General features: G+C 61.3%; 52 protein-coding genes, 3 tRNA genes and 1 other RNA gene (1 of these 56 running past the window's edge). 31 read left to right on the top strand and 25 right to left on the bottom strand.

All coding sequences use genetic code 11. The annotated features are described in order from the left end of the window. Nucleotides 1-88, top strand: partial view of a bifunctional pyr operon transcriptional regulator/uracil phosphoribosyltransferase PyrR gene (gene pyrR, locus HDR50_RS09405; RefSeq protein ID WP_291357867.1) — the final stretch only. It extends 455 nt beyond the left edge of the window; 88 of the gene's 543 nt are visible here — the last part of the coding sequence; its start codon lies beyond the left edge, outside the window; its stop codon occupies nt 86-88. A gap of 26 nt (nt 89-114) precedes the next feature. Here pyrR and HDR50_RS09400 read toward each other — a convergent pair whose 3' ends face one another. After that, nucleotides 115-1,671 carry a lysylphosphatidylglycerol synthetase family protein gene (locus HDR50_RS09400; protein ID WP_291357866.1) on the bottom strand — a complete coding sequence of 519 codons (1,557 nt, stop codon included), beginning with the start codon at nt 1,669-1,671 and terminating at the stop codon, nt 115-117. 243 nt (nt 1,672-1,914) lie between these two features. Here HDR50_RS09400 and greA point away from each other — a divergent pair, with 243 nt between their 5' ends. Then, nucleotides 1,915-2,403, top strand: coding sequence for a transcription elongation factor GreA (greA, locus tag HDR50_RS09395; RefSeq protein ID WP_165077813.1), 489 nt, complete (start codon nt 1,915-1,917; stop codon nt 2,401-2,403). 26 nt (nt 2,404-2,429) lie between these two features. Here the strand turns inward: greA and HDR50_RS09390 are convergent, their stop codons facing one another. The 5 genes from HDR50_RS09390 to ybgF form a co-directional block, all read right to left on the bottom strand. Beyond that, entirely contained in the window at nt 2,430-5,327 is a 2,898-nt protein-coding gene (locus tag HDR50_RS09390) for a glycosyltransferase (RefSeq protein WP_291357865.1), read from the bottom strand. 103 nt (nt 5,328-5,430) lie between these two features. Next, nucleotides 5,431-6,348: a manganese-dependent inorganic pyrophosphatase gene (locus tag HDR50_RS09385; RefSeq protein ID WP_291357864.1), complete on the bottom strand. Its 918-nt coding sequence runs from the start codon at nt 6,346-6,348 to the stop codon at nt 5,431-5,433. 130 nt (nt 6,349-6,478) lie between these two features. Beyond that, entirely contained in the window at nt 6,479-7,462 is a 984-nt protein-coding gene (locus HDR50_RS09380; RefSeq protein ID WP_291357863.1) for a tyrosine recombinase XerC, read from the bottom strand. Beyond that, nucleotides 7,459-8,697, bottom strand: coding sequence for a DNA-processing protein DprA (dprA, locus tag HDR50_RS09375; RefSeq protein ID WP_291357862.1), 1,239 nt, complete (start codon nt 8,695-8,697; stop codon nt 7,459-7,461). The genes HDR50_RS09380 and dprA overlap by 4 nt, the downstream gene beginning before the upstream one ends. Nucleotides 8,698-8,741: 44 nt before the next feature. After that, entirely contained in the window at nt 8,742-10,043 is a 1,302-nt protein-coding gene (ybgF, locus tag HDR50_RS09370) for a tol-pal system protein YbgF (RefSeq protein ID WP_291357861.1), read from the bottom strand. Nucleotides 10,044-10,208: 165 nt separating this feature from the next. Here ybgF and HDR50_RS09365 point away from each other — a divergent pair, with 165 nt between their 5' ends. Beyond that, the gene (locus HDR50_RS09365) at nt 10,209-11,153 is read left to right on the top strand and encodes a hypothetical protein (RefSeq protein WP_291357860.1); all 945 of its coding nucleotides are present in this window, start codon (nt 10,209-10,211) and stop codon (nt 11,151-11,153) included. A gap of 6 nt (nt 11,154-11,159) precedes the next feature. Here HDR50_RS09365 and HDR50_RS09360 read toward each other — a convergent pair whose 3' ends face one another. From HDR50_RS09360 to HDR50_RS09340, 5 genes are all read right to left on the bottom strand, one after another. Beyond that, nucleotides 11,160-12,428, bottom strand: a complete 1,269-nt coding sequence (locus HDR50_RS09360) for a glycosyltransferase (protein WP_291357859.1) — start codon at nt 12,426-12,428, stop codon at nt 11,160-11,162. Further along, nucleotides 12,425-13,696: a glycosyltransferase family 9 protein gene (locus HDR50_RS09355; RefSeq protein WP_291357858.1), complete on the bottom strand. Its 1,272-nt coding sequence runs from the start codon at nt 13,694-13,696 to the stop codon at nt 12,425-12,427. The genes HDR50_RS09360 and HDR50_RS09355 overlap by 4 nt, the downstream gene beginning before the upstream one ends. 109 nt (nt 13,697-13,805) lie before the next feature. Beyond that, complete coding sequence (locus HDR50_RS09350; RefSeq protein ID WP_291357857.1) at nt 13,806-14,414, bottom strand: FlgO family outer membrane protein; 609 nt, start codon at nt 14,412-14,414, stop codon at nt 13,806-13,808. An 8-nt stretch (nt 14,415-14,422) separates the two neighbouring features. After that, nucleotides 14,423-14,695 (bottom strand): hypothetical protein, encoded by a 273-nt coding sequence (locus HDR50_RS09345; RefSeq protein WP_291357856.1) that lies wholly within the window; start codon nt 14,693-14,695, stop codon nt 14,423-14,425. Between the two features lie 35 nt (nt 14,696-14,730). Beyond that, the gene (locus HDR50_RS09340; protein WP_291357855.1) at nt 14,731-15,414 is read right to left on the bottom strand and encodes a FlgO family outer membrane protein; all 684 of its coding nucleotides are present in this window, start codon (nt 15,412-15,414) and stop codon (nt 14,731-14,733) included. A gap of 315 nt (nt 15,415-15,729) precedes the next feature. Here HDR50_RS09340 and ispG point away from each other — a divergent pair, with 315 nt between their 5' ends. From ispG to dxs, 7 genes are read left to right on the top strand one after another with little or no spacing between them, the layout of a single operon-like run. Beyond that, on the top strand, nt 15,730-16,818 hold the full coding sequence (gene ispG / locus HDR50_RS09335; protein WP_291357854.1) for a flavodoxin-dependent (E)-4-hydroxy-3-methylbut-2-enyl-diphosphate synthase: 1,089 nt from the start codon (nt 15,730-15,732) through the stop codon (nt 16,816-16,818). Between the two features lie 50 nt (nt 16,819-16,868). Continuing rightward, nucleotides 16,869-18,596: a proline--tRNA ligase gene (locus HDR50_RS09330; RefSeq protein ID WP_291357853.1), complete on the top strand. Its 1,728-nt coding sequence runs from the start codon at nt 16,869-16,871 to the stop codon at nt 18,594-18,596. A 33-nt stretch (nt 18,597-18,629) separates the two neighbouring features. Continuing rightward, on the top strand, nt 18,630-20,171 hold the full coding sequence (gene xseA, locus HDR50_RS09325; RefSeq protein ID WP_291357852.1) for an exodeoxyribonuclease VII large subunit: 1,542 nt from the start codon (nt 18,630-18,632) through the stop codon (nt 20,169-20,171). Continuing rightward, a complete protein-coding gene (locus HDR50_RS09320; protein ID WP_291357851.1) occupies nt 20,168-21,139 on the top strand; it encodes a M23 family metallopeptidase in 972 nt (323 codons plus the stop codon). Before xseA ends, HDR50_RS09320 begins: the two co-directional genes overlap by 4 nt. Next, the gene (xseB, locus tag HDR50_RS09315) at nt 21,136-21,378 is read left to right on the top strand and encodes an exodeoxyribonuclease VII small subunit (RefSeq protein ID WP_291357850.1); all 243 of its coding nucleotides are present in this window, start codon (nt 21,136-21,138) and stop codon (nt 21,376-21,378) included. Before HDR50_RS09320 ends, xseB begins: the two co-directional genes overlap by 4 nt. A 35-nt stretch (nt 21,379-21,413) precedes the next feature. Further along, nucleotides 21,414-22,304, top strand: a complete 891-nt coding sequence (locus HDR50_RS09310) for a polyprenyl synthetase family protein (RefSeq protein WP_291357881.1) — start codon at nt 21,414-21,416, stop codon at nt 22,302-22,304. A 1-nt stretch (nt 22,305) separates the two neighbouring features. Further along, complete coding sequence (dxs, locus tag HDR50_RS09305) at nt 22,306-24,216, top strand: 1-deoxy-D-xylulose-5-phosphate synthase (protein WP_291357849.1); 1,911 nt, start codon at nt 22,306-22,308, stop codon at nt 24,214-24,216. On the opposite strand, the gene tilS is transcribed toward dxs, so the two are convergent. Genes tilS through HDR50_RS09285 form a run of 4 tightly spaced genes read right to left on the bottom strand, consistent with a single transcriptional unit; the run spans nt 24,156 to nt 28,200 of the window. Beyond that, complete coding sequence (gene tilS, locus HDR50_RS09300) at nt 24,156-25,301, bottom strand: tRNA lysidine(34) synthetase TilS (RefSeq protein ID WP_291357848.1); 1,146 nt, start codon at nt 25,299-25,301, stop codon at nt 24,156-24,158. The two genes, dxs and tilS, sit on opposite strands and share 61 nt — an antisense overlap. A 3-nt stretch (nt 25,302-25,304) precedes the next feature. Next, nucleotides 25,305-26,603 (bottom strand): glutamyl-tRNA reductase, encoded by a 1,299-nt coding sequence (gene hemA / locus HDR50_RS09295; protein ID WP_291357847.1) that lies wholly within the window; start codon nt 26,601-26,603, stop codon nt 25,305-25,307. A 9-nt stretch (nt 26,604-26,612) separates the two neighbouring features. Next, a complete protein-coding gene (ccsA, locus tag HDR50_RS09290) occupies nt 26,613-27,455 on the bottom strand; it encodes a cytochrome c biogenesis protein CcsA (protein WP_291357846.1) in 843 nt (280 codons plus the stop codon). Beyond that, on the bottom strand, nt 27,442-28,200 hold the full coding sequence (locus tag HDR50_RS09285) for a bifunctional precorrin-2 dehydrogenase/sirohydrochlorin ferrochelatase (RefSeq protein ID WP_291357845.1): 759 nt from the start codon (nt 28,198-28,200) through the stop codon (nt 27,442-27,444). The genes ccsA and HDR50_RS09285 overlap by 14 nt, the downstream gene beginning before the upstream one ends. A 230-nt stretch (nt 28,201-28,430) precedes the next feature. On the opposite strand from HDR50_RS09285, the gene ychF reads away from it, so the two are divergent. Beyond that, nucleotides 28,431-29,534: a redox-regulated ATPase YchF gene (gene ychF / locus HDR50_RS09280; protein ID WP_291357844.1), complete on the top strand. Its 1,104-nt coding sequence runs from the start codon at nt 28,431-28,433 to the stop codon at nt 29,532-29,534. Between the two features lie 30 nt (nt 29,535-29,564). Here the strand turns inward: ychF and HDR50_RS09275 are convergent, their stop codons facing one another. The 4 genes from HDR50_RS09275 to HDR50_RS09260 are packed head-to-tail and all read right to left on the bottom strand — an operon-like array spanning nt 29,565 to nt 33,340. Further along, nucleotides 29,565-30,335, bottom strand: coding sequence for an RNA methyltransferase (locus tag HDR50_RS09275; RefSeq protein WP_291357843.1), 771 nt, complete (start codon nt 30,333-30,335; stop codon nt 29,565-29,567). An 8-nt stretch (nt 30,336-30,343) separates the two neighbouring features. Continuing rightward, complete coding sequence (locus HDR50_RS09270; protein WP_291357842.1) at nt 30,344-30,946, bottom strand: DUF456 domain-containing protein; 603 nt, start codon at nt 30,944-30,946, stop codon at nt 30,344-30,346. Between the two features lie 3 nt (nt 30,947-30,949). After that, a complete protein-coding gene (locus HDR50_RS09265; protein WP_291357841.1) occupies nt 30,950-32,248 on the bottom strand; it encodes a phenylacetate--CoA ligase in 1,299 nt (432 codons plus the stop codon). A gap of 33 nt (nt 32,249-32,281) precedes the next feature. Then, nucleotides 32,282-33,340 carry a DUF1786 family protein gene (locus HDR50_RS09260; RefSeq protein WP_291357840.1) on the bottom strand — a complete coding sequence of 353 codons (1,059 nt, stop codon included), beginning with the start codon at nt 33,338-33,340 and terminating at the stop codon, nt 32,282-32,284. A gap of 305 nt (nt 33,341-33,645) precedes the next feature. Here HDR50_RS09260 and HDR50_RS09255 point away from each other — a divergent pair. The 10 genes from HDR50_RS09255 to HDR50_RS09210 all read left to right on the top strand — a co-directional run bounded on the left by HDR50_RS09255 (nt 33,646) and on the right by HDR50_RS09210 (nt 37,763). Next, nucleotides 33,646-33,720: transfer RNA gene (locus tag HDR50_RS09255), tRNA-Gln, on the top strand. Nucleotides 33,721-33,724: 4 nt separating this feature from the next. Further along, nucleotides 33,725-33,801, top strand: a tRNA-Glu gene (locus tag HDR50_RS09250). A 206-nt stretch (nt 33,802-34,007) separates the two neighbouring features. Beyond that, nucleotides 34,008-34,093: hammerhead ribozyme type II (locus HDR50_RS09245), an RNA gene on the top strand. Between the two features lie 209 nt (nt 34,094-34,302). Next, nucleotides 34,303-35,376 (top strand): helix-turn-helix domain-containing protein, encoded by a 1,074-nt coding sequence (locus HDR50_RS09240; protein WP_291357839.1) that lies wholly within the window; start codon nt 34,303-34,305, stop codon nt 35,374-35,376. Continuing rightward, nucleotides 35,373-35,744: a TraK family protein gene (locus tag HDR50_RS09235; protein ID WP_291357838.1), complete on the top strand. Its 372-nt coding sequence runs from the start codon at nt 35,373-35,375 to the stop codon at nt 35,742-35,744. The genes HDR50_RS09240 and HDR50_RS09235 overlap by 4 nt, the downstream gene beginning before the upstream one ends. A gap of 9 nt (nt 35,745-35,753) precedes the next feature. After that, complete coding sequence (locus HDR50_RS09230) at nt 35,754-35,987, top strand: hypothetical protein (protein WP_291357837.1); 234 nt, start codon at nt 35,754-35,756, stop codon at nt 35,985-35,987. After that, on the top strand, nt 35,980-36,579 hold the full coding sequence (locus HDR50_RS09225; RefSeq protein ID WP_291357836.1) for a hypothetical protein: 600 nt from the start codon (nt 35,980-35,982) through the stop codon (nt 36,577-36,579). Before HDR50_RS09230 ends, HDR50_RS09225 begins: the two co-directional genes overlap by 8 nt. Before the next feature lie 300 nt (nt 36,580-36,879). Further along, a complete protein-coding gene (locus HDR50_RS09220; protein WP_291357835.1) occupies nt 36,880-37,143 on the top strand; it encodes a hypothetical protein in 264 nt (87 codons plus the stop codon). Between the two features lie 46 nt (nt 37,144-37,189). Further along, on the top strand, nt 37,190-37,453 hold the full coding sequence (locus HDR50_RS09215) for a hypothetical protein (RefSeq protein ID WP_291357834.1): 264 nt from the start codon (nt 37,190-37,192) through the stop codon (nt 37,451-37,453). Nucleotides 37,454-37,499: 46 nt separating this feature from the next. After that, a complete protein-coding gene (locus HDR50_RS09210) occupies nt 37,500-37,763 on the top strand; it encodes a hypothetical protein (RefSeq protein ID WP_291357833.1) in 264 nt (87 codons plus the stop codon). Here the strand turns inward: HDR50_RS09210 and HDR50_RS09205 are convergent. From HDR50_RS09205 to HDR50_RS09190, 4 genes are all read right to left on the bottom strand, one after another. After that, the gene (locus HDR50_RS09205; RefSeq protein ID WP_291357832.1) at nt 37,760-38,095 is read right to left on the bottom strand and encodes a conjugal transfer protein TraJ; all 336 of its coding nucleotides are present in this window, start codon (nt 38,093-38,095) and stop codon (nt 37,760-37,762) included. The two genes, HDR50_RS09210 and HDR50_RS09205, sit on opposite strands and share 4 nt — an antisense overlap. 499 nt (nt 38,096-38,594) lie before the next feature. Beyond that, the gene (locus HDR50_RS09200; RefSeq protein ID WP_291357831.1) at nt 38,595-38,882 is read right to left on the bottom strand and encodes a type II toxin-antitoxin system YafQ family toxin; all 288 of its coding nucleotides are present in this window, start codon (nt 38,880-38,882) and stop codon (nt 38,595-38,597) included. Beyond that, nucleotides 38,869-39,144 (bottom strand): type II toxin-antitoxin system RelB/DinJ family antitoxin, encoded by a 276-nt coding sequence (locus HDR50_RS09195; protein WP_291357830.1) that lies wholly within the window; start codon nt 39,142-39,144, stop codon nt 38,869-38,871. Before HDR50_RS09195 ends, HDR50_RS09200 begins: the two co-directional genes overlap by 14 nt. Before the next feature lie 78 nt (nt 39,145-39,222). Next, on the bottom strand, nt 39,223-40,098 hold the full coding sequence (locus tag HDR50_RS09190) for a site-specific integrase (RefSeq protein ID WP_291357829.1): 876 nt from the start codon (nt 40,096-40,098) through the stop codon (nt 39,223-39,225). A 38-nt stretch (nt 40,099-40,136) separates the two neighbouring features. Between HDR50_RS09190 and HDR50_RS09185 the strand changes: the two genes are divergently transcribed. The 10 genes from HDR50_RS09185 to HDR50_RS09140 all read left to right on the top strand — a co-directional run bounded on the left by HDR50_RS09185 (nt 40,137) and on the right by HDR50_RS09140 (nt 54,058). Then, nucleotides 40,137-40,211: transfer RNA gene (locus HDR50_RS09185), tRNA-Glu, on the top strand. Between the two features lie 239 nt (nt 40,212-40,450). Beyond that, entirely contained in the window at nt 40,451-41,647 is a 1,197-nt protein-coding gene (locus HDR50_RS09180) for an integrase arm-type DNA-binding domain-containing protein (RefSeq protein ID WP_291357828.1), read from the top strand. 590 nt (nt 41,648-42,237) lie between these two features. Next, entirely contained in the window at nt 42,238-42,447 is a 210-nt protein-coding gene (locus tag HDR50_RS09175) for an AlpA family phage regulatory protein (RefSeq protein WP_291357827.1), read from the top strand. Beyond that, nucleotides 42,440-44,233, top strand: coding sequence for an AAA family ATPase (locus tag HDR50_RS09170; RefSeq protein WP_291357826.1), 1,794 nt, complete (start codon nt 42,440-42,442; stop codon nt 44,231-44,233). Before HDR50_RS09175 ends, HDR50_RS09170 begins: the two co-directional genes overlap by 8 nt. Nucleotides 44,234-44,309: 76 nt before the next feature. After that, nucleotides 44,310-45,518, top strand: a complete 1,209-nt coding sequence (gene mobV, locus HDR50_RS09165) for a MobV family relaxase (protein ID WP_291357825.1) — start codon at nt 44,310-44,312, stop codon at nt 45,516-45,518. Nucleotides 45,519-45,664: 146 nt separating this feature from the next. Continuing rightward, the gene (locus HDR50_RS09160; RefSeq protein WP_291357824.1) at nt 45,665-45,970 is read left to right on the top strand and encodes a protein MobC; all 306 of its coding nucleotides are present in this window, start codon (nt 45,665-45,667) and stop codon (nt 45,968-45,970) included. A gap of 339 nt (nt 45,971-46,309) precedes the next feature. After that, a complete protein-coding gene (gene hsdR / locus HDR50_RS09155) occupies nt 46,310-49,579 on the top strand; it encodes a type I restriction-modification system endonuclease (protein WP_291357823.1) in 3,270 nt (1,089 codons plus the stop codon). Then, complete coding sequence (locus tag HDR50_RS09150; RefSeq protein WP_291357822.1) at nt 49,576-50,994, top strand: N-6 DNA methylase; 1,419 nt, start codon at nt 49,576-49,578, stop codon at nt 50,992-50,994. The genes hsdR and HDR50_RS09150 overlap by 4 nt, the downstream gene beginning before the upstream one ends. Then, on the top strand, nt 50,994-52,265 hold the full coding sequence (locus HDR50_RS09145; protein ID WP_291357821.1) for a restriction endonuclease subunit S: 1,272 nt from the start codon (nt 50,994-50,996) through the stop codon (nt 52,263-52,265). The genes HDR50_RS09150 and HDR50_RS09145 overlap by 1 nt, the downstream gene beginning before the upstream one ends. Before the next feature lie 230 nt (nt 52,266-52,495). Further along, nucleotides 52,496-54,058, top strand: a complete 1,563-nt coding sequence (locus tag HDR50_RS09140) for an RNA-directed DNA polymerase (protein ID WP_291357820.1) — start codon at nt 52,496-52,498, stop codon at nt 54,056-54,058. A gap of 332 nt (nt 54,059-54,390) precedes the next feature. On the opposite strand, the gene HDR50_RS09135 is transcribed toward HDR50_RS09140, so the two are convergent. Together HDR50_RS09135 and HDR50_RS09130 are read right to left on the bottom strand one after the other, a co-directional pair. Continuing rightward, a complete protein-coding gene (locus HDR50_RS09135) occupies nt 54,391-54,714 on the bottom strand; it encodes a type II toxin-antitoxin system PemK/MazF family toxin (RefSeq protein ID WP_291357819.1) in 324 nt (107 codons plus the stop codon). After that, complete coding sequence (locus HDR50_RS09130; RefSeq protein WP_291357818.1) at nt 54,701-54,958, bottom strand: hypothetical protein; 258 nt, start codon at nt 54,956-54,958, stop codon at nt 54,701-54,703. Before HDR50_RS09130 ends, HDR50_RS09135 begins: the two co-directional genes overlap by 14 nt. Between the last annotated feature and the right edge of the window lie 280 nt (nt 54,959-55,238).

Raw genomic sequence — 55,238 nt, 5'->3', positions numbered from 1 at the left:
AATCACCACCGAGCGCGGCTGGCATGTGGATGTGCTTCTTGAGGAGCGGGACGGCGAGGACATGGTGCGCCTCGACATCCGCGACTGAGCCGGGGGCGTATGCTCCGCCGGGGCTCAGGCGCTTGCCTGCCGGCGCTTCTTCCGCTGCCGCAAAAAGAGGCGCCAGCACCAGGAAATCATGAGCATCGCCACGATGCCGATGAAGGCCCGCAAGGTGCGCGAGGCGTTGAAAGGCCGCTCGAAGCCCCAGGTGGTGGCCCTGTCCCAGGCCGGATGATAGAGGAACCAGGCCAGCAGGAAGGCCACGCCGAGCGCCGCCAGAGCCCCGAAGAGCCAGTAGAAGGGGATGGGCTCCTCCCAGAAGAAGGAGCGGCGATAAAAGCGCCTGTGCGCGAGGCACACGGCGAACAGGATGACCGCGGCCATGAGGGCCGTTTCCCACGAAAGGCCCTTCAAAAGCGCGCCCACGATGCCGAGGCCGAGCAGGGCCACGGCCATGCGGAAGGCGCGGGTCTGCCGGCGCTCCAGCCCGTAGGCCACAAAGAGGAGTGCCGCGCCGGACAGCGCGCAGACGAAGTGCCCGGCGCCGATGACGCTCATGGGCAGCCACTGCGTGAGCAGGGCCACGGTGCGCGGCCCCGTGGGCAGCGTGGCGGAAACGAGCAGGATGAGCCCGGCCACGAAGACGAGATAGGCGCTGATGGAGTGCGAGAGCGTGGCGAGCCAGCGCCCGGCCTCGCGCAACATGGAGCGGCGCTGGCGCGCCTCGTACGCGGCCAGCAGCAGCGCCGCGGCCAGCAGCGGGATGATGTAGTAAATGAGGCGGAAGAGCAGCACCGCCGCAAAGACGGACTGGGTGTGGCTCGTGTGCGAGAGCTCGAGGATGACGAGCTCGAAGATGCCCACGCCGCCCGGGATATGCGTGAGCACCACCGCCACCTGCGCCATGAGGTAGCTCGGCAGGAAGTCGAGGAAGTTGATGCCGATGTCGCCCGGCAGAAGCACATACATGCAGGCCGAGGCCGCCACGATGTCCACGCCGGCCACGATGCACTGGGCAATGGCGATGCGGGGCGAGGGGAAGACGAATTCCTTGCCGAAGATGTGCACGGGCTTGCGCACGGTAAAGCAGAGCACGAGGTAGGAGCACGCGAGCAGGGTCAGGATGAGGCCCAGGATGCGCACATCCTTGATGGGCATGTTGGTGAGCAGTTCTTCGGGGATATAGGGGGGCGCCACGAGAAAGATGATGCCGCAGGTGCCGAGCGCGCCCACCCAGAAGGTCACGGCCAGCATGAGCACGAGGCGCACGATGTCCGTGAGCGAAAAGCCCCATGCGGAATAAAAGCGGTAGCGCACGCTGGTGCCGCCGAGCAGCGCCCCGAAATTGTAGCTCACAGCCTGCCCCACGAAGGAGACGAGTCCCACGCGCGGCAGCGGGAGCTTTTTGTGGATGGCCTTGAGCGCAAGCCAGTCATAGCCCACGAGGATCATATAGTTGATGACCATGAGCACGAGCGACGCGCCGATGCGCCCGTAGGAAATCTGCTCGATGCTCTGGCGGATCTGGGCGATGCTGTAGGCTTTGAGCTTGTGGTAGAGCAGGTAGACGGCCAGCACAAAGATGCCGGTCACGAGCACGGGCCCCAAATAGCGCAGATACTTTTTCATGACTTTCAGACGGCTTCAGGCGCGGTGTTTTGCCGCGCGTCCCCAAGCATATACGTCCCCCCCGGGCTGCGCAAGCGCAAAGCGGGCGCGGCCGTCAAGGGCGCGGGGCTTGACGGGGGGCCGGCGGCTGCCTAGTATAGGGCTTCAGGCAGCCGTGTGCGCTGCCCGCCATCCCCCATCTCCACCTGATCCCGAGCCTGCGCTGCCCGTGCAGCGGAGGTTTTTTTTCGCATGAGGTCGAACATGACGAGCATTCCCATTTCCGTACAGGGCTACAAGCGGCTTGAGGACGAGCTCGCCCGCCTGAAGAGCGAGCGCCCGGCCATCATCCAGGCCATCAAGGAGGCCCGCGAAGAAGGCGACCTGCGCGAGAACGCGGGCTATGACGCCGCGCGCGAGCGTCAGGGCATGGCCGAGGCGCGCATCAAGTATATCGAGTCGCGCCTGGCGCTCTACCAGGTCATCGACCTCGACACCCTCTCGGGCGACAAGGTGATCTTCGGCGCCACCGTGGAAGTGGAGGATGCGGACAGCGGCGAATCCCGCACCTTCACCATCCTCGGTCCTGACGAGGCCGACCCGGCCTCGGGCTCCATCTCCTTCCTCTCACCGGTGGGGCAGGCCTTGCTCGGCAAGGAAGTGGGCGACGAGGTGAGCGTGGATATCCCGCGCGGCCGCGTCACGTATGAGGTGGTGGATATTTCGTTCAAGGGCAGCAAGGCTCTCGCCTGACGGCCCCGCGGGGCGCCGGGCCGGCGTCAGCGCGCCGGCCCCGGGCCGGCCTCGAGCATGAGGCGCCAGCCATAGTCCGGCGCGCCGCACAGATTCGGGTTGCGCAGGGGATGCCTGCGCACGGTTTCGCCCCAGCGGGCGAGAAAGCGGGCTTCCGCCTCCGGGGCGGCGGGCCCGCTTTCCGCATCCGGGAGCAATTCCCACTGCCCCCACGGCGAAACGAGCGTGAAACGCCCGTGAGCTTCCTCGCGCAGGCTGTAGTCCACCCCCGCAAGGTTCCCCATGCCGGCGTCAAGGGGCGCCCCTTCCAGCAGGGGCTTCCGGCGCACGGCCATGCAGCGCCAGTCGACGCCAAGCGCATGCCGCGTGAGCAGGAAGTGCCCCCAGCAACGGTTGCGCAGATCCAGCGGGCTTGAGCCGCGCAGGAGCGGGAAGGGCAGGCCCGTCACATCCGGGGCATAGCCCCCGTTCCAGAGCCGGCCGCGCTGCCACACCAGGCCGCCCACGAGCGCGATGTCAGGCCGCAGCGCGTGGATGACCATCTGTTCCGGCCGGCAGTCCAGCACGGGCGTGAGGCCGGCGTGAAGAAAGAGCAGCACGTCGCCCGCGGCCTCGCGCGCGGCCGCCAGTGAGGCGTCCGTCCAGTGCGGGGCGACGGGCAGGGGGCGTGGCGGCGGGAGCATGGCGTCGGGCCAGCCATACGGCGCGGCGGCATGCATCGTGAGCGGCTGCCAGAGCACTTCCACCTGCATGACCGACGCGAGGGCGCCCAAGACCGCCACCAGGGCCGGCGCCGGGGCACGGGCGCCCCCCGAGGCATCAGCGAGCAGGACGACGCTGCAGGTGAGCCCGGCCGGCACGCCCAAAATGAGCTTGAAAAAGTTGTTCTTTTCGGAGGCAGCGCCTTCCACTGCATAGCCGTGCCTGAGCGCGCTTTCCGTGAGCGCGCGGCGCGTGGCCTCGAGCACATAGGGCTTGGTGGCGAGGCTCCCTGTGGTGCTTCCCGCATGGATGCGCCAATGGTAGAGCACGCGGGGGATGTGCGCCACCTGACGTGGCTCGAGGCGTTCGGTGATCCTCAGGCTGAAATCAAAATCCTGCGAGCCCTCGAAACCCTCCCGCAAGCCACCCGCATCGCGCACAAGCGCCGTCGCGCAGGTGGTGAGATGCCCCATGGCGGCGAGGTCGCCATCGAAACCGGGCTTGAAGACCGGGGTGCGCCGCACGCCGTCCTCGTCGATCTTGTCTTCGTCTGTATAGATATACCGCACTTCGGGGCGCCCGGCGATGACCGCGGCCACTTCCGCAAGGGCCGTGGGCGCGAGCAGGTCGTCATGGTCGAAAAAGGCCGTCCAGGGGGCATCGGCAAGGGCCAGCGCGCTGTTGGTGGCGCGGGAGATGTGGCCGTTCTTCTCACGGAAGACGAGCCGGATGCGCGGATCTTTGGCCGCATAGGCCCTGAGCAGTTGCGGGATGGCCGGGTCGGTGGAGGCGTCGTCCGCCACGCAGAGCTGCCAGCGGCCATACCGCTGCGCGAGCACGGAATCGAGCGCCGCCGCAAGGTAGTCAGGGCGCGGGTTCCACACCGGCATGAGCACAGCGATCTCCGGCCAGTCCGCGCCGGCCTCCAGCCGCCGGGTGGGGCGCAGCTCAGGCTCGCGCAATTCCAGCCAGGCATCGTAGGACGAAGCCGCCGCATCCAGCGAGCAGGCCCACAGGCCGGCATCCGCCAGGGCGCGCATGCCGGGCCTGAGCATGCGGTGGTGGAAGCGCGCCGCGCCGCGCTGCCAGAGGGTGGCATCCTCTTTCAACTGCGGCAGGTCTTGCGCCTCGGCAAAGGCCACCATGTGCCGGGCGCGGGCCCCATACCAGGCGAAGGCATGGGGTGCGAGCGCCGGGTAGCCGCGGCAGAGGTCCACGAGGCGCGCGAGCTCTTCGGGCGCGGAGCGGGCCAACAGGCGCAGCAGGCTCGCCGGCTCCGGCGTGCGCCGCCAAGCGAGCCAGGCTTCTGCCCAGATGTCGCTTTCCAGTGGCGCTTCGGGCAGGTCCGGCCCCTCGGCGAGCCACGGCGTACAGCCGTATCCAAGGCCGTCGGCGAGCACATGGCGCGCATAGTCGGGGCGCCCCCTCTCCGGCGGGATGCGCCCGCGCTGGACAAGGCTGTTCCAGCATGCCGCGGTGGCAAGGCCGGCGTGGATGTCATGGAGCGCGGCCCGGGCTTCGGGCTCGGTGGAGAATGCGGTGCGCCCGTGCCCCAGGCGGAAACAGAGGTCAAGCGGCGCGAGCTCGTCGAGGCTCGCCGAGAAGCCGCCGGCCGCGCAAAATTCGTCAAGGCGTACCATGAGGGCGTCGTCGGGCGCCACCTGAAAGAAGCGCCGCTTCTGCGCGAGCGGGTGCCCGGCGGGGAGGCCTTCATACAGCGCATGCAACTCCCGGCTGCTGTCGAACACGCTCCCCATATGGCGTACGCGCCGGGGCGTACCAGCCTGGGGCGGCGAGAGGAGAAGCGGTGAAACGCCGGCAAGAGCGGGTTCATCGGCAAGCCGCCGGGCGAGGGCGCAAAGACAGCCGGCCTCGGGATGCACGGCTGTCGACAAAAGGAACAGGAAGGGCCGCCGCGTGCGCGCGTCTTCCCGCGCGTCCGGCGGGAGGATGCGGTTGGCTGCTTCGCGCCAATCTTCCCCGGGTGCAAGCTCTTCCAAGGCAAAGCCTGCGAGGCGCCCCTGCCCAACGAGGTTTTCGCCCAGGGCGCGGGCCTCTTCCGCTGCATCGGAGGGGCTTCCGCCGGGCGCCTGAAGCACGATGACCCGCGGCCTTGCGCCGTCCGCCGCGAGCGCGGCGAGGCTCGCGCGGGGGGCGCCGCCATACAGCAGGACGAGGACAGGGGTGGCGTCAGGGGCTGGGGGATTCGGCCGGGCACACATGGCGGGATGCTATGTCACTTGCCCCGCGCATGCAAGGAAGCCGCCAAATGAAAAAGCCGGAGCCGGAAATCCGGCCCCGGCTCGGGATCTTCAGGCGCCCCTGTTACTTGAAGGCCTTTTCAAAGTTGGGCACCACCTGCTTCTTGCGGCTCATGACGCCGGGCAGCCACACGGTGTCGCCGTCCACCTTGACGCCAAAGGCGGATTCCACCACGGCCGGGTCGTCGGAAACGATGAGCAGCTCCGAGCCTTCCTTCATGATGTCGGTCAAGAGCAGAAAGACGCTGTGGCGCCCCTCGCCCTTGACGCGGGCGAGCTCTTCGCGCAGGCCGTCCTTGACCGCCTCGAGGATGGAGAGATCCACCACCTCGAGCTGGCCGATGCCGACCTTGTTGCCGTTCATGTCAAAATCCTTGTAGTCGCGGAACACGAGGTCGCGGATGGGCGTGCCGTCCACGGCGCTCTTGACCTTGAACATCTCCATGCCAAGGGCCGTCACGTCGGCCACGCCGGCGATCTCGGCGAGCTCGGCCACGGCCTTGCGGTCGGCCTCGGTGCAGGTGGGCGACTTGAAGATGACGGTATCGGAAAGAATGGCGCTGAGCATGGCGCCGGCCACATTGCGCGAGAGCTCCACGCCGTAGAAGTCATACATGTTTTTGATGACCGTGCAGGTGCAGCCCACGGGCCAGATCCAGGCCTCGATGGGACTCGCGGTCGTCACGTCGCCGAGCTTGTGGTGGTCGACGATGCCGAGCACCGTGGCGGAGTCCATACCAGCGGGCGCCTGGGCGAGGTCGGAAAAGTCCACGAGGAAGAGATCCTGACCGGCCACATCGTTGACGATCTTGGGCGCAGGGAGCCCGAATTTCTCGAGCACGAAGGCCGTTTCCGGGGTGGGGGCGGCCTGGGCGGCGGCGGTCACGTCGATGCCGCGCTTGGCGTAGAGGTCGGCGGCAGCAATGGCGGAAACGATGCTGTCGGTGTCGGGATTCATGTGACCAATGACGAGTGCGGACATGAAGATGCCTCCTTTGTGCGCCGCCAGGGCGGCAGGCGATGCCATGGGGATGCGGCTCACAGACGCCGCGTTGTTCCCTTTAGCACAAAGTCCCTGCCATGCCAAGACCTGTGGGAACATTTCCCCGGTCTCAGTCCTTTTTCGCGCGCGGGTGCGCCGCGTCATAGACGCGCATGAGCCGCTCCAGGCTCACCTGGGTGTAGCGCTGGGTGGTGGCGAGGCGCCGGTGGCCGAGCAGTTCCTGCACGCTGCGCAGGTCGGCCCCGGCGTCGAGCAGGTGGGTGGCGAAGGAATGGCGCAGCGCGTGCGGCGAGACGGTCACGTCGAGCCCGGCCTCGCGGCAAAGCCGGGCGATACGGCGGCTGGCCTCCCGGCGGTCAAGCCGGCGCCCACGCGCGCCCACGAAGAGCGCCGGCGAGTCCGCTTGCGCAAGATAGGGGCGCTCCGCAAGCCATGCGTGAAGCGCCTCGCGCGAGGCGTCGGAAAGGGGCGCCATGCGCTCGCGGCCGCCCTTGCCCATGACGCGCGCGACGCCGCCGGCCAGCTGGAGGTCGTCCACATCGAGGCCGAGCGCCTCGGAAATGCGCAGGCCGGAGCCGTAGAGCAGTTCGGCCAGCGCGAGGTCGCGCAGGCGCAAGGTGGCCTCCTGCGGGGTGGTGGCGGGCGGCGCCGGCTCGGCGCTCAAAAGCGCGGCCGTCTCCTCCACGTTGAGGATGCGCGGCTGCCGCCGCTCCTGCCTGGGATTGTGCACCTGCGCCGCCACATTGGCCGTGACGAGACCCTGCCTTTGCAGATAGCGGAAGAAGCTGCGGGCCGCCGCGAGCTTGCGGGCCATGGTGCTTTTGGCGAGCCCCGCGCGGTAGAGGGCGCCGACCCAGGCCTGGATGTCCCGGTGAGTGACGGCGGAGGGTTCCCCCACATCCGCGCCGCGGGCGGCGAGGGCGCGGGCGAGCTGGTCGAGGTCTGCCGCATAGGCCATGCGCGTGGTCCCGGGGGCGCCGCGCTCCACACTGAGCCAGCTGAGAAAATCCGCAACGTGCCGCAGGGCTTCGGCCGAAGGCGCGGCATCGCCGGGCTCGGCGCCAAAAGCGCGCGGTACCCTGGCGCGCTTCATGAAACGGCCTCATAGCGCGCCCCCGGCAGACGCTGTACGGCGCCCAATATCTCGAGGCCCACGAGCAGCGCGCTGAGCTCGGCCACAGGCAGCCCCAGCTCCTGCGCGAGCGTGTCGATATGGACAGCGCCCTTGCCGCGCAAATGGCCAAGCAGGCGTTCCTTGGGGCCGGCAGCGGTGAGAGATTCGGCGGCAGCGCGCGCCGTATCCGGCAAGGGGGGCGGCGTGGGTGGTGTTGCCGGGACGGGCGCTTCGTCGGAGACATCGGGCGGCAGGCTGGCCTCACTGATGCTGAAGGGCCGCAAAATATCGGCCATGTCGCGCAGGATGTCCTCCACGGTGAAGACCGGCCGTGCGCCCTGGCGCACGAGCTCCTGGCAGCCGGCGCACTGCTCGTCCATCGCCGGCCCCGGCACGGCGAAGACCTCGCGGTTCTGCTCCAGCGCCATGCGCGCCGTGATGAGGCTGCCGGAGCGACTTGCCGCCTCGACCACCACCACGCCGAGCGCAAGACCGCTGATGATGCGGTTGCGAATGGGGAAATTCCCGGCGAGCGGGGCGGTGCCCGGCGCAAATTCCGAAATGAGCAGGCCCTCGCGGGCCATGCGCCGGAAGAGCTCGTGCCCGGAGCGTGGGTACACGCGGTCAATGCCGGTGCCGAGAACGCCGATGCTGCGGCCCACGCCGTTCAGCGCCGCCGCATGCGCCACGCTGTCGATGCCTTGCGCCATGCCGGAGATGACCGTGATGCCGCAGGCCGAAAGGCGCCGCGCCATGTGGGCAGCCACCCCGAGCGCATGGTCTCCGGCGCGCCGCGAGCCCACCACGGCGATGGCCGGCGCGCGAAGCAGGCCCGCGTCGCCGGAAAGATAGAGCAGGGCGGGCCCGTCGGGGAGTTCGCGGAGCAATCGGGGAAAGGCTGCGTCAGGCCAGAGGAGGATAAGGGCGTCGAGAGCGCGGGCCGCGTCCCACTCCCGGCGCGCTTCCTTGCGCCAGGTGCCACGGGCGAATTCGCCGGCCTGGCGTTTGTTCAGGCCAGCGCGGGGCCAGTCTTCCACTGCGCGGACCGCCGCATAGGCGGAGCCGAACATCTGGAGCAGGCGCGCGCGCGAACGCGGCCCGATGCCCGGGCAATGGCGCAGGGCGAGCGCGGCCCAGTATTCGTTGCGCCCGTCCTCGCCGAGAGCGGAGAAGGGCCGCGGCCCGGTGTGCGCAGGGGCGTCAGGGGCAGCCACGTCTTCAGTGTGTGTGCCTGCGGCCCCTGCCGGACTGCCGCCGCTCAGCGCGCTACCCCCATGGCCCGCGCCCTGCGGGCGGCCTCGGAATTGGGGAACTGCGCCATGAGCGCGCGGTACTTTTCGGAAGCCGCGGCCTTGTCGCCGAGGCGGCTCATGGTCATGCCGGCCTTGAGCAGGGCGTCGGCGTTCTTGTGGTGCTGCGGGTAGGCATCGTTCACCTTCTGGAACTGGGCGAGCGCGTCCTGGTACTTGCCCTGCGCGTAGAGGCCTTCGCCGATCCAGTAATCCGCATTGGCCGCGTAGCGTCCGTGGGGATATTTCTGGAGGAAGTCGTGGAACAGGCGCAGGCCTTCGTCCGTCCTGCCGGCGAGGGTGGCGTTGAGGGCCTGCTTGTAGGCGGCTTCCTCCCCGGCGGCGAGGGGGGCCCCGGCCGCAGGCGCGGGACTGGCGGCCTGAGGCGCGGCAGGGTGTGCCAGGGCCTTTTGGGGGGCACCGGGCTCGGAGGTCTGTGGCAGACCCATGGGCGGCAGGCCGGGATGCTCGGGGGGCAGCGCCAGGCTGGACGCGGGGATGGACGGCACGGGAACGGCGCTCGCGTTGGCGGCAGGGGCTGCGGCGCCCTGCCCGGAGGGGGGCAGGTCAATGGGGGGCAACGCTGCTGGGGCTGCCGGTGCGGTCGCGGGCTGCGCCGCGAGCGTGCCGGAGGGGCCCGCCACAGGGCGCCCCATGCTGCCCGAGGCTCCGGCGCTCGCCGTGGCTGTGGCCGGGCTCCCGGCCGGGGCTGCGGCCCGCTGCGCGGGGGCGGGGATGGGCGTGGGCGCTGCCGCAGGGTCGATCATGCGCCCCTTGGGCGCGGCTGCTGCGGGCTGCTGGGTGGGGGCAGCCGGAGCCGAAGCCGGAGCGGCCGGTTGGGCATTCGCCTGCGCTGTCGGCGGTACGGCACCTTGCGCCGCGCTCTGGGCCTGCTGGTTGCGCTCGGCGGCTGCGCGACGGGCCTGGGCGAGCAGGGCCTCCGCCCGGCTGGCGGGCTGTGCCGTCTGCGCCGCCGGGGCCGCGGCATCGGGAGCGGCAGCGGCCGTGGGGGGAACGATGGGCACCACGGTCATGGAGGTCTTCTTGCCGGTGCGCGTGCGCACCTCGTAGACGCGGTTATTGAGCTGCGCCACCTGTGAATTGAGCGAGGCCATGCTCGTTTCGAGCTGTTGCAGGCGGTGTTCGTTTTCGCGCAGGAGCTTGGAATTGGTCTCGCTCGTGGATTCGAGCTTGTCCACCTGGCCCGTGGACGCGCAGCCGACGAGCCCCAAGGCCAGTGCCAGGGTCGGGATCAAACGGATCTTTCTCATTTCCCCCTCCGGCTTTTTTTGTGCCCCAAAGTGACGGATATTTCAAGAAGTCTTGCAGGCCGCGCATTTTTGGGGCAAGAAAGATGCGGTTCAGCCATGCGCCGGGCGCCCGGCCGGCGCCCCGCAATCCGTAACCGCCGGCACGCGGCATGGGAGCCTTCGCGCATGAACGCCCTGGAACAGATCCTTTCCGCGTCGCCCTGGCTGCGCACGGCCTTTGATGCCCTCTCCGTCATCGTGCCCCTGTCCATGCTCTTTATCTTTGCCGGCATGGGCTTCATCTCGGCCACGGCGCGCATCCTCGCCGATGTGAAGGGCCGCAGCGCCTTTGAGAAATGCGCGCGCCAGCTCGCCTTTTTCGGCATGATGGTCGGCTGGATATTGCTCGTGGGCGGCCGCGTCTGGCTGCATTTCACGCGCGAAGCGCATGTGCCGGGCAGCGTCACCGCCTATTTTCTCGAAATGAGCTGGCTGCTCCTCAGCCTCGGCGTCATGCTGAGCAGCGTCTATTATACCCTGTGGCGCATCCTGAAAAACCTGCCCATCCTCCATGCCACCATCGGCATGATCAGCGCGGCGCAAAGCAGCTTTGCCGCCGTGGCCGTGCTCGGGACGGCTCGGCTTCTGGCGGCGCTCGCCCAGCCGGACGCCGCCGGCGCGGGTCTCCAGAATCTGCTGCCGGCCGACTGGGCTTCTCCCCTCTGGACGGCCGCGGCCTGCACGCTGCCCCTGCTCATCGCGCTCCCCGCCGCCGCCGGCGCGCTGTGGCTGCCCATGCGGCGCCACAAGGACGACTTCGGGCGCGACTATTACAACGCCATGATCCCCTGGTGCGCCGCATGGGCGCGCAATGCCTGGGCCTTGCTGTGGCTTGCGCTGCTCGCGTTCACAGCCATCAGGATGTCGGAGACCTGGGGCGTAGCCGGCATCACCTCGCAGGAAGCCATCCTTGAGAGCACGCGCCTTTTGCTCTGGCTCATCCCCGTCCTGCTCTGGACGCTCGTGCGCAAGAGCGCCGTGGCCCTGCGGCACCGGGTGACGCTTGCCACGGCGCTGCTCCTCGCCATGGCGTTCACGCTGCCTTATTATCTGGAGCTCACGGGCTTCTAGCGGCCGCTACTTCGTATACTGCCTGCGCCACTCGTCGAGGAAGAGCAGGGCCGTCTCCGTCGCGCTGAGCGGGCCTGTGCGCCGGCGCAGCCGGTCCATCACGTCCTCAAAAGGCGCGTGCGGCGGCAGGCCGAGGCTCGCGGTGAGCCGGGCCAGCTCCTCCCGCAACGCCGCATCGAGTTCCGGCGCCTCCGCGCCTTCCCGCGCCTCGCTGCGCCAGGGGCCGAGCTCCTGTTCCATGGCCATGAGCAGGGTTTGCATGCGCCGCTCATAGGTGTGCTCGGCGAGGACGCGCTCGCGCGCGCGGCGGGCAATGGCCTCCCGCTCTTCGGGGTGGGCGAGGAAGTAGTCGATCTTCTGGTAAAATTCTTCGGGGCTCTCAAAGGTCGCCAGCTCGTCCGGCCCGAAGAGGCCATCCATGAGCGTGCGGCGGTCCACCAGCTGGAAGGCGCCCATGGCCGCGAGTTCGAAGGTGCGCGGATTGACGAAATCCCCGTGGCTCACGAGCTCCTTGGCCGACACGCTGGAGTGGAGATTGAGGTTCACCTTGGCGGCATTGTAGATCTTGACGCTCTCCTCCTCGCCGATGCGGCTGCCCCCGCGCTGGATATTGCGCGCAAGCAGCGGCTCCCCCTCCCAGTCCGAACCCCAGATCTTGAAATCCCGTCCCGCCAGCGGCCGGAAGGCGAGGCGCCGGTTGGGATAGCCCGCGCCGAGGAAGGCGATGTCCGAGCCGTATTCCCGCTGTTCGCCCGGGCTCAGGGCAAGCGGCTTGTGGAACTCCGGCAGCGCCGCCAGCGGCAGGTAGAGCGCATGCGGCTGGCCGATGGCCGCGAGCTCGGCAAGGAAGGGCTCCTTCTGGATGACCGCGAAGAAGTCATAGAGCGGCGCGTAGGTCTGCCAATAGGTGAAGAGACGGTAATCCTCCACGAACCACATGGCCGTGCGCACGCCCGCGCGGCGGAAGCGCTGGAGCAGGTTGCGGCTCATGGGGGCCTGCGCCAGCGCGAGCACGAGCTGCGGCGCCAGCTCCTCGGCCTGGGCCCAGATGGCCTGGGCCACCACCTGCAAAAAGGCTGCTTCCAGTGGGCCCTTGCGCGCCGGCGTGAGGTCGAGCTTGCCAAGGCCCGTGAAGGCCGGGTAGAGCGCCGGGGCCTCGAAAACGCGCACCGTATGGCCAAGGTCCGTCAGGGCGCGCGCGCAATAGCGGCCGATGGGGAGCGAGCCGCCATACATGGGCAGGACCACAAGAATGCGCAGGGCCTGGGCTGTCATGCGTACCTCCCTTGCGGCAGCATCCATTCGGGGTCGGGCAAGAGGGCTTCGTGCAGGCGGCGCAATTCGCCGCTTTGCGCAGGGTTTGCGGGCTTTGGGGCCTCCACGGCGCCGGGCGCAAGGCCGAGCCAGTCGGCCAGTACGGCGCGGGCGCCTTCGCGCAGGAAGGCATCGGAATCTTCGCCGCCCGCAAGGCGCAGGCGGCCGCCCAGCCCGTCGAGACCGCTGCGCCAGCAGAGCAGGGCCGCGGGGAGCTCGGGGGCGTCCTCACCGTTGAAGACGCGCGCGAGCTGGCGGGCAAAGCCCCCGTCCCGGAAAACCTCGAGGCAGACCACCTTATGCGGGCAGGGCGCGGATTCGAGGCAGGGCGCGCACGCCGGCGCCGCCTGCCAGACGGTATGGCCGAGGCCATAGGGGCCGGTCTCGTGCGCCCATGCGGACGAGAGAAAAAAGGCCAGCACCGGCACCCCGAGGTGGGCGGCGAGGTGCATGAGGCCGGTATCCGGCGTGACGAGGGCATCGAGCCCGCTGACGGCCTCCACAAGGTCCGGCCAGTCCGTTTTGCCGGAGAGATCCTCCACTTTCAACGCCACCCGCGGGGGCAGCTCCCGCAGGAGCTTGTGCGCCGCCGGCCGCTCGCTGGCGCTTCCCAAAAGGACGATACGCGGGTTCCCGAGCAGGCCGGCGAGGGTCTTCACCACCTCGGCGAGCACGGGCACGGGGAGGGAGCGGCGCGCCTCACGCCCGGCCAAGGCCACGCCGAGGCCCCTCCCCCCGGGCCGCGCCTCGGGGTTGACGAGCCCGGGCGCCACGGGGGCCGGCGCGAACCATGCCCAGAAGTCCACGAGATTGAGGGGCGAGATGCGCCGGCGCCGGCTCAGCTGGAAGGCCAGGCGCGCCCACGGCGAGCGCAGGAGCCCCCCGTCGGAGACAGGCGCGGGCCGGTAGCCGATGACCGTCTCCGGGGCAAACAGGCGGCAGAGCGCGCCCGTGAGGCGGGAAAAGTTGCAGTTATAGACGAGGTCGGGCGCAAGCGCGCAGAGATTCTCCATGGCCGGGAGATTTTCCGCGATGGCCCTGGCTTCGCCCCGGCCGTGGAAGGCGAAGGGATGGACAGAAACGCCGGGATAGAGCAGCCGCGCAAGTTCGGCGAGGCTCGCGTCCACGGCAAGATGCACCGCGCCCTGCGCCGCAACGCTGAGGAGGAGCCGCTTGCTCTGAACGAGGTCGCCAAAGCGCGCGGCCTGGATAACAAGGATCTTCGCCATCAGGCACCCGTAACGAGGTGGAAGGACCGCGCGTTGCCCACCCCGGGCCTTTAAACGCCGCTGGCGCATGGTAGTCCATGCGCCGGCGGGAGACAAGCGGGCGGGGCGCCTATTGGAGGCGCGTGTACACGCTGGGCTTGAGGCCGCTGCCCGCGGGCATGTTCTCCTGCAGGAGCGGGACGAGGTCGGGCGTGATGGGCACCGTGCCCATGGCCTTGGCGATGACCTCGTTGGTGGCCACCGAAATGAGGCTCATGGTGAAGCGCACTTGCTGGCCGCTCACCACATAGGTGCCGGCGAGGATGGCCTGGCCCACGCCGGACTTGCTGGCGAGCTTGCGCACGTCGCGGGTGAGGATGAATTCGCCGGTGCGCTTGTCAAAGCGGATGTCCTTGCCGCGGCGCAGCTCCTCGTAACGGTAGCCCATGTCCACGAGGTCGCTGGAGACTTCTTCCAGCATCTGCCGGGCGAGCGGGTTGGCCTGCTCGAGGTTGTTGATATTGGCCGGGGTGGTGCCCATGATGAGGATGCGCGAGCGCGCGAGCGCGCGAAGCTCCTTCTTGCTCATGTCCGGGCTTGTGCCGGCGTAGCGCATCATGAGCTGCTCGTCGAGCTGTTCGGCGATGTCCTCGCCGGCGCGGGGCACATTGCCGGCCGCCGCGGCCAGCGGGAAGAGCAGGACGGCGAGAACGAGGATGATGAGAACGAGGCGGGGCATGGCATACCTCAGCGCATGGTGCGGATCTCGAGTTCCACACTGGCGAGTTCACGTTTGATGATGGCAAGGTCCGCATCGTTGCGGCAGGTGGAAAGGGCCAGGGCATAACTTTGCCTGGCGAGCTCAAAACGGCCTTGGTCGCGGTATTCGCGGCCCTGTTCCACATAGTCCCAACTGATATTGGGCCCGCGCTCGATGCGCGTGTCGTGCGCGCCGCAGCCCGCGAGGGGGGCGGTGAGCGCCATGAGCGCCGCGAGGAGGGCCGGCAGGAGCTTTCGCATGGGGGCTTCCCGGGTTTCCTGGTGGAGGTTTTTCATCATTTGCCCTGAATGATCCTCACGGTGCCGCTTTTAAGCGTATCGGCTGGCGCCGGGAGTTGCCCGTACAGGCCGCCATTGATGCGCGGGCCCGCGGGCTGGGCAGGCGTGGAGGCCGCCACGGGCACGGCCGGCGGGTCGCTCTTGCCCATGCGCAGCACCACGGGTGTATTGACGAGCACGAGTTCCCCCGTGCGCAGCACGAGGCCGTCGGAGGCCCGCACAAGGCGCACATTGACGAAGGTCGCGTCCTTGTCCACATAGTAGGTGCCGACAACGAGCGCGGCCCACTTCTGGCCTTCGTAGGGGACCACCTGGTTGGCGACGAGCGCGAGGTCGTCGCGGCCGCCCACCACGGAGATCTTGCCGGTCAGCCGGTATTCCCGCGTGGGGAAGCCGCGCTGGTTGAATTCGTAAAACATGGATTCCGCCATGAGGCGGCCGAGAGGCGAGGAAGTGGAGGTGTTGTTTTCGTCCACGAAGGAGGTGGGCATGGCCACGAAGCCCTGCAGGGCGTCGTTGGGCACGGTGGCGAGCATCTGGTCGGCGAGCTCGCGGCACTTGAGCTTGATCTCCACGGCGTCCACATAGCCGGGGTCATTGGCCGTGCCCCTGGTGCTGCACGCGGCGAGCACGGCGAGGAGGAAAACGCTGAAAAGCGCAACGCGAAACGGGTTCTTCATAAGGACCTCTCCGTGGCCGGGACAGGCGCATTCGTTCTATCGGCGTCCCGGCGGGAAACTTGAGGCTATGTGAAGGCCATCCTTGCCGGGAGAATTTCCCGCGAAAACATTTGCAAGATATATTCCAGAAATTGACTTGGCTTGCCCCGGGAAATAGCGTAGATTTCGGCTTTGTCAATGGCTGGCGCGGAAAATTTGGGTAGTGGGAAGCACCTTCGCGCCCGTGGAGAAGCGGGGCGCAGGCGTGCGCGGCGGCAGGATTTGCCCGCTGGGCGGCGCGATTTTTCTTGCGGTGTCAGAAAAACGGGGGCCTCTATGGGCGGGAACAGCCGCGAAGTGCGGCTCGGCAGCTTGCGTATTGGCGGCGGCGCGCCTGTGATGGTGCAGAGCATGACCAATACCGACACCCGCGACGCAAAGGCCACCGTGGCCCAGATCCACCGGCTCGTGGCCGCGGGCTGCGAGGCCGTGCGCGTGGCCGTGCCCGACGAGGCCGCGGTCAGGGCGCTGCCCGCCATCCGCGCTGGCTCGCCCGTGCCGCTCATCGCGGACATCCATTTCGACCACCGCCTCGCCGTGGCCGCTCTGGAGGCCGGCCTCGAGGGCCTGCGCATCAATCCCGGCAATATCGGCCCGGCCGCCCATGTGGACCGGGTGGTGGACGCGGCCAAGGCGCACGGGGCCGTCGTGCGCATCGGCGTCAATGGCGGCTCCCTCGAAAAGCCGCTGCTCGAGCGCTTCGGGGGCCCCAGGCCCGGGGCTCTTGTGGAAAGCGCGCTCGGGCATCTGCGCCTCTTGGAGCGCCGCGGCTTTTACGATGTCAAGATTTCCCTCAAGTCCTCCTCGGTGCTCGACACCATCGCGGCTTACCGGCGCCTCTCCGAGGTCTGCGACTGTCCGCTGCACATCGGTGTCACCGAGGCCGGGGGCTCCATGCGCGGCACGGTGAAGTCGTCCGTGGGGCTCGGCATCCTGCTCCACGAAGGCATCGGCGACACCCTGCGGGTCTCGCTCACCGCGGACCCGGTGGAGGAAGTGGCCGTGGCCTGGGAGATCTTGCGCGCCCTCGGCCTGCGCTCGCACGGGCCCGAGATCATCTCCTGCCCCACCTGCGGGCGTACCGAGATCGACCTTTTCGCCCTTTTGCGCGCCGTGGAGGAGCGCCTTGCCACGACCACGGCGCCCCTCAAGGTGGCGGTCATGGGCTGTGTGGTCAACGGCCCGGGCGAGGCGCGCGAGGCGGACATCGGCCTCGCCGGCGGCCGCGACAAGGGCATCATTTTCCGCAAGGGCGAGGTCGTGCGCGTGGCGCGCGGCCAGGAGGCCCTGCTCGCGGCCTTCATGGAAGAGCTCCAGAAGCTCCTCGACGGCGAAGGCGCGCCGGCCGGCCCCGGCAACGCATAACAGGCGCCCAGCCGCATCAACCCCAAACACCCGTATCGCAAAGGACCAGCATGCGTTTCAGCTCCTGTTACATCCCCACGCTCAAGGAAAGCCCGGCCGACGCCGAGGTGGTCAGCCACAAGCTGTTGCTGCGCGCCGGCATGGTGCGCCGCCTCACTTCGGGCCTCTATATTTACCTGCCGCTCGGGCTCAAGGTCATCACGAAGATCGCCGATGTCATCCGCGAGGAGATGGCGGCAGCGGGCTTCCAGGAGCTGCTGCTGCCCATGGTGCAGCCGGCCGACCTCTGGAAGGAGACGGGCCGCTGGGAGCATTACGGCAAGGAACTGCTCCGCTTCCGCGACCGCAATGCCCGCGAATACTGCCTAGGCCCCACGCATGAGGAGGTCATCACCGACCTCGTGCGCGGCGAGGTGCGCTCGTACCGGCAGCTCCCCGTCAGGCTCTACCAGATCCAGACCAAGTTCCGCGACGAGATCCGGCCGCGCTTCGGCCTCATGCGCGGCCGCGAATTCCTCATGAAGGACGCCTATTCCTTCGATGCGGACATGGCGGGCGCGCAGAAGAGCTACCAGCTCATGTACGACGCCTATGTGCGCATCTTCACGCGCCTCGGGCTTCGCTTCCGCGCCGTGGAGGCGGACACGGGCTCCATCGGCGGCAACTTCTCGCACGAGTTCATGGTGCTCGCCGACACCGGCGAGGACACCATCGCGGTGTGCGATTCCTGCGACTACGCGGCCAACCTCGAGCGCGCGGAGGCCGTGTGGACGGGCCAGGTATGCACCGACGCCTGCCCGGACGTGAAGCCCGTGGCCACGCCCGGCGCGCATACGGTGGAGGAGGTGACGAGCCTGCTCGGCATTTCGCCCAAGGAACTCGTGAAAACCATGCTCTTCAGCGTGGACGGCGAGACCGTGGCCGTGCTCGTGCGCGGCGACCGCGAGGTCAATCCCGTCAAGCTCAAGAACTTCCTCAAGGCGCAGGACGTGGAGCTCGCCAACTCCGCCGCCGTGGAGGCGCTCACCCAGGCGCCGCTTGGCTTCGCCGGGCCCGTGGGCCTGAAGCTCCCCATCTATGCCGACCTCGAGCTTCAGGGGGGCACCAACTACGTCACCGGCGCCAATAAGGGCGACACCCACCTCATGCATGTGGATCTCAACCGCGATGCCAGCATCACCGCCTGGGCGGACCTGCGCGAGGTCATCGAGGGCGATGTCTGCCCGCGCTGCGGCGGCCGCCTTTCGCTCACGCGGGGCATCGAGGTGGGGCACATCTTCATGCTCGGCCTCAAGTACAGCGGAAGCATGCACGCCGCCTTTCTGGACGAGAACGGCAAGGAAAAGCTCATGATCATGGGCTGCTACGGCATCGGCGTCTCGCGCGTGGCCGCGGCCGCCATCGAGCAGAACCACGACGACGGCGGCATCGTGTTTCCCCCGCCGGTGGCGCCCTTTGACTGCATCCTGCTCAATCTCGACCCGCGCGACGAAAAGGTCACGGCCGAGGCGGAAGCTCTCTACGCCCTTCTGGAAAAGCAGGGCGTGGACACCCTGCTCGACGACCGTGAGGAGCGGCCCGGGGTCAAGTTCAAGGATGCCGACCTTCTGGGCATCCCGCTCCAGCTCGTGCTCGGCGGAAAGAGCCTCGCCCGCGGCGTTGTGGAAGCCAAGGACCGCAGGAGCGGCCAGAAGACCGAGCTGCCGCTGGACGGCTTTGCCGAGGCTTTCGCCGCCTGGGCAGAGGGCGTGCGCCAGGCGTGGGCGAAAAGGGCCTGACCCGGGGTATCTGGCGGCAGCGGGGGAGCGGCGATGCGGGACGAGACCGGGGCCGGAGGCATGGAGGGGTGGGACGCGTCCCCGCCTGACGAAGCCACGCCGCCGGAGGCCATCCTTTCCGTGCGGGCGCTGACCGAGCGCCTGCGCCGCACCTTGGAGACACGCTATCCCTTTGTCTGGGTGCGCGGCGAGGTAAGCAATCTCTCGCGGCCGGCCTCGGGGCATGTGTATTTCAGCCTCAAGGATGCCGAGGCGCAGATCCAGTGCGTGTGGTTCCGCAGCCGCCAGCGGGAAGGGCGCAACTTCGACCCGCTCACGGGCGAGGTTTTTGAAGGGCCGAGGCCTTCGCCGCTCGCGGCGCTCGCCAACGGGCTGGAGCTTCTGTGCGCCGGCCGCGTCAGTGTCTATGCGCCTCGCGGGCAGTATCAGCTCGTGGTGGAGCTCGTGCAGCCGGCCGGGGCAGGGCTGCTCGCCCAGGCCTTTGAGGAGCGCAAGCGCCGGCTCGCCGCGGCGGGCTATTTCGCGCAGGAGCGCAAGCGGGCCCTCCCGTGGAACCCGTGCCGCGTGGCGCTCATCACCTCGCCGGGCGGCGCGGCCATCCATGATTTTCTTGAGCTCGCGGCGGCGCGCGGCTGTGCCGCCCAGATACGGCTGTTCCCGGTGTCCGTGCAGGGCGAGCGCGCCGTGCCCGAGATCGTGGCGGCCCTGCAGGAGGCCAATGCCCAGGCCTGGGCCGAGGTCATCGTGCTCGTGCGCGGCGGCGGCTCGCTGGAAGATCTCTGGGCCTTCAACGAGCCGCCCGTGGCGGACGCCATCTTCCATTCCCGGCTGCCGGTATTGGCCGGCATCGGGCATGAGGTGGACGTGAGCCTCGCCGACCTCACGGCGGACAGGCGCGCGGCCACGCCCTCCCACGCGGCGCAGTTGCTCTGGCCGCTTCGGGCCGAATTGCTCCAGCGCGTGGACGACCTCGAAATGTCGCTCGACCGCGCCATGGAGCTCCGGCTGGAGCGCGAGGCCCACGCGCTGGGCCTCCTTGAGCGGGGCCTCGCCTGGGCCTCGCCCGCGCGCCGGCTGGAGCGCCTCGGTGAGCGCGTTGCCCTGCTGGAGGCCGGCTTGCTGGCCGCAGTGCGGCGCCTTGTGGACGAAAAGGCGCGACGCCTTGACGCACTGGAACGGGGGCGCCGCGCCGCCCTCACCGAGGAGGGCCTGCGCGCCAGAGAGCTCAGGCTGGAAATGCTCACAACGGCGCTCCCCCGGCTCATGGGGCAGCGCCTTGAGGGCGCCCGGATGCTGCTTGACGGGCTCTGTACCCGCTTGGGCCGCGCCATGACCGACCAGCTGCGCGCACGGACGGCACAGTTGGAAAAGCTGGAGCTCACCTTGCAGGCCCGGGACCCGCTGGCGCCGCTGGCGCGGGGTTATGCCCTTCTTTATCGGGAAAACGGGGCGCTCGCGCGCTCGGTGACAGATTTTGCCCCCGGCGACCTCTTGCGCGCGCAGCTTGCGGACGGCATGCTCGGCGCCCGGGTGGAAAAGACCGTGCCGGAAGCGGGAAAAGGACAAGCACAATGAACATGCCGAAAAACGGACTCAAACGGGAGCCGCGCCTCGCCTGCGCCCTCACCCTGGTTCTTGCCCTGCTTTTGCCCCTGGGGCTTGCGCACGCAGCTGCGCCCGTGCAGGAGAAGGTGCAACTCACTGCCCCGGAGACCGTGGCCCGCGGCGACGCCTTCGTGGCCGAGGTGGTTTCCGCCGAGCCCATGGAAGGAGCGACCTTTTTCTGGCGCGGCAAGCGGCATGCTGTGGCCGCGCGGGAAGTGCGGGACGTGGCCGGGGCCGCGCCGGTCTGGCGGGCCGAGCTCATGCTGCCCGCGCCCCTCGGGGAAAAGGCGCAGAGTCTCAGCCTCGGCGCCTGCGCCGGCAAGGAATGCAAGCAGCCCGAAGCCACGCGCAAAGTGGGCCTGTATGACCGCAAGCGGCCCGTGCAGCGCCTCACCGTGGACAAGAAATATGTGGCGCCCCCGCCGGAAGAGGCCGCGCGCATCAGGCGCGACCGAGAAAAAGTGGCGGCCGCCCTCGCGCAGCGCCTGCCGGAGCGCCAGTGGGAATTGCCGCTGGACCGGCCCGTGCCCGGGACGGTCTCGAGCCTGTTTGGCCTGAAACGCGTGTTCAACGGCGAGCCGCGCGGCATGCACCGCGGGCTCGACCTGCGCGGTGCCCAGGGCTCGCCCATCCGCGCCTGCGCCGACGGCGTGGTGGCGCTCGTGGACGACCTGTATTTTTCCGGCAATGCGGTCTATATCAATCACGGCGACGGCGTGTTCACCTCCTATCTCCACATGTCAAAGCCGCTGGTCAAGCCCGGCGAGCACGTGAAGCGCGGCCAGGTCATCGGGCTCGTGGGCGCCACCGGCCGCGTGACCGGGCCGCACCTGCACCTCGGGCTCGTGGTGCAGGGGGAATCGGTGGACCCGCAGCCACTGCTCGCGCCGGCGGAGCAAGTGAAGCCGGCGCCCGCGGCAGGAGGCGAAAAGAAATGAAGAGCAAAAAGCCGGCCCGCTTTGAGGAGGCCATGACGCGCCTCCAGGAAATCGTCACCGCCCTTGAGGACGGCCAGCAGCCGCTGGAGCAGGGCATCGCCCTTTACAAGGAAGGTGCCGCCCTGTCGCGCTTTTGCCGCGAGCAGCTCGAAAAGGCGCGTCACGAGATCTCCGTCTGGCAGGAGGGCGAGGCCGTGCCCTTTGCGGGACTTGAGAGCGAAGAGGAGGAAGGCGCATGACAGCCCCCGAACACAGGCCGCACATGCCGGAGATCATGGACGCCGCATCCATGAAGGAACTGCTCAAGCGCCGCGGCGTCGCCGTGGAGCTGTGGCTCGCCTCCTGCCTCGATGACCGCGACATGCCCCCGCGGCTGCGCGAGGCCATGCTCTACAGCCTCCAGGCCGGGGGCAAGCGCCTTCGGCCCGTACTCTGCATCACCTGCGCGGAGTTGTGCGGGCTCGAAGAGCTGCGCATGCTGCCCTTTGCCGGCGCCATCGAGATGATCCACACCTATTCGCTCATCCATGACGACCTCCCCGCCATGGACGATGATGACCTCAGGCGGGGCAAGCCCTCCAACCACAAGGCTTTTGACGAGGCCACGGCCATCCTTGCGGGCGACGGCCTGCTCACCGACGCCTTCGGCGCCATGTGCCGCGCGCGCGTGCCGGCGCGGCCGCTTCTTGCCGCCATCGCGGAGATCGCCATGGCGGCCGGCTCCTCGGGCATGGTGGGCGGCCAGGAATGGGACATGATCCACACCGGCCGCCCCTCCATCACTCTGGAAGAGCTCCAGACCATGCACGCCATGAAGACCGGGGCGCTCTTGCGGGCTTCCTGCGTGTGCGGGGCGCTCCTCGCCGAGGCGGACAGAGCCGTCATCGACGCCATCGGCGAGTACGGTTCGGCGCTGGGTATGGCCTTCCAGATTGCGGACGACATCCTGGATGTGACGGGGGATACCGCCGTGCTCGGCAAGCCCGCCGGCAGCGACGCGGCCCAGGGCAAGAACACCTATCCGTCCATGGTGGGCCTTGCGCAAAGCCGGGAGCTGGCGCTGGCCCAGGCGGCGCGGGCCAAGGCCGCGCTCGCGCCCTTCACCGGGCAGGAGGCCGCATTCCTGCGCGCGCTCGCCGACTATACCGTGAGCCGGGCCTGCTGACATGGCGCAAAACGCTGCGGCCCTTCATCTTGATGACATCTCCGACCCGGCCCAACTGCTCGGGCTCTCGGACGCGGAGCTCGCACGGCTCGCCGGCGAGGTGCGCGAGCGCATCATCACCACCGTGGCGGCCAACGGCGGCCATCTCGCGCCGTCCCTCGGGGTGGTGGAGCTGACGCTCGCCCTGCTCTCGGAATTTGACCTCAACCGCGACAAGCTCATCTGGGACGTGGGCCACCAGGCCTATGCCCACAAGCTGCTCACCGGCCGCGCCGCCGAATTTGGGAGCCTCAGGCGCCTCGGCGGCATTTCCGGCTTTCCGCGCCCCGGCGAGAGCCCCTATGACCATTTCGGGGTGGGGCATTCCTCCACCTCCATCTCCGCGGCCCTCGGCATGGCGCAGGCGCGCGACCTCGCGGGCCAGAGGCACCATGTCCTCGCGGTCATCGGCGACGGCTCGCTCACCGGCGGCGAGGCCTTCGAGGGGCTGAACCTCGCGGGCCACATGGGGCGGCGGCTCATCGTGGTGCTCAATGACAATGAAATGTCCATCTCGCCCAATGTGGGCGCGCTGTCGCTCTTTTTGAGCCGCACCCTGTCGAGCCGCTGGGTGCGCCAGACCAGGCGCGAAGTGCTCCGCTTTTTGCGCAGCATCCCCCGCATCGGCCAGAAGCTCGCCATCTACGCCATGCGCGGCGAGTGGAGCTTCAAGTCCTTCTTCACGCCCGGCATGCTCTTCGAGGCCTTCCGCTTCACCTATATCGGGCCGGTGGACGGCCACGACATCCCGGCCCTGCGCCGCCACCTGCAAATGGCCGCCGCCGTGGAGGACGGCCCGGTGCTCCTGCACGTGCGCACCCGCAAGGGCAAGGGCTACGCCCCGGCCGAGAGCGACCCCACGCGCTTCCACGGCGTGGGCCTGTTCAGTCCCGAGACGGGCGAGGCCGTGGCCCCTGCCGGCAAAAAATCCCCGCCGGCCTTTACCCGCGTGTTCGGCGAGACACTGGTGGAGCTTGCCGAAAAGGACAAGCGCATCATCGCCATCACCGCGGCCATGCCCGAGGGCACGGGCACGGACAAGTTCCGCGCGCGCTTTCCCGACCGCTTCGTGGATACCGGCATCTGCGAGCAACATGCCGTGACCTTCGCCGCGGGCCTTGCGAGCCAGGGCTTCCGGCCGGTGCTCGCCATTTATTCCACCTTTCTCCAGCGCGGCTATGACCAGGTGGTGCACGACGTGTGCCTTCAGAACCTGCCCGTCACCTTCTGCATCGACCGGGCGGGCCTGGTGGGGGCGGACGGTGCCACGCATCACGGCGCCTTTGACATCGCCTATTTGCGCCATATCCCCCATATGCGGCTGCTGGCCCCGCGTGACGAGGACATGCTGCGCCACGCCCTGAAGACCGCGCTGGCACAGGACGGCCCCTGCGCCGTGCGCTATCCGCGCGGCGCGGGCGTGGGGGTGGAGCGAACGGGCGCGCCCCGCGTACTTGCGACAGGTGTGGGCGAAGTACTCCGCGAGGGAGAGGAGCTTGCCATCATCGCGGCCGGCCCCTGCGCGCATGCGGCGCTTGCGGCCGCGGCCCGCATCGCGGAAAAGACGGGCGTGTGCCCGCTGGTCTTCGACCCCGTATGGCTCAAGCCGCTCCCCGAGGCACAGCTGGCCGACCTCGCCGGCCGCTTCGACCGCCTGCTCTTCGTGGAGGAGGGGGCGCGCGCCGGCGGCTTTGCCTCGGCGGCTCTGGAATATTTGAGCGATGCCGGCCTCTTGCGGAGCCAGCGCATCCGCCGCCTCGGCCTTGAGGACGCCTTTGTGCAGCACGGCACCCAAGCTGAATTGCGCGGCCTTCAGGGCCTCGATGCGGAGGGCGTGACGGCTGCGGGGCTGGAGCTTTTGCGCGAGGACTGAGCGGCTTTTGTGAAGCGGACGCTCCCGCCGCGCACCAGGGCCTCGACACCCCCCGGAAGCTGGAAGCGCGTATTGCCGCGGCCCTCGCGCAGGGCTTTGTCCAGCGAAAGCAGGGTGGCGCCGCGGGGCTGCACCGGACTCCCGTTGTCGCCTCCTTGGCTCCCGACTGCGCGCAAGGCCCGCATGTAGAGGCGCAGCCGCGCCGCCGGGTGCAGTCCGCCCAGCAGGGAGCGCGGCAGGACGATGGCCGGCACGCCGTCTTCCTCGATTTCTTCCCATGGCTGGGCCGCAAGGGCCGCATCCAGCGTTCTTTCCCAAAAATCCGCATCCAGCTCCCCGAGGCGGTGCAGGGTAGCGCAACATCGCTCCAGCCCCGGGTTTTCGCGCCGAAGCTGTGGCAACACCTCGTGCCTGAGCCGGTTGCGGCGGAAGGCGAGGCTCGCGTTGCTCGCGTCCTCACGCCAGGGAACAGCAAGGTGCCGCAGCAGGGCGCGCAACGTGTCGGGCGGCGTGAAGAGCAGGGGCCGCAGCAAGCGCCGGCCCTCATCCCTCGCCGGCATGCCGGCGAGGCCTGGCCAGCCGGCCCCGCGCGTGAGGCGGAGCAGAACGTCCTCCGTAAGGTCGCCCGCATGGTGGCCGAGCACGATCCAGTCCGCGTCAGCGGCCGCGCGTTCTTCTTCCAGCAACGTGTAGCGCACCCTGCGGCCGGCCTCCTCCAGCCCGCAGCCCCACGCCCCGGCGGCTGCCGCCACATCTCGCTTTTGCACCTTGCACGGGATACCGAGCCAGCGGCAGAGCACCTTCACGTGCCCGGCATCCTCCCCGCTTTCTGGGCGCAGGCCATGATCCACGCTCAGTGCCGAGAGGCGCACACCGAGGCGCGGCGCCACTACATGCAGGATGACGGCGAGGGCCGTGGAATCCGCCCCGCCCGAAAGGGCGAGCACAAGGCGGCCCCCGGGTCGCAGGCCGAGCGTGCGGCGGCAGAAGCGCTCCACGCCGAGGCAGAGGCGCGCGAGCCCTGGCGGCAGTTGCCCGAGCGCGGGCGGTACGGCGGGGAAGGGCGGTCCGGCGTCGGGGCGCACGCCTCAGGCTCCGCGGCCGCGCCTGCCGTGGGGGGCGTCGAGGCCGAAGACGCGGCGCACGAGGTTGACGCGGGCCGGCGCGCCCTCGCGGGCCATGCCGTCTTCCTTGAGGAACATGATGGGGTCATGGTTGAGCTTGTGTGCGATGGCGTGGGCCATGGCTGTGATGGCCGCGCGCTGGCTCTCGTCCAGCGGGCCGAGGCGCTTGAGCGTGCGTGCCAGTTCCTCCTCGGCGGCGCGCTCGCCGCGCCGGACGAGCTCCACGATGGTGGGCTGGCTTTCCAGGCTCTCCAGCCAGCGGGAGAAGAGCGCCACCTCCTCGTCGAGAATGGCCCCGGCCTTGGCGGCCTCCTCGCGCCTGCCGGCGAGGTTTTCCTCCACCACTTCGCGCAAGTCGTCGATGTCGTAGAGATAGACATTATCGAGCCCGTTGACATCCGGGTCGATGTCGCGCGGCACGGCGATGTCGATGAAGAACATGGGCCGGTTCTTGCGCGTCTTGAGCACGGCGCGCAGGTCGCGCGCGCGGATGACGGGCTCGGGCGAGCCTGTGGAGGTGATGATGATGTCAGCCTCGGCGATGCGGGCCGGTAGCTCCTCAAAGCCGGCCGCCCGGCCGCGGAAGCGTTTGGCAAGCTCCACGGCGCGCTCGCGCGTGCGGTTGACCACCACGATCTCGTCGATGCCCGCCTGGAGCAGGTGCATGGCCGCCAGCTCCGCCATTTCGCCGGCGCCCACCAGCAGCGCGCGGTGCTTCGGCATGTCGCCGAAAATGCGGCGCGCCAGCTCCACGGCGGCATAACTGATGGAAACGGCATTGGCCGCCACCGCCGTTTCGGTGCGCACGCGTTTGGCGACGGAAAAGGCCTTGTGCAGCAGGCGGTTGAGGATGACGCCGGTGGCCCGGCTCTCCACGGATTTGCGATAGGCCTGCTTGAGCTGCCCCAGGATCTGCGGTTCGCCGAGCACCATGGAGTCCAGGCTCGCGGCCACGGCGAAGAGATGGCGCACGGCCTCGGCGCCGTGGTATTCATAGAGATAGGGCGCAAGCTCTTCCGGCTCGGCCTGGCGCGCCCCCGCCCAGGAGCGCAAAAGGTGCTCGCGCACGGCGCCGCCGTCCGCGCCCACGCCCAAAAGCTCCACGCGATTGCAGGTGGAGAGGATGAGCGCCTCGGCCACCGGGGCTGCGCAGGGCACAGCCCAGGTCTCCGGGGCGCAGTGCTCGGCGAGCGCGAAGCGCTCGCGCACATCCACGCCGGCGGTGCGGTGGTTCAGGCCCACAAGAACGATGTCGTGCCGCATACGCCCGGCCTACCCGCGCACAAAGGCGTGATGCGTTTCCATGAAAACATTGACCACGACGAGCGAAAAGAGCGAGAGCAGAAAGATGAAAACGGCGAGTCTGGCGGGCTTGCGGCCCTTCCAGCCATTGGCGAGCCGGTTGTGGAAGAGCACGCCGAGCAGGAGCCAGACAAGCAGGCTCACCACTTCTTTGGGGTCGCCCGAAAGGGTGCTGCCGAAAACCGGGCGCGCCCAGAACAGCCCGGCCACGATGCCGAGCGTGTAAAGCGGGAAGGCCGTGAGCGCGCAGACGGCGTTGATCTTGTCGAGGATAGCGAGGGCCGGCATGTCCTGCCAGATACCTTGCATGCGCTGCTTGCTCTTGATGCGCCGCTCGAGGAAGAGGAAGAGCGCGCCCGCGGCGAAGGCCAGGGCCAGGAGCCCAAGGCTCAGGAAGAGCGCGCCGATATGGAAGGCGAAAAAGGGCCCCTTGAGCGAGGGGGGGAGGGGAACGGCCTGTTCGAGCCACGGCGTGGACATGAGAAAGAGGATGAGGCCGAGGAGCGCCGCGAAGATGAGCGGCGCCTCCTGCCGGAAACGCGCCCACAGCCCGAGGCCGCAGAGCAGCACGAACCAGGCGAGCATCTGGAGATACGCGCCGAGCGTGAGGCCACCGTGGTGCGCGCCGTGCGCGCCGAGCGCGAGCAGGATGGTCTGGCAAGCGAAGGCCGCTGCGGCAAGGAAGCAGGCGCCCTTGCGCCACGAAGGGAGCCTCGCGAGCATGCCGACGAGGCCCGCCGCGCCGGCCAGCGCATAGACCGCCAGGGTGATGGCGGTTGAGGCCTCGGGTGCCAGAAAATCAGCAAAACTCATGCGGTTCTCCGTCAGTGCCGCCGGGGGCCTTGGCCGCAGGGACATCGGCCGGGCCGTCCAGAAGCGGCAGGGCCTGCGCAGCAAGCGCGGGGGGCAATTCCCGCTCGAGCCAGGCGCGGCAGCGGGCAAGGTCGCCCGCGGCGAGCCAGTCCCCAAGGGGCGACGCCGCCACTTTGCGGAACAGTTGGCTATTGTGCCGCGTATCCGCCCCCATGGCAAGGACAAGAGGCCGCAAGCGCCCGAGAAAGCGCGCGAGCGCCGCGCGCGGCGCGAGCCAGAGCTCGAGCTCGCGGCGCAGGATGCGGGTGAGCGCCGGGCTCGCCCCGCCGGTGGAGAGGGCAGCGCGAAGCTCGCCCGCGCGCGCCACGGCGGGCACGGCAAAGGCCCCCAGTTCCGGCGCGCTCGCGCAATTGCAGAGCACTCCAGCTTCACGGCAGAGGGCGGCGATGCGCGCATTTTCCCGCGCATGGGAGGTTGCGGCGAAGACCAGGCGCGAGGCACGCACATCAGCCTCGGTGCAGGGGCGCCGCTCGAGGTGCACCCGCGGGTCGGCGCACAGTCGCGCGAGTTCATCGTCATCCGTACTTTCACCCGCGGGCGCGGGCAGCCCGCTCTCCAGCGCAAGCACCGAGCCGACGCCGGCGGCGAGCAGACCGGCGAGCTTGCGCCGGCCCACTTCGCCGAGGCCGGCCACGAGGCAATGCTCGCCTTCGAGGGAGAGAAAGAGCGGATAACTGAAGGGCATGGGGGTATCCTTGCCGGGCGCGGCGTTCGTTTTGCGGGTGTTTTGCGCGCTGCGCGGCGGCATCTCGCCCAGCATACCCGAGGGCGCGGCGATTGCAAGCGCGGCAGGGCAGGGCGAATCGCGCTCCGCCTGGGCGGCCCATTGACAGGGGCTGTTTCTTTCCCTACCAAGGGGGCCGGAAGCACCCCGCGCAACGCACGGACCTCCAACGAACAGGCACAGGAGTCGCCATGGCACTGAGCATCGGTATCGTCGGTCTGCCCAATGTGGGCAAGTCCACGCTTTTCAACGCCCTCACCAAGGCCCAGAACGCACAGGCGGCCAACTATCCCTTCTGCACCATCGAGCCCAACAAGGCCACTGTGGCCGTGCCGGACGCGCGCGTGGAGGCCCTTTCGCGCAAGGTCACGCCCGAGCGCACCATCCACGCCCAGGTGGACTTCATCGACATCGCGGGCCTCGTGCGCGGGGCCAGCAAGGGCGAGGGCCTGGGCAACCAGTTCCTCGGCAATATCCGCGAGTGCGCGGCCATCGTGCAGGTGGCGCGCTGCTTTGAGGATGAGAATATCGTCCATGTGGACGGCAGCGTGGACCCGCTCCGCGATGTGGAGACCATCGAGACCGAGCTTTTGCTGGCGGACATCGAAAGCGTGGAAAAGCGGCTCGAGCGGCTGCGCAAGGCCGCCAAGGGCAGCAAGGAGGCCAAGGCTGCGGCCGACATCATGGAGCAGCTGCTCGCGCACCTCAATGCGGGCAAGCCCGCCGCCACTTTTCCCCTGCCGGAAGGTGCCGACGCCTTCCTCGCCTCCTGGCGCGAGCTCGGGCTGCTCACGGCCAAGCCGGTGATTTATTGCGCCAATGTGGACGAGGAGAGCATGGCCGAGGGCAATGCCCACTCCGAAAAGCTGCGCGAGCTCGCCGAGGCCCGCGGCGCCGGCTTCGCCCGCATCTGCGCGCGCCTGGAGGAGGAATTGCAAGGCCTGCCCGAGGAGGAACAGGCGGAACTTTTGGCCTCCTACGGCGTGGAGGAGGACGGCCTTGGGCGCATCATCCGAACGGGCTACGCCACCCTGGGCCTCGCGAGCTATTTCACCGCCGGCCCCGACGAGGTGCGCGCCTGGACCATCCGCAAGGGCTGGAAGGCCCCGCAGGCCGCGGGCGTCATCCATACGGACTTCGAGCGCGGCTTCATCCGCGCCGAGGTCATCTCCTATGACGACTACATAAGCCACGCGAGCGAGGCCGCCTGCCGGGCGGACGGCGTCCTGCGCGTGGAGGGCAAGGACTATGTGGTGCAGGACGGCGATGTCATGCACTTCCTCTTCAATGTCTGAGCCCGTGTCGGCGGCCGGCCCGCAGCTTCTCTATTCCCCTGCCTCTTTCGGGCCGAGCTTGTTGCGCACCTGCCGGCACAGGCCCATGAGCGCGTCATATTCGTGCCGCCTGAGCTGCGCGCGCCCGAAAAGCCTGCGCCACGGCAAAAGAAAATACTCCGGGTTGTCGCCGTGGAGCACGTCCAGCGCGAGGAGCATGGCCTTGAAATGGGCCATGAGCCGTTCCTGCTCGGCGGCGGTGATGCCGCGGGCGCCGCTGCGGGGCCTATCCTCCCCGGCGGGCGCTTCCTCCATCGTGTCCGGCGCCCCACGCAGTACGCGGGCACATTCATAGAGCACGATGAGCACCGCCTGCGCGAGGTTCAGCGAGCTGGCCTCCCCGGATGTGGGGATGGTGACGAGGCGCTGGCAGAGCAGGGATTCCTCATTGGAAAGGCCCCGGTCTTCGGAGCCGAAGACCAGCGAAACGCGCTCGCCGGCGCGCACGGCGTCTGCGGCCACGGTTCCCGCCTGGTCCGCGGTGAGCACGCTCTTGCGCCAGCCCCCGAGGCGCGCCGTGGTGCCGAGCACAAGGCGACTCTTTGCCACGGCTTCCGCCAGGCTCGGCACCACGCGGATGTGTTCCAGCACGGGCAGGCCCTTGGGCGTCGCCAGCGGCCGCGCCTTTGCGATGTCCCAGCGTTCGGGCGCCACCAGGCAGAGGCAGGGGCAGCCCATGTTGGCGCAGGCCCGCGCGGCCATGCCGATATTTTCAGGAAAGCGCGTCCTCACCAGGACGACTTCAACGGTATCGAGCAGCACGTCCGGCCTCAGCAGCAGGCCGCCGCGGCATGCAGGAAAAGGTGCACCACTTCCGCCGGCGCTTCACCGGCGGGGGCCAGCTCCATGGCCTCGGGCCAGATGTGGTGCGCGGTGAGGGCGATCATGGCCGCGCCGGTGCCGCATTTGCAGACTGTGCCCAAAAAGCGGCCCATCATGGCGCCCATGGCCGCGTTCATGGCCTCGCCCGAGGGGCGCCCCCGGGCGATCTCCATGGCGTAGCAGCCGAGCCACGCCCCGGCGAGGGCGCCCAGCAGCGCGCCAAGCCCCCAGAAGAGCGGCGCCAACAGGATGGCGCCCACGAAGGCGCCCACCATGCCCGCGAAGGTGCCGGAAGAACTGGAGCCATAGTGCCGCGCCTTGAGCACCTGCACGCCCAGTTCCAGCGCCTCGCCCAGCAGGGCGAAGGCCACCATGCCCGCCCAGAACCAGGCGTCGAGCCCCGCTTGCGCCGGCATGACGAGCTTCCACAGGGCCACGAGGCCGAGGATGATCCAGTTGGCCGGCAGCCCGAAGATATTGAGAAAAAGCACCAGGCACAGGAGCACAAGGAAGGCCCCCGCCAAAAGCGGCGCAAAGGGGAAGAACTCCATGGCCTATTTCTTTTCGCGCAGGTCGCGCACGCGCACCGCCTTGCCCTCGGTGCGCGGCAGGCTGTTGCTCTCCACGAGCTCCACGCTGGGCGTGACCAGTATCTCGTCGCGCAGGCGCTGGGCGATGACCTTTTGCAGGTTGTGGAGCACGCGCATGTCCTCCACGAAGTACTCGTCGCGGATCTCCACCTGCACGCGCATCACGTCGCCGAAGCCGTTGTTTTCCAGCAGGATAAGGTAGCTCTGCCCCACTTCGGGGAAGGTCATGATGACCTCCTCGATCTGCATGGGGTAGATGTTGACGCCCTTGACGATGAACATGTCGTCCGCACGGCCGAGGATGCGGTCCATGCGGCGGTGGCGCCGCCCGCAGGAGCAGCTCCCGGGGAGGAAGCGGGTAAGGTCGCGCGTGCGGTAGCGCAGGATGGGCATGCCCTCGCGGCAGAGGCTCGTCATCACGAGCTCGCCCACCTCGCCGTCCGGGACGGGCTTGCCCGTGGCCGGGTCGACGATTTCGGGGATGTAGGCGTCCTCCCAGATGTGGAGGCCGTCCTGCGCCAGGCACTCGAAGCCCACGCCCGGGCCGTTCATCTCCGAAAGGCCGTAGGAATTGTAGGCCTTCATGGCGAAGAGGTCCTCGATGCGGCGGCGGAATTCTTCGGTATAAGGCTCCGCGCCCACGAGCGCGATGCGCAGGGGGAAGTCACGCGGGTCTTCGCCCATGCTGCGCAAGTGCTCGCCGAGGATGAGCGCGTAGGAGGGCAGGATGTGCGCCACCGTGGTGCGGAAATCCTTGGCGAGCTTGATCTGCCGGCGGGAATTGCCCGCGCCCGCCGGGATGGTCATGCAGCCGAGCCGCTCGGCGCCGAAATGGATGCCAAGGCCGCCCGTGAACAGGCCGTAGCCCGACATGTTCTGGAACACATCCTCGCGGCGCACGCCCACCATATACATGCAGCGGGCCATGAGGTCGGCCCAGGAATTGATGTCGTTCTGCGTGTGGCAGATGGCCACCGGCGAGCCCGTGGTGCCGCTGGAGCAGTGCATGCGCACGATCTCGCTTTGCGGCACGCACAGAAGGCCTGTGGGATACTGGGCGCGCAGGTCGTCCTTGGTGGTGAAGGGGATGCGTGCAAGGTCGTCAAGGCTGTGGATGGTCCCCGCGTCGATGCCGGCCTCGTCCAGGCGCCGGCGGTAGAAATCGCAGCGCCGCGCCCGGGCGATGGTGCTTCGCAGGCGCGTCAGCTGGGTGGCGGAGATGTGATCCCGTGTCCAGAGTTCGGCAGGGTCAAAAACGTCCATCGGTCGTCCTTTAAAGGTGGGCGGCAAGCCGCGTCAGGAGTGGGGGCGCGACTGCGCCCAACCGTGGAGGATTCCGAAGCAGCCGGCATGCGGCATGTCGCCGTGGGGAGCGATGTCGCGCCCGTGCCCGGCGAGCAGGCTGCGGCGCGCCCCCAAAAGGTAGGTGGGCGCAAAACTGCCCGCCGCCTCGCAGTGGGCGCCAAAGGCCGTGCCGTGTCCGCCGCTGGCGTGCACGTTCTCGGGGGGGAGCCAGCGAAGCCGGAGCTGGTGCAGGTCTTCCAGCAGGAGTGGCAGCTCGCGGCCGTCGGTATGGTGCTCGTAGAGCCCACAGACGCGGCCCTGATAAACGAGCGCGGCGATGGTGTGCTCGTTGCCGACGCTGACAATGGTGATGCCCTCGCGGAAGCTGCGCTCAAGCACACTCTCGTCGCAGAGCGCCCCGAGAATGGCGCAGGTGGCCGTGTCAGCAACGGGGCCGCCGGTCTTTTGCTGGAGCGCGTGCAGGCGGCGCAGCGTGGCGGGCGCTTGGGCGTAAATCCAGCGGGTAGGGTCGGCGTCGTCGGTGAGCAGCACGGTCCAGTCCGTCATGCGGGTGTCGCACGGCGCGCCGGCGTGGCTGGCGTCATCCTGCGTGGCCGCGAGGATGAGGTGCGGCTGTGGGAGGGCGGAGAGGCGGAGCAGGCCCTGCCAGAATTCGGGCGAAAAATCCTCAAGATGGACAGGCACGCAATCGGCGGGGCAGGTTTCGGAAATGCTGACGCCAAGGGCGCGGACGGCCTCCGGGTCTTCGTCAATGGCGCGGGAGGCCGCAGCGGTGGCTGCCGTGGGCAGCCCGGCGCCGAGGTGCGCGCGAAGTGCGTCAAGGAAGCCGTTGCCCATGATGCCGCCGGAGAGCCAGACGCCGCAGCGGAGCATGGTCAGCTCGCGGATGCGCTGGGCCACCAGCCGCGCTGGGGAGGGCAGGAGCCACCGGGGCCAGTTGGCGCATTCCTGCCCGGCGCGGGCGAGCAGGGCCTTTTGCGTGCCGCTGCCAATATCGAGGCAAAGCACGGGCCCGGCCTCGCGCAAAAAATGGCGCACCTGTTCGTTCATTGCCGCTGTCTGCTCCTGCGCGGAAGTCCGCCGCGGGACTGTGATACCCGGAAATCGTGCATCAGCGCAAGCACGGGCACGAAGTCTCGTGGGAGGAGGGTGAGGAGGGGGCATGCGGAAGGAGCAGGGCAACTTGCGCGAAGGGGGAGGTCATGTGACCGCGGCACCCCCACCACACACCTGCACGCCCGCCCTCGGTGAGGCCCTTGCGACTGTTTGTGTGGGGCGGCGTGGATATCCGCCGGATTAAGAAAATCTGCTTGACATTCTGTGCCCCTGGGCCTAGAGTCCAACCTCGCAAGCACTGGGTTGTCGTTCAATTGGCAGGACGGCGGATTCTGGCTCCGCTAATCAAGGTTCGAGTCCTTGCAACCCAGCCATCATGTCCCCATCGTCTAGTCGGCCCAGGACAACGGCCTTTCACGCCGTCAACAGGGGTTCAAATCCCCTTGGGGACGCCACCTAGAGATTAACGCTGAAAACCTTCATTCTGAAGGGATTCGGCGTTTTTTTATTTCTCAGGCTAGCCCAACCCTCCGCCCCAAGCCGTGCGGCTTTAACGCTTCACGGTTTGGGGCATTTTTTTATTCCGTCCCTTCCCGATCCTCCCGGCTGTTAAGCCAGTTTTTCAATTTCTCCACCTCTTCCGCGCAACATACCCAACCGAAGGCGAAACGCGGCACTGGCGCTTTTGTCGTCCAGTGCCTGCGTCGTCGTGGTGTCGGTTTCCACGGCCTGATGAGCCAGCCGCTCAAATGCTCAAAGCGCGTTTTTCAAGGAGCGTATTTGAGAAAATAGCATAGGCCGGAAAAAAAGCCCTCACAGTTACCGCTATGAGGGCTATCTGCGGAAGGTAGTCCGCAAATATGTTGCGGATTGACCTTAGCCCCAAGGGCATAGCGGCGTCAAGCTCCGCGGACTCTTTTTTACGCTTTTTTCCGTGCCTGTTCGAGGTAGCGAACATGGACACCTTCACGCCAAAAGGGCACATTCGCGGCCCTATCATGCCCATTCAAATTCTGAATTCGTGCAAATTGAGTCCAGGGGCAAAGATACTTTATAATGCTCTGATTCATTTCGCCGGGGAAAAGGATTATTGCAAAGTCTCACATCCGACACTCGCAAATTTTATCTGCTGTAGCGTTTCTTCCATCAAGAATTATTTGAATGAGCTTAAAATTGTTGGCCTTATCCATGCGGAAAAGTGTGGCTTTAGTTCAAGCAGATACTATTTTTTAAGACCTTCCTGGGCATCTGATTCCATTCAGGGGGCGGATAGCCACGGGCAAGGAGAATCTGCCCCGAATGAGCCAAATTCTGGCCACGGTTACAAGCCAAATTCTGGCCAAAGTAGCAAGGCAAATTCTGGCTACAATTTTAATTGTAAGAATTTAAAACCTATAAACCCCCCTTACCCCCCTAAGCCCTTGGGCAAAAGTGACCATGCAGGGGACGTGAAGAAACGTGGTGGGGGTGGGAATTATTTTTTCGTGAATCAGGAATTTGAAAAATTTTGGGCCGCCTATCCGCGCAAAGAAGCGAAGGAGCTGGCGCGATCTGTCTGGTTCAAGCTCCACCGGCAAGGGAATATCCCGGTTCTCTCCAGCCTGATAAGCGTTCTGGAAAAATTCAAGGTGTGCGGCCAATGGCTCAAGGAGCACGGGCGTTATATTCCCCAGTGCGTGAACTGGCTCAAAGGCCGTAGGTGGCTCGATGAAAACCTCGATGCCGCTGTTCAGGTCACTCCAGAAGAAAAAATCTCACAGGAACGCCGCCTAAGGCTCTGTAGCCGCCTACAGGCAGATGAAGAAGAACGCTCGGCTCATCAAAGAGCAGAGTCGGCAAGGCTGCGCCCTGTTTTCGATGCCTTCCTGTCGTGTTTCTCGGAGTGCGGAAATTCTGGCCCGGCGTGGGGCCTTTGGCATTTACTCCATGTTCAAGGCAAAGCACCACGGGCTCAGGATGTGCCAAGCAATCCCGGAATGGGCGTTCTTGATTTTCTCCGTAACTGGCAAAGAGAGGTGGCGTTAGCATGAGAAAATGGAAATGGGGTGCTGCTCGCATTCAATTTATCAAAGTGCAAGAGGAAACGGAAAAGTTAATCCTCGCAGGGTATCCGAAATCGGATATATATCGCACTTTCAAAGAAAGAGGAGATATAACCATGAGCTATTGCAGATTTTGCGAATTTATAGACCAGAGATTTGAGCAGAAATACACCAAAAAACGGTCAACAAAGAAAAAATATGTTCCTGTTTCCGAAAGGGAAAATCAGGATTTGGAAAAAAAAGCGAAAGAGTCCACGCCAAGGACTGAAGAACCAAAGCGGTCAGAGGAACAGCAAAAAGCTGCAAAGCCTTTTGGCAAGAGAGAAAAAGGACAGCCATATAACACAAATATCTAAGGGACTGTCATGGCAAAGAATAAACTTGGTAACTTGAATGACCATTTATTCGCAGAGCTGGAACGATTGAGTGATGAAAGTTTAACTGGAGAAAATTTAGATACAGAAATAAAGCGTGCTATGGCTGTTACTACAGTAGCAAGGGAAATAATATCTTGCGGAAATTTAGTATTAAAAGCCAGAATAGCTGCGGATAATACTCTTTCTGGTTCAAAGATAATGCCAGGTTTGCTTGATGAGTAGAATAAGATATACACCAGAAATGGTTGGATTTATTATACAACATTTTGAAGGGCGCCGAATATCTGAGCTAACAGAATTATTCAATAACTATTTTAATGTGAACTGCACTGAAGAAAAGATAAAATATATATGCCAAAAATATAGAATATTAAAAAATACAAAATTTACAAAAGAAATGGATTCATTTATAGCTAACAACTATAAAAACTATACGCCTAAAAGGCTTTTACAAGAATTTAATAAAAAGTTCTCATGCGATATATCATTTAGTAAAATTCGATACAAGATAAAGATACTTAGTGGAGATTATATAAATAAAGATGGAAAATTTATATCTAAGGCGAGATACCTATTTATAAAATATTTTGGCGATACTATACCACTGAGCGATAACGATGTAGTAATTTTTAAGGATGGTGATAATACAAATTGTTCTAAAGATAATCTTATGAAAATAGATAAACATGATTTGTCCTATCTTGCAGGATTAGGATTATATAATATCAATGAAGAAACTACAGAAGCAGGACTAAAGATAGTTCAAATAATGAGAAAATTAGAAGAATTAAAACGCCATAAAAAATCCAACTAAAATTCTGGCCATTTGGCTATTCTCGGTTTTTCAAAAAATCGTGTTACTGCAAAAATAATCACTTCTTTGAATCTCAGCTGGTTATCATGTGGGCCAACCTGGTGATCTCAGCTGGGGGCATTGCTCATTCGTGCTACGGGCTGCGGCTTGGGTGGAGCATGATGCCTCACCGGCTCATCACCTCCTGCGCGGATTCTCTTTGCTGGCGTCCATGTAGTCTTACTTGGCCGAGTGGGTGGACAGCGCCTTGCCCAGAGAATAAAATTCCGGCGATTTCGACTTCTGCCTAAAGGGGAATCCGTGATGGAAACTGGCGCTGCCCGTAAAGAGCCGAATTTGAAGCGGTACACAGACGAAGAAAAAATGGATACGATTTTGCGTGCGGTTGCTTTACTGGAGGAAGGTAAGAAAGCTGAAGCTGATGCGCTCATTGGCGAGGTTCCATTGGACTGGAAGGCTTGTAAAATCCTCAAAAAAACAATGGGAATTGATGGGATGATTGCCCATAATATCAATCTCTCCGAAGCCGTTGACCATTTTGGGTTGGAATGGCTGGAACGCTAGCAATATCCACGGTCTAAGCACAGTTGACGCACAAAAGAGGGACACCATGCAAGAAGTAGAAAAGATTCGCAGAGAGCCGAATTTGAAGCGTTGTACAGAGGAAGAAATTGATGAATTACTTTTGCGTGTTGGGAAACTTTTTGACGAGGGGCGTATAGATGAAGCTGATGAAGTAATTAAAGAAATTCCTCTTCACTGGAAATCAGCTCAGTTAATAAAAGAAATGGTTGGTATTGAAACCTTGATTAATTCTGGGACAAACCTTTCAGCGGCGATAGACCATTATGGGAAACAATGGCTTGAACGCTAGCAATATTCACGGTCTAAGCACATTTGACGCACAAAAGAGGGATACCATGCCAGAAGAAGAAAAGGGTCGCAGAGAGCCGAATTTGAAGCGGTACACGCATGAAGAAAAAATGAATATTTTTAGGCGTGCTTTTGCATTGCTGGAGGAAGGAAAAGAAGAAGAAGCAACAGAAGTTCTTCATGAAGCGCCCTTAGATTGGCGGTCGGCAAAAATATTAAAAGAAATGATTGGGATTGAGTCCATGATTGCCCAGAATTGCAATCTCTCCGAAGCCGTTGACCATTATGGAATGGAATGGCTTGAACGCTAGATATTTTGAATCTTAGTTTTTATTAGTTCGCGCGTTTCCTCCAAATTTTTGAGCATCCGGGCTATCTGCTCTTTGCAGCAAATAGCCTGGGCTTGCTTTAACAGTCCCTCCATCCGGCCAAGGTCTCCGTTTACCTTCATGAGTTCCAGGCGGGCTTTCCTGTCCTCCATGCTGGGTATCTGACGCCCCAGAGCTGCCCGCCGTGCGAACTCGGAAAACGATAGCCCGGCCCTTTCGGCTGACTCCTTGATGGCCTCCTTTTCCGATTCGGTTACGCGGAGCCACATCTCTCGGCTTCTCCTCTGGTCTGGAGGCAGGCTAGGTCTACCCATGTCAGTTCTCCTTAGCTGATAGGACTGCATATTATGGACTGACCTAGATGTCCACTTTTTAGCGTTGAGCCGTAGGCGAATAAGCAAGCCCCCCCGGCGTTTGAGGGGCAGGACTGAGTAAACCGCCAATGGTTTACCTGTCCTGCCTTTTGCTTTAAATAGTATCTCACAGATTTTTTATCGCGTATATGGTAAAATTTGTGAGTTTATGGAAAAATATGAGAATTGTTGTAAAATGATGCTACTTTCTGATTATATTTTGGAACTATTCGGAAAGTTTCGGAAGATTTCGGAAAGTTTAGGGAATCGTCACTCCAAAAAGAATGCTTCTGGCCGCTCCACTTGAAGGGAATGCCCCAATGGGTAATTGAGGGTGTATTGGCCCGTCTAAGCGATTTTTAACGCCAAGATGACCAGTGAATCATCTGGCGCGGATTGGTGGAGCTGGTGGCGGGCTCAGGAGGCTGTGGGCCTTAGCCAACGCTACTAAGCGCGGCGCTCAACGGCTAAAAAGCTCAGAATGTGAACCAAGCCGGGCAATTTTCAGGATGTCCGGCTCCTCTGTCTTGTAAATCAGCAATAAATCCGGCTTTAAATGACACTCCCGATACCCCTTCCAGTCGCCTATCAGCGCGTGATCCCGACAGGTGTCCGGCAAGGGTTCATCGTTGGCCAGCAGCAAGACCACGCTCTCAAAAAGGCTCCGCACGTCCTGGGCGTAGCGCGGGTTCGCCTTGGCGCGTTTGTAATCCCGCTTGAAGGCCGTGGAAAGCTCAATGCTCCGCATCAAGAGCCGCCATCATATCAGCTACGGAATTGAATTTATGCCCCTTTCCGGCTTCAAGTTCAGCGATTGCTCCACGGGTCGTTGCATTGGGCGCCTTTACCTCGAAGGGGAGCCGGCGTTCATCCGCTACGCGCACCAGCAGTAGCCGGATGGCGTCAGAAATTGAAATTCCCATTTCTGCCAATGCGTTGGCGGCTCTTTCTTTCGTGGCCGTATCAATACGCGCACGAACAACCGAATTATTTGCCTGTGCTGTACTCATTTTCCACCTCGCCGCTAAATGTAGCTACAATGAGGCCACAGGTCAAATGCCCTCTCAGCTCGCCGCCATTGGAAAGGATTACCCCATGCGAAAGTCCGATAAAGGCAGCGAAGAAACGGCCTGGACTTCCTGTTCCGGGGCTAGATGGGCATAGCGCATGGTCATTTTTATGGTCTTATGGCCTAATAATTTTCCGACCATCGCAAGAGGAGTTCCCCCCTGTATCAGCCATGAGGCGAATGTATGGCGGATAGTGTGAAAACAAACCATTTCCCTACGGTCGGTTATACCGGCATTGAATCCGCATTTCTTCACTGCATTGCTGAATATTCGATATGTACTCTGCGGAAGCCTTCCATTTTCCTGAAAAAGCGGAAGTCCTTCTTTTTTCTTACTCTTATATTTTTTAATGATTTTTGATGCTGTCTTGTTAAGATAGACAATGCGCGTTGTCCTATTTTTGGAATCGTATATTTTTAGATATTTATTCTTTGAGTCAATATCGAAGGAACGTAAATTATATATTTCTCCTGCGCGTAATCCTGTTTGGAGTGTGAATAGAGTGATGTCAAACCAAAGGTCGGATTCTTTTTTCAACTCAGCCAGGAGTCTTTTTGCCTCCTCTGCCGATAGAAAGCGCATACGGCGATTATCAAACCTTGGCATCCTGAATTTTGGTACAGGCCCTTCATATAATTCCCATTCTTGGGCTCTTCTCAAAACCCGGCGCACCAGTGACAGGCAATGATAAACAGATTGCGGGCTCAATTTTTTGGCTTCAAGCGTTTTTTGGAGTTGCAAGATTTGCATGTTTCTGATTGAATGGAGCGGTGTTTCGGCCAACACTGGGGCAATATGGAGTTGCCATCGGCCAAGCTCTGACTTAATTTCCCTCTGTGAATGGGAAGCAAGCACAAGCTGGCAATAAAGGTCGAATGCTTCCGCTAAAACCATCAAAAATCCCCCTCGTGAGGAGGGTGGAAAAAACGGAAATAAAATCAGGATATTAGAGTGACTAACGGCCTTTCACGCCGTCAACAGGGGTTCAAATCCCCTTGGGGACGCCAAATTTAGGTATAAATATGGATGCCAAGGTGTAAAAGGCCTTGGCATTCTTTATTTTTTCTCTCCAGTTGTGTTTCCCGAAGTGTACCTAAGTCCAGTTGCATCCACACTTTTTGTGGGTATATTTGTGGGCATCGCTGTGCTATGCTGATTTGCGATACCCACACAGTCAACTTGCTAAAATAGCAATGTTTTTGTCCATGTGGGTATCATATCGTCCATTAACGTGGAGGTAGCCAAGATGCCCTTGACCGATACCCACATCCGCAGCCTGAAACCGGAAGCGAAGCCAAGGAAGTATTTTGATGGAGGCGGGCTCTTCCTCTATGTGCCCCCGACCGGCAGCAAGCTCTGGCGGCTGGCCTACCGATTCGAGGGCAAGTCAAAGCTGCTCAGTTTTGGCGATTATCCGGCTGTTTCCCTGAAAGACGCGCGAGGGCGGCGCGATGAGGCTAAAGGGTTGCTCGCCAAGGGAATCGACCCATCGGCACAGAAAAAAGCCGCCAAGCAGGAACAGGTCACGGCTGAACGCGACAGTTTTGAAAATATCGCCTTGGACTGGCATCGGACACGCCTTGCCGGATTTTCGGAAAAACATCAGGGAACAGCCCTGTATCGCTTAAATACCTACATTCTACCCATCATCGGGAAAAAACACATTGCCAGCCTTGAAGCGCCGGAGATTCTCGCGCTCGTCAAGAGCATCGAAGGCAAAGGAAATCACGAAACCGCGCGTAGGGTGCTTCAAATTATTGGCCAGGTATTTCGCTTCGCCATCGCCATGGGCAAAATCAAGCACAATATCGCGGCGGATCTGCATGGCGCATTGAGGCCTCGCAAGGTTGTTCACCGCGCCGCTGTCCTGGGAAAAGAAAAAGTGGCCCATCTCCTCATGGCCATAGACGAGTATGCTGGCTATTACCCGCTTGTTTGCGCCCTGAAACTGGCTCCAATGCTTTTTGTGCGTCCGACCGAATTGCGCTGCGCCACCTGGCAGGAGTTCGATCTGGACGCAGCCGAATGGCGCATCCCTGCCGAGCGTATGAAGATGCGGCGCACTCATATCGTTCCCTTGTCCCGCCAGGCTCTCACCATCTTGAAAGAATTGAAAAAGTTTTCGGGGGAAGGCCAATACCTCTTTCCATCCACGCGGACGGAAACACGGCCCATCTCGGATGCGACCATGCTCAACGCCCTCCGGCGCATGGGCTATCAGAAGCATGAAATGAGCGTTCACGGCTTTCGCTCTATTGCTTCAACCCTGCTCAATGAACTCTGCTATAACCGCGACTGGATTGAACGTCAGCTTGCGCATGGAGACAGTAATGGCGTCCGCGCTGCCTATAACTATGCCGAGTATCTTCCAGAGCGGAAAAGGATGATGCAGGAATGGAGCGATTTTTTGGATAGCCTGCGGGATAAATCTTGGGGCAAATAATACTATTCATAAACAGTATAAGCTCGCAACAGGGTATTCCGTTCTGTCGGGGATGCCCTGTTTTTTTGTGAATTGCAGACTCCATTTCTCAAAACCTAGTGGGGAGGAGGGCAGCGGCCAACTGGCCGTCAAGGAGATTAATTTTAGAAAATTATTCCCATATGTTATACCAACTACTAAATCCGTTTACATCTGAATGTCTTTTGTCTTTATTCTTAACTATGAGTAATAATAGAATAATTTTATATTTGGCAGAGCTTTGGTTACAAAATGTCAAAAAACAAATTTTTTTCGATAAATAAATCTCTATTCGGGCCCATTTCTTTGGCATGTAATCTACTAGTTTTATTATATATACGCAGGTCGCAATAGAATATATTTTTCAACTTAAAAATTTTTTCCAAAAAAATTAAGACCGTGTGGCCGTCAACCCGGCCTAAATTTACATAAGTATTTATGGTCACTTGAGTCTCCTGAACTGCATCTGGGTACATCTCGGGACATCTTGGTTACAAGTTGAAATATATGGATAAATTACACAAATACGGACTATAACCCTCCGTAAACCATTTTTGAACGGAGGAAGGGTTATGGCAACGCAAATACCCGCCACAGGTTTTCTCAGGCTCCATCAGATTCTGGAATTCTTTCCCATCAGTAAGAGCGCGTGGTGGAAAGGCTGCGCGACCGGGCGCTATCCCAAGCCGCTCAAGCTCGGCCCGCGCACTACCGTCTGGCGCGCCGAAGACATCAGGGCATTCATTGAGAACGCCGGACAGTCGGAGGTGCACCATGAATGACCTGATGCAAACTTTCCGAGAAGTTCTTGTTCAGCATGGGTTAGTCCCGGAGGAAATCCTTGCGGACGGTGAGCTACACCGCTGCCCCACAGAAAACAGGCCACACAAGCGAAACGGCGCGTACATCGCGCATCTGGATACTCCGGCCACGCTCGGGTGGTGCAACTGGGAAACCGGTGACCAGGGCACGTTCTGCGCCGAAGAAAAACCCACGCTTTCTCCGGCAGAGCTTTCTGCGTGGCAGCAACGCCAGCAATCCCTACGTCGTCAGCGCGAAGAAGAATGCGCCAAACGCCACGCGGAAGCTGCACATCGGGCCAAGCAGGAATGGGAAGCAGCGCGTGCCTGTGATAGCGGCCACCCGTACCTGCTTCGCAAGGGTATCACGCAACTCCCAGGCATCCGGCAATCCCAGAATGGCGCACTGCTTATCCCGGTTTTGGATGCTGCAAGCCGACTGCAAAGCCTGCAACGCATCTATCCAGATGGCACAAAGCGCTTCCTCGTAGGCGGCAAAGTACAGGGCGGACGGTTTACCATCCCTGGTTCGCAGGGAAAACCCATCGCCATTTGCGAAGGCTTGGCCACAGGCGCGAGCATCCATATGGCCACCGGCTGGGCGGTGGATGTGGCATTTTCCGCGCATAACCTTTCGACAATCGCCAGGCTGGTAAAAGAGCGATTCCCCGACCGAGCAATTCTCATTTGCGGGGATGCTGATGAAGCCGGACGCAAGAAGGGCGAGGAGGCCGCGAGAGCCACAAACCTCACGCTTGTGATACCTACCTTCACTACAGGCTCTGGCACAGATTTCAATGATCTTCACCAGAGCGAAGGGATTGAAGCCGTCCGCTCCCAACTGGAAGCGGCCCTCATCAAGCGCCAAGGTCTGGTGGCTCTCGACATGAGCGAGTTCCTGTCCATGAAGATACCCGACCGAGGGTATCTTCTATCGCCCATCCTGCCGGTTCAAGGGATAGGCATCCTGTATGCTCCGCGAGGCGTCGGCAAAACCTTTGCGGCGCTGAGCGTGGCCGTGGCGGTCGCCTCCGGTGGGGCGGTATTCAACTGGCGTGCGCCTCTCCCGAAGAAAACGCTCTATGTGGATGGGGAAATGCCGGCCACATCCATGCAGAGCCGTTTGTCATCCCTCGTGGGCGGCATGGCCATTCCGCCGCAGGCACTAAAGAACCTTTCGCTCATCACGCCTGACTTGCAGCCCTGCGCCATGCCCGATTTGTCCACTCCCAACGGCCAATCCATGATCGAACCGCTGCTGAAAGGCGTGGACATGATTGTCCTGGACAATATCGCCACGCTCTGCCGCACGGGAAAGGAAAATGAATCGCAATCCTGGCAGGCCATGCAGGCATGGCTTCTGGATCTCAGGCGGCGGGGGATAACGGTTCTCCTTGTTCACCACGCGGGCAAGTCCGGCGACCAGCGCGGCACAAGCGCCAAGGAGGACATTATGGATACGGTCATCAGCCTCCGCAGGCCCAAGGAGTATGCGATGGCTGAGGGCGCGAGATTTGAGGTTCATCTCACCAAGGCGAGAGGCATTCTCGGAGATGACGCCAAGCCGTTTGAGGCTAACCTGATTACCGAGGGAAGCGCCCTGCACTGGCAAGTCCGGGAAATCGAGGACGTGGAGCTGGATGAGCTGAAAAGACTCCTGGAATACGGCTACAGCATCCGGGACTGTGCCGAGGAAATGGGCAAGTCAAAGGGAGCGATTCAGCGCCTGAAAAAGCGCCTAGAAGCCTGTGCAAAAAAGGCCGGTTGATGGTGTACCGCTGTACCGCTGCTTAAGCGCCGGTACAGCGGTACACCTGTATCTTATAGCAGAAGGAAATCCACGTATGTCCTTGCTCGTCCTGCACATGAACAAGTTCAAAAAGGACGCTATTCGCGGCATCCAGTCGCATAATCGGCGCGAACGTGAGAGCCACTCAAACCCGGATATCGACTATGCCCGGAGCGCCCAGAATTACGATCTCCATGAAGCCACTTCGGAAAATTACGCCCAGGCTATCCAGAACCGCATCGACGACCTGCTCATGGTCAAGGCCGTGCGGAAGGATGCGGTGCATATGTGCGGCCTTGTCGTCAGCTCTGACAGGGAGTTTTTTGATAAGCTCAACGCCGCCGAAACCAAACGCTTTTTCGAGGAGGCAGCCGCGTATCTCACGGAGTTTGTCGGCAAGGAAAATGTCATCTCGGCAATGGTTCACATGGATGAGAAAACCCCGCACATGCACTTCCTCCATGTGCCCATCACGAAGGATGGCCGCTTGTGCGCCAAGGACATTTACACCAAGGCCGCGCTCAAGAAGTTGCAGGATGAACTGCCCATACGTCTGCAAAAATGTGGCTTCCTCATTGAGCGTGGCGTGGAGCAGCAAAAGGGCTCGGCCAAGAAGCATCTGGATACCAGGGAGTTTAAACAGCAGCAGGAAATGCTGGCATCCATGCGGCGGGATGCCGCGCGACTGGAGGCGATTCTTTTTGGCCTTCAGGAAGAGGTGAACCGCGCCCAGAACGAGCGGCGCGCACTCTTTGAGGAGAATGAAATCTGGAGGAAGCGTATCACGGATGCAGAGGAATCCTTGAAAAATGGCCCGCAATTACCAGCGGCTAATTTCTTCAATTACAAAGATGTCCTCGCCCATGCCCAGGAAAAACTGGCGGCCTATCAGCAGGCCCTTGCCGACAAGGAGGAAGTGGCCAGGCAACGGGACATACGGGCCCGGCAGGCGCAGACTCTGTTGCAGGAGCGCGACAAGGCGCTGGAAGCCGTGCGGGTGGCGAAATCCATGATTGCGGCTCTGGAAGCGGAAAACAAAAAACTCCAGACGCACATGGCGCAAGCCAAGGAAAAGGCTGCCTCAGAAATGAAGGACATGCAGGATTTTATCCTGGTCTCCGGCAACCACCTTCGCTTTCAGGGGTTTCAGCTTCAGCGCATGGAGGAAAAGGCATTGGAGGCCCGTGCGCGTGCCGAGCAGGAACGGCAAGTCCGGCAAGTGGCCGAAAGACAAAAGCAGTCCCGTGGCATGAGGATGCGCTGAGGCAGCTATGAGGAATCTTGGCGCAGCAACAAGATATAGCCCACTATACTTCACTGGCGTGAAGCCGTGGGCAAGCGTGCCGCTTGAGCGCTTAAAACCAAAGGCGGAAATCGCGGCATACGCCGCTCAACCAAGGAGAAGAAAAAATGGCAATCACCGCAGAACAAGTCAAAAGCATCCGACAAGAACTGGACAAACTCCGCCCTGCCTTCACCCTATCCGAGAACAGGGAACTCACCGTCAAGCAGACGATTTTCGCACTGGCCCGAAGCCTGGAACGCATGAAGAAGCGTGGATTCGATCTATCAGAGATCTCTGCCAAGCTGGCTGAGAAAGGCATAGAAGTCAGCCCGCCGACACTCTCCAGGTATCTTGCGGAAGCCAGACGCCTGAAGGACTCCAGAAAAACNCAAAAGCGNNCCCCTNCGGCGGCAGCCCCAACGCACGAGTAATGCGGGCAGCCAGTCCGNGGTGAATCAAAAAGGCCGGGAAATTTCCGGCCTTTTTCCTGCCAACTTTGCNCATGGTCAAAACCGNGAAGCTGGCCATCGACCAAATAACCGNCCGCGCCGAAGTCACATTGGTGAAACCGTGAGTTGTACCACAACTCAACCAAGTGAATCGCATGATTTTGCATTTTGGCCGGGCAAAGTATAGAATCCAAGGGCATATTTTCTCGGACAGCCTCAAGATTTGTCGGGGCANGGTTCCCGGACTGCTGAAGCGTGTTCGGCAANTAGGCCGGGGAGATAGCTTACGGACTAGTGATATTCGCTCTCNGGAGACAGAGCATGGCGTCCAACTTTTCGTTTCTCCACGAAAAATTCCCNGANNTGGCGGAACTCGGNANNTTGGCCGANCGCTATCTGNGTTCNGACCCNCAATCCTGCATCATGAAGGCCGGGTTGCTCTGCGAGGGCATGATACGGGTCATGTTCGCNCTGGACGANATCACTGAGCCGATGCAATGCGATGCTGTGGAACGGATTAACATCCTCCANCGCCGTGAGGTGCTTCCCNCNGATGTCGCGGCTGCCTTCCACCTGATACGCAAGGCTCGGAACAAGGCGGCGCATGAGGGGCTTAAGCTGCCNGAAGNGAAGACNCTGGCTCTTTTGCAAATCGCGCATAGCCTGTGCGGATGGTTTTTCCAGACCTATGCCGACGAATCCTTCCANCGGCAAGCATTTGTCGCCCCAGAGGAATCGGAACNCTCCGCACCCCCTGCGACACCTTNAAAAGAGGCCACACCACAGGAAAANGCCTTGGCGGATCAGGCTGTTTCACGGGCTGCGCAGGAATCNGCNNTGCCCCNGGACNTNCGCCGCAAACGCGCCTACNTTGCCGCGGGCAAGCGCCACATCTCTGANGCNGAAACCCGCTACCTCATAGACGANCAACTCCGTAAAGTGGGTTGGGAGGCGGATTCCGAAACCNTGCGCCATTCTCTCGGCACCCGGCCGCAAGCNGGGCGNAANNTNGCCATNGCCGAATGGCCCACNGATTCCTCAGTGGGCAACAGGGGNTTTGCCGACTATNCCCTTTTCGTGGGCACNCGGCTCGTCGGNATCATAGAGGCCAAGGCCGCCCACAAGGACATCCCNGCCGTCCTNGANAACCAGTGTAAGGAATACGCGCGCCATATCCGCAAAGAACACCATTCCCACTGNATAGGCGAATGGCGCGGCTTCCGTGTGCCCTTTCTTTTCGCCGCCAANGGNAGACCGTATCTCAGGCAATATGAGGAAAAATCCGGCATCTGGTTTCAGGATGTGCGGAACGCTGCCAACGCGCCCCAGGCNCTCCACGGCTGGATGAGCCCCGNCGGGCTGGAAGAANTGCTCGGCCGCGATATTGACGGAGCCACCCAACGGCTTGAGAGCATGTCCACCGACTTNCTCACCGATAAAAATGGCCTCAATTTGCGCGACTACCAGCTCCGCGCCATCGATGCGGCAGAGCAGGCCATAAAAGACGGCCAGCAGAAAGTCCTTNTGGCCATGGCAACGGGTACGGGAAAAACGCGCACGGTTCTGGGCATGATGTACCGCTTTTTAAAAAGCGGNCGNTTCCGGCGCATNCTTTTTCTNGTGGATCGCAACGCCTTGGGNACCCAGGCTCTTGANGTNTTNCAGGACGTGAANCTTGAGGANTTGCAGTCCCTGAATGATATTTACAGCATCAGNGGACTCGCGGACAAAGAAATCGAGCGCGAGACTCGCGTCCATGTGGCCACNGTNCAGGGCATGGTCAAGCGCATCCTCTATAATGANGGCGACGCNNCNATGCCNTCGGTCACGGATTATGACCTNGTTATTGTNGANGAAGCGCACCGGGGNTANATCCTTGACCGCGAAATGGGCGATGACGAGCANTTGTACCGCGANCAGCGCGACTACCAAAGCAAGTACCGCGAAGTCATNGACTATTTNCAGGCGGTNAAGATCGCCCTTACNGCCACGCCCGCGCTTCAGACCACGGAGATTTTCGGGAAGCCNGTNTTCCGCTACTCCTACCGCGAGGCGGTCCTCGACGGCTATTTGGTGGATCAGGACCCGCCGCACCAGCTCAGCACCATCCTCAGCGAGCAGGGNATCCACTACAAACCCGGNGATACCGTCGCCATTTANGACCCNCTGACCGGCGAGGTCGTCAACAGCGAACTNCTGGACGATGAACTCGATTTTGATGTGGATGACTTCAACAAAACNGTGGTCAACGANAATTTCAACCGCGAAATTTTGCGAGAAATAGCCAAAGACATTGACCCGGAGGATGCTTCCTCTGGCAAAACGCTCATTTATGCGGTCAACGATCAGCATGCGGATATGATTGTCCGCATCCTCAAGGAGATTTATGCCGAGGAGCTGGTGGACACGGATGCCATCATGAAAATCACCGGCAGCATCGGCAATCGCAAGAACATTGATGCGGCCATCCGCCGCTTCAAGAATGAAAGTTTCCCCAGCATCGCCGTGACGGTGGATTTGCTCACNACCGGCATCGACGTGCCGGANATCACCCGNCTTGTCTTTATGCGCCGTGTCAAGTCCCGCATCCTGTACGACCAGATGATCGGGCGCGCCACGCGTCTCTGCCCNGACATCAAAAAAGACCATTTCGAAGTTTATGATGCCGTGAACCTTTACTCCGTCCTTGAGCCGTTCACCAACATGCTCCCCGTGGTGCGCGACCCGGGCGTCACCTTCGCCCAGCTTCTGGACGGCCTTGAGCAGTTGGATGAACNGCCCAAGGTGCTGAATCAAATCAACCAGATTCTTGCCAAGCTGCAACGGCGCAAGCGCACCTTGACNGANGAACTCCNGCAGCACTTCGCCGACATGACCGGGGGCACTCCCGATGACTTNGTGGAGCGNGTGCAGGATCTGCCCGCGCAGGAGGCGAAGGCGCTCCTGCTTTCCAAGCGCGACCTGTTTTCCCTCATCCANGGGGAGGCAATCAGTCGCCCGCACCCGGTCGTTCTTTCCGACACGCCGGACGAACTCACCAGCCATACGCGAGGCTACGGCAAGGACAATCTCCGCCCCGACGACTACCTGGAATCCTTTGCCCGTTTCATCCGGGAACAGCGCGACGCCATTGCCGCCCTGAACATCATCTGCACACGCCCGGCCGACCTCAGCCGCGCGAGCCTCAAGAGCCTGCGCCTGGCCCTGGGGCGCGAAGGCTTTACCACCCGCCAGCTCAATTCCGCCCTTTCGCAGATGAGCAACAAGGATATTACCGCCGACATCATTGGCCTTATCCGCCGTTACGGCATCAATGCCGAACTGCTTGACCATGAGGAGCGCATCCGCCGCGCCGTCGCCCGCTTAAAACAGGCGCACAGCTTTACCAAGGCCGAGGAAAAATGGATCGACCGCATGGAAAAATATCTGCTTAACGAATCCGTGCTTTCGGTGAAAACCTTTGACGAAAGTGTCATCTTTCGGGATAAGGGCGGTTTCGCCGCGCTGAACCGGCTTTTCCGCAATCAGTTGGAAAGTATCGTGACCGAATTGAACGACTATCTGTATGACGATGGGGGCCTTGCCGCATGACCACGCAGGAAATTGTCGCCAAGCTCTGGAGCCTCTGCAATGTCCTGCGGGATGACGGCATCACCTATCATCAGTATGTGACCGAGCTGACCTATATTCTGTTTCTGAAAATGGCCAAGGAAACAGGCACGGATGCCGCTATCCCCGAAAGCTGCCGCTGGGATGCCCTGGCCGGAAAAAGCGGCATCGAGCTGAAGCACGTTTACAAGCAGGTTCTGGAGGAACTGGGCAAGAGCGGAACCGGGCGCGTGCGGGAAATCTATCAGGGCGCGGTGTCCAACATCGAGGAGCCCAAGAACCTCGAAAAAATCATTTCCAGCATCAATGCCCTGGACTGGTATTCCGCGCAGGAAGAAGGCCTAGGCAATCTGTACGAAGGTCTGCTGGAAAAGAACGCCAATGAGAAGAAATCCGGCGCTGGCCAGTATTTCACGCCTCGCGTGCTTATCGACGTCATGGTGCGCCTCATGAAGCCCCAGGCGGGTGAACTCTGCAACGACCCGGCCTGCGGCACTTTCGGCTTCATGATTGCCGCCGACAGATATGTGAAAGACCAGAACGACGACTATTTTGACCTGGACGAAGACCAGGCGGCCTTCCAGAAGCAGAAAGCCTTCACCGGCTGCGAGCTGGTGCATGATACGCACCGCCTGGCCCTGATGAACGCCATGTTGCATGGCATTGAAGGCGACATCCTGCTGGCCGACGCTCTTTCCAGCGCCGGCAAGGAACTCAAGGGCTATGACCTCGTACTTACCAATCCGCCCTTTGGCACCAAGAAGGGCGGCGAACGCGCCACGCGGGACGACTTTGCCTTCACTACCAGTAACAAGCAGTTGAACTTCCTCCAGCATATCTACCGCAGCCTCAAACGCGGCGGTCGTGCGGCAGTGGTGCTTCCCGATAACGTGCTCTTTGCCGATGGCGACGGCGCGCGCATCCGCGCCGATCTCATGGACAAGTGCGACCTGCACACAGTTTTGCGCCTGCCCACGGGCATTTTCTACGCTCAGGGCGTCAAGACCAATGTGCTGTTTTTTACGCGCGGCCAAACTGACAAGGGTAACACCAAGGAGGTATGGTTCTACGACCTGCGCACCAACATGCCCTCGTTCGGCAAGACCACCCCGCTCAAGCAGGAGCATTTCAAGGGCTTTGAAACCGCCTTTGAAGCCGAGGATCGCCGGGCCGTACAGGACGAGCGGTGGAGCATCTTCACCCGCGAGGAAATACAGGCCAAGGCCGACAGCCTCGACCTCGGCCTCATCCGTGACGATTCCCTCATGGAGTATGACGACCTCCCCGACCCCATAGAAAGCGGCGAGGAGTGCATCGCCCGGCTTGAAGAAGCCGTGAACCTCATGAAAAGCGTGGTGCGGGAATTGGAAAGCCTTACCCGCCGGGAGGCTGACTGATGGGCCGCACGCGCAAGAATGCCGTCAAGAAGCAAGATGCCCTGCTTGACCCGCAGGAAGTGCCCGAGATTCCAGTGGAGGAACAGCCGTACCAGCTTCCAAAGGGGTGGAAGTGGGTGAGGTTGCTTTCGTCGTTTTCCAATCATACCGATAGTAAGAAAAAGCTACCCCAGAAAGAATACATTTCGACTGGAACGTATCCAGTGATAGATCAAGGTAAAGAGGTTATAGGTGGATATACCGAAAATAAAGATTTGTTATACTCTGGCCCCCTGCCAGTGGTTATATTTGGTGACCATACTCGATGCTTAAAATTTATTGATTTTCCATTTGTACAAGGAGCTGATGGTGTAAAAGTTCTCTATGCAAAAAAAACAATAATACATAAATTTTTATATTATGCGCTAAGAAATATTGAAATGCCTCATCTTGGTTATAGAAGGCATTTTCCTCTTTTTAAAAATTTTATGATTCCCGTACCCCCTCTGAATATTCAGGAGAATATAATTGTACGTATCGAATCCCTCTTTGCCAAGCTGGACGAAGCCAAGGAACAAGCCGAGGCCGTGCTTGACGGCTTTGAAACCCGCAAGGTTGCCATCCTGCACAAGGCGTTTTCGGGGGAACTAACAAAGATATGGAGGTCTGAGCACGGGCATAAAAGGGAGGAGTGGCAAAACCTCACTCTTAACGACGTAGCCAAATGGGGTTCAGGCGGTACGCCCTCAAGGAAGCAGCCCGAATACTACGCAGGTAACATCGCTTGGGTCAAGACTGGCGAACTCAATAACGACTACTTATATGAAACGGAAGAACACATTACAAAGGATGCAATAAAAAATTCTAGCGCAAAAATATTTCCAAAGGAAACCGTCATTATTGCGATGTACGGTGCAACTATTGGGCAATGTGCCATCCTTGGGATTGACGCTGCGACGAATCAAGCCTGTGCCTGTGGCATCGTAAGGCAAAATACATATAATAAATTTTTATTTAATTATCTGATATCAGAAAAAAATAACTTTATTAGTCTTGGAAAAGGTGGAGCACAACCCAACATTTCTCAAACAATTATTAAGGAATACCCCATTTCTCTCCCCTCGCTCCCAGAACAGCGAGAAATCGTCCGAATCCTCGATGTACTCCTCGCCAAGGAACAACGAATCGAAGAGGCTGCAGAATACGTGCTTGAGCAAATTGAACTGATGAAAAAGTCCATCTTGGCAAGGGCATTTCGGGGAGGCTTGACAACGGTTTGCCACTACGCGTAATAGCTTATCAAATAACTGAAAATCGCAGTTGAGAGCGGATGAGCATATGCCACAGAATAAACCTTATTATATAGCAAATTTTTAGGATTGTCACAAATATTTTTCAAGTTAAAACTTGGGGATTATGTTCCATTTGAAGAATTACTAGAATATTTTCTTAGTTACTTTTAAAGAAATAGCAAGATCGAGAGACTATTGTTCGCAGGCACAATTTCGAGTGAGGAACTATCATGGCAAAAAATATTCTCACTTTAAATAATAAAGATGCAAAAACGTTTTTTATTAAAACAGATAGCTATTTTTCAGGAGAACTGCCTAAGTATTTTCATTTTACGAAAATGCTAAATAATATATATAAGTTATATGAAATCTATAAAGATGACATTAAAATTGATAAGGCAAAAGATAAGGATGATGTTGATTTTAATATTTATACCAATAAGGATGGGAATTACGCTTGGAGAAAATTACAAATAATTCATCCAGTTCTATATATCGATTTAATCGCTTGTATTACTGATCAAAGAAACTGGGAGACTATAAAAAACAGATTTAATAAATTGCATAATTTTAGCAAGGGGAATATTTTATGCACTAGTATGCCTGTTGTTGAAAGGAATACAAGTAAAAAAAATAGTGCTAAACAAATTTTAGAATGGTGGGAGACTACAGAACAAGGCGCCTTAGGATATGCACAGAATTTTCCAATTCTTGTCACATCGGATATTTCAGATTGCTATCCTTCAATTTATACGCATAGTATTTCTTGGGCGATGCATGGAAAGAAATATGCAAAAGACAATAGGATGGATACAAACTTACTTGGTAATAAGATCGATAAAAAAATTCAAAATATGCAACATGGACAGACAAATGGGATTCCCCAAGGTTCCATGGTAATGAATTTGATAGCTGAATTGATTCTTGCATATGCAGATTGCCTTCTTTATCTTTGCCTCAAAAAAAATAAACAATTAAAGGCACCGTACAAAATATTAAGATATAGAGATGATTATAAAATATTTGTTCATTCACAATTCGATGGAGAATTGATTATTAAAGAATTATCAAAGGTTTTGTTAACGCTTAATTTAAAATTAAATACTTCAAAAACTAATTTTTATGATAATATTATCATGGGGGTAATCAAGAAAGATAAAATTTATGCCATTGAAAATGAGCTTTCATATAAAAATGGTGATATTTATAAAAAGCTTATAAATATATCAAATTTCCAACAATTATTTCAAAATAGTAGGCAAATGGCAAAGTATCTTGTGCAAATAAATAATGAATTACGGGAAAATATTAACCAAGGAAAATACCCGCTCATCAAAAAAGAATATACAATTAATGCAATAATCGGTATTTGTATCACACTTGCGTTAAAAAATCCCGTTATATCAATTAACTGCTTACAAATTATTAGTACCATCCTTGAATATCTTCCTGTGACTAGAGCAAAAGCAATCATCGGAAATATAAAAAATAGGTTCGCGTCCGTACCTCATAGTGAACTGGTAGCCTTATTTATACAGCGTATTAGTATCCCCTATAAATACAAAGAAGATTTTTCTGGAAAGATTTTTGACTTTGTATATAACTGCAAACGCAATCGGCAAAATATTGATATAGACCTATGGAATAATGAGTGGCTTTCCGATAGCCCGAGGGCCTTCAGGGATAAGATTAGAAAAGAGAAATTTATTCATAAAAAAATAATTAATAATATGAATAAATCCATATCTGATGATGAAATAGATATCTTTTCAGCACCGTATAAAAAAATATAATTTTTTTATAAGCTACAAGGAGCGATCCACAAGTGCATGCTGCAGTTCATCAATAGAACAGCCCTGAAAGGCGATGATCCCATTAATGTTCAATACCACGCCATGAAAATTTAGTATCTGGGTCGTACTCAAAACGTCGTTGATAGCCCTTATAGACAAGTATATTCATGCCCACCTTGCCAAAGTTCATAGGCAGCCTTACGCTTTCCGGGCGGCTGTCAACCAAGATGGGATCGTATGGGCATTATTTTCAACCCATTTTACCCAAATAAATTTAATAGTATTGACGGGCTCTACAATCTCACATCACATTAGCGCAGCGGTAAAAATACTTACCTCAGCCCCAATATGACCTTCATGGACTCCACCAGCAGCGTCAGGTCTGCATCGGAAAGCTCGCCAATCTTCTTTCCGAACCGTTTTTTATCCGCCGCACAAAGCTGGTCGCAGACTGCCACGGAGGTTATTCCCGCAGAAGGCAGTGGGATGACTATGGGAGGCCGGGGCGTTGCCGACGTGGAGAGTGGCACCACCACGACCGTGCCTCTCGCCCTGTTCAGGGCGTTGACAGTGAGGATGACAGCCGGGCGGCATTTCTGGATCTCCCTGCCCTGAGACGGGTCAAAATTGACCCACCAGACTTCACCGCGCCGCATCCTTGCCCTCCGTATAGTCCGTGCCGCGAATGCCATCAGCTATCAGGCCCTCACGCCACTCCCGCATTTCGGCATTCAAGGCTGAATCCTGCTCTACAGCGAGCGCCACCTGATAGAGCGGATCGTCATCTTCGGGGAGGGCCTCCTCCATCAGTTTTGCCACAAAGGCGCTCCGCTGCCTGGGGGGCACAGCCTGCCTGAATCGGGCGGCCAACGCATCGGGGATATGAAAAAGCATCTGCATAGTCTTCCTCCAGTTTCAATATCAATATTGATAGCAAGGGGAGTTGTCAAGCTCACACGCCAGGCTCGGAAACATGGCATGGTCTGAAAGTTTCCGGCCACCGAAGCCATCGGCCAACGCACGAATTATTATGCAGACTTGAAAAACCAGGCTTGGCTGGGTGACCCCTCCCCCAAAAACAGGTCCATTGAAAAGTTAGTGTTCCTGGCATAGGAGCACTGCATGAAACGGAGTCGATTCAGCGAAGAGCAGATCATCGGGATTTTGCGCCAGGCCGAGG

Source organism: Desulfovibrio sp., from assembly GCF_014803725.1.
Lineage (GTDB): Bacteria > Desulfobacterota > Desulfovibrionia > Desulfovibrionales > Desulfovibrionaceae > Desulfovibrio.
This window is presented reverse-complemented; position numbering and strand designations above follow the sequence as displayed.

Excerpts from the sequence above, each read along its gene's own strand:
- HDR50_RS09260 (WP_291357840.1), bottom strand. The coding sequence starts at position 33,340 with ATGAACGAACAGGTGCGCCATTTTTTGCGCGAGGCCGGGCCCGTGCTT.
- HDR50_RS09390 (WP_291357865.1), bottom strand. The coding sequence starts at position 5,327 with ATGTGTGCCCGGCCGAATCCCCCAGCCCCTGACGCCACCCCTGTCCTC.
- HDR50_RS09310 (WP_291357881.1), top strand. The coding sequence starts at position 21,414 with ATGGACGCCGCATCCATGAAGGAACTGCTCAAGCGCCGCGGCGTCGCC.
- HDR50_RS09200 (WP_291357831.1), bottom strand. The coding sequence starts at position 38,882 with ATGCGGAGCATTGAGCTTTCCACGGCCTTCAAGCGGGATTACAAACGC.
- ybgF (WP_291357861.1), bottom strand. The coding sequence starts at position 10,043 with ATGAGAAAGATCCGTTTGATCCCGACCCTGGCACTGGCCTTGGGGCTC.
- HDR50_RS09225 (WP_291357836.1), top strand. The coding sequence starts at position 35,980 with ATGAGTAGAATAAGATATACACCAGAAATGGTTGGATTTATTATACAA.
- HDR50_RS09145 (WP_291357821.1), top strand. The coding sequence starts at position 50,994 with ATGGGCCGCACGCGCAAGAATGCCGTCAAGAAGCAAGATGCCCTGCTT.
- HDR50_RS09265 (WP_291357841.1), bottom strand. The coding sequence starts at position 32,248 with ATGGACGTTTTTGACCCTGCCGAACTCTGGACACGGGATCACATCTCC.
- ispG (WP_291357854.1), top strand. The coding sequence starts at position 15,730 with ATGGGCGGGAACAGCCGCGAAGTGCGGCTCGGCAGCTTGCGTATTGGC.
- HDR50_RS09130 (WP_291357818.1), bottom strand. The coding sequence starts at position 54,958 with ATGCAGATGCTTTTTCATATCCCCGATGCGTTGGCCGCCCGATTCAGG.
- HDR50_RS09330 (WP_291357853.1), top strand. The coding sequence starts at position 16,869 with ATGCGTTTCAGCTCCTGTTACATCCCCACGCTCAAGGAAAGCCCGGCC.
- HDR50_RS09175 (WP_291357827.1), top strand. The coding sequence starts at position 42,238 with ATGGCAACGCAAATACCCGCCACAGGTTTTCTCAGGCTCCATCAGATT.
- HDR50_RS09195 (WP_291357830.1), bottom strand. The coding sequence starts at position 39,144 with ATGAGTACAGCACAGGCAAATAATTCGGTTGTTCGTGCGCGTATTGAT.
- xseA (WP_291357852.1), top strand. The coding sequence starts at position 18,630 with ATGCGGGACGAGACCGGGGCCGGAGGCATGGAGGGGTGGGACGCGTCC.
- xseB (WP_291357850.1), top strand. The coding sequence starts at position 21,136 with ATGAAGAGCAAAAAGCCGGCCCGCTTTGAGGAGGCCATGACGCGCCTC.
- HDR50_RS09355 (WP_291357858.1), bottom strand. The coding sequence starts at position 13,696 with ATGGCGAAGATCCTTGTTATCCAGGCCGCGCGCTTTGGCGACCTCGTT.
- HDR50_RS09385 (WP_291357864.1), bottom strand. The coding sequence starts at position 6,348 with ATGTCCGCACTCGTCATTGGTCACATGAATCCCGACACCGACAGCATC.
- HDR50_RS09135 (WP_291357819.1), bottom strand. The coding sequence starts at position 54,714 with ATGCGGCGCGGTGAAGTCTGGTGGGTCAATTTTGACCCGTCTCAGGGC.
- HDR50_RS09210 (WP_291357833.1), top strand. The coding sequence starts at position 37,500 with ATGCCAGAAGAAGAAAAGGGTCGCAGAGAGCCGAATTTGAAGCGGTAC.
- ccsA (WP_291357846.1), bottom strand. The coding sequence starts at position 27,455 with ATGAGTTTTGCTGATTTTCTGGCACCCGAGGCCTCAACCGCCATCACC.
- greA (WP_165077813.1), top strand. The coding sequence starts at position 1,915 with ATGACGAGCATTCCCATTTCCGTACAGGGCTACAAGCGGCTTGAGGAC.
- HDR50_RS09215 (WP_291357834.1), top strand. The coding sequence starts at position 37,190 with ATGCAAGAAGTAGAAAAGATTCGCAGAGAGCCGAATTTGAAGCGTTGT.
- HDR50_RS09400 (WP_291357866.1), bottom strand. The coding sequence starts at position 1,671 with ATGAAAAAGTATCTGCGCTATTTGGGGCCCGTGCTCGTGACCGGCATC.
- ychF (WP_291357844.1), top strand. The coding sequence starts at position 28,431 with ATGGCACTGAGCATCGGTATCGTCGGTCTGCCCAATGTGGGCAAGTCC.
- HDR50_RS09360 (WP_291357859.1), bottom strand. The coding sequence starts at position 12,428 with ATGACAGCCCAGGCCCTGCGCATTCTTGTGGTCCTGCCCATGTATGGC.
- HDR50_RS09320 (WP_291357851.1), top strand. The coding sequence starts at position 20,168 with ATGAACATGCCGAAAAACGGACTCAAACGGGAGCCGCGCCTCGCCTGC.
- HDR50_RS09270 (WP_291357842.1), bottom strand. The coding sequence starts at position 30,946 with ATGGAGTTCTTCCCCTTTGCGCCGCTTTTGGCGGGGGCCTTCCTTGTG.
- HDR50_RS09235 (WP_291357838.1), top strand. The coding sequence starts at position 35,373 with ATGAGAAAATGGAAATGGGGTGCTGCTCGCATTCAATTTATCAAAGTG.
- HDR50_RS09230 (WP_291357837.1), top strand. The coding sequence starts at position 35,754 with ATGGCAAAGAATAAACTTGGTAACTTGAATGACCATTTATTCGCAGAG.
- HDR50_RS09340 (WP_291357855.1), bottom strand. The coding sequence starts at position 15,414 with ATGAAGAACCCGTTTCGCGTTGCGCTTTTCAGCGTTTTCCTCCTCGCC.
- HDR50_RS09140 (WP_291357820.1), top strand. The coding sequence starts at position 52,496 with ATGGCAAAAAATATTCTCACTTTAAATAATAAAGATGCAAAAACGTTT.
- HDR50_RS09350 (WP_291357857.1), bottom strand. The coding sequence starts at position 14,414 with ATGCCCCGCCTCGTTCTCATCATCCTCGTTCTCGCCGTCCTGCTCTTC.
- dxs (WP_291357849.1), top strand. The coding sequence starts at position 22,306 with ATGGCGCAAAACGCTGCGGCCCTTCATCTTGATGACATCTCCGACCCG.
- HDR50_RS09285 (WP_291357845.1), bottom strand. The coding sequence starts at position 28,200 with ATGCCCTTCAGTTATCCGCTCTTTCTCTCCCTCGAAGGCGAGCATTGC.
- HDR50_RS09190 (WP_291357829.1), bottom strand. The coding sequence starts at position 40,098 with ATGGTTTTAGCGGAAGCATTCGACCTTTATTGCCAGCTTGTGCTTGCT.
- HDR50_RS09380 (WP_291357863.1), bottom strand. The coding sequence starts at position 7,462 with ATGAAGCGCGCCAGGGTACCGCGCGCTTTTGGCGCCGAGCCCGGCGAT.
- HDR50_RS09240 (WP_291357839.1), top strand. The coding sequence starts at position 34,303 with ATGGACACCTTCACGCCAAAAGGGCACATTCGCGGCCCTATCATGCCC.
- HDR50_RS09345 (WP_291357856.1), bottom strand. The coding sequence starts at position 14,695 with ATGCGAAAGCTCCTGCCGGCCCTCCTCGCGGCGCTCATGGCGCTCACC.
- HDR50_RS09150 (WP_291357822.1), top strand. The coding sequence starts at position 49,576 with ATGACCACGCAGGAAATTGTCGCCAAGCTCTGGAGCCTCTGCAATGTC.
- HDR50_RS09180 (WP_291357828.1), top strand. The coding sequence starts at position 40,451 with ATGCCCTTGACCGATACCCACATCCGCAGCCTGAAACCGGAAGCGAAG.
- HDR50_RS09170 (WP_291357826.1), top strand. The coding sequence starts at position 42,440 with ATGAATGACCTGATGCAAACTTTCCGAGAAGTTCTTGTTCAGCATGGG.
- mobV (WP_291357825.1), top strand. The coding sequence starts at position 44,310 with ATGTCCTTGCTCGTCCTGCACATGAACAAGTTCAAAAAGGACGCTATT.
- HDR50_RS09205 (WP_291357832.1), bottom strand. The coding sequence starts at position 38,095 with ATGGGTAGACCTAGCCTGCCTCCAGACCAGAGGAGAAGCCGAGAGATG.
- HDR50_RS09365 (WP_291357860.1), top strand. The coding sequence starts at position 10,209 with ATGAACGCCCTGGAACAGATCCTTTCCGCGTCGCCCTGGCTGCGCACG.
- hemA (WP_291357847.1), bottom strand. The coding sequence starts at position 26,603 with ATGCGGCACGACATCGTTCTTGTGGGCCTGAACCACCGCACCGCCGGC.